Genomic DNA, 57,671 nt, shown 5'->3' on the forward strand with positions numbered 1-57,671 from the left:
AATTTAATATGAAATATTCCATTGCAGAAAATGCCGTTGATTTAGCAAATAAAATTAAACGTCAACCAGAATGGTTGAAGTCCGCTACACCAGATGCGAAAGGAATGTTGATCTATCAAATGACTAGACATAACAGAGTTACACACTGGGTGGATAAACCATCTTCTCCAATTTCGCCATATTTACCGACTCATAAGCAGGCTGTGATTGCAATTTTTGAAACCATTGCAACAGAAGGAGAGTGGTTTAATGTACTCCAAAGAATTTCAATTGATGGTGCAAAGTCAGAAGTAAGTATTAAGTATTTAGAAAAACAACTTTTAGTTTTTTTACATGATGGGGCGTGGCAACAATTAACTGATATTGTAAAAGAATATACTTTTAATTCAGATACTGTTGGTCGTGGAAGTGAATATGTTGATCAATATGAAAAATTACGCTCTAAAATCGTAAAAACTATTCCCTTACATGAAAAAGCACCAATGAATAATCCTCGAGAGTTGAAAAAATTAAGAGAGAAAATGATTGAACAACCAAGTATTATCAACGCAGATGCTTTAGTTGCCTTGAACACAGAAACAGTACCATCTATTGAGGTGGATGGTACTGATGCGGAGTTATTTATTGCGGCAAACTATGAACAAAATTCGGATGGCTCATATACAGCCTAAAGTTATTTAATTGGCTGTTGGATGTTGGCAACACAGCGCACTCCATATAAACGATAAGTCATTTTATTCTCTTCATTTGATTTGGGTTGAGCGTGCGCTCTTGCTATATTGAGTCCATCAGCCATCATTAAATTATCGGCACCCATAGGAGCTGTACTACGCAATACTTTTTCAGTTCCCGACTTAGGCCCTGTTGGGTTTTGAATAGGTGAGTGTTTATAATAATCTTTATCATACCAATCATTCATCCATTCATAATTATTGGTGACAAGGTCATAAAAACCTAACGGATTTGGAGGTGTTCTTCCAAGCACTGGAATTTCAAGTACTGAATCAGGGTTATTACTATGTCTATAATTGTCATATTGATTTAATTTCCATAAGTTCTTCTCAGGCTCCACTTTTCCTGTATCGGTTGCAAAAGCTGTGTATTGACCTTTATTACGAGCAACATATTCCCATTGTGCTTCAGTAGGCAGGTCCATAGACGTGCCTACTTGTTGGCCTAGCCATTGGCAATAATCTTTGGCTTGTTGCCAATCCATTCCTGTCGCAATTTCATGGGCGATCTCTGGAGTAAAGAGTTCATTGTAATAGCTCTTCGGTTGTCCGGTTGCCTCAGTAAAAATATTAAAATCTTCTAATGTTGTTTTATAGGCACTCATATTAAAGCTACTCAGTGTGACTTTATGAAGAGTCTTATTGTTATTTCCCGGTGAGAAAGGCAGATGATCAGGCTTTTCGGTATTGCCTTTTGGATTCTTGATCGCCATGCTATCAGGAACGATTTTCTCAAGTTCAGGAGTGACTAGCCCGAAATCACCCATCAGGTAGCTGCCACCTTCAACAAAGATCATATTCTTTTTGGTTTTTTCCACCAATTTTTGAATTTTTTGTTGCAGTTCAGGTGAGGGCTTTGTTTGTTTTTGATTTGATTCAGTAGATTTGGCACAAGCACTTAAAGCAATGCTTGAAAATAAGATAACAGCTATATTCCGTTTCATCATTTTCTTGAAAATCATTAGGTTGTATATATTAAATGTATACTGTAAAGGAAATCAAATTTGCTATAAAGAAGCATTATGTTAATGCTTTCTTTTAAAAGACGTACATTGGCGTAAATTTCCTTCAAGTAGACAGGCTCTTAAGAATTTATATAGATTAAAAACTTTAGCTGGGTATGAGCTATACACATGTTACTCAAAGTTTTAATAAGAGTATCTAGTGTCTATAGGAACTTCTCTTTTAGCAAATTGCCAAGTAAATTAAAACTTAAACAAAATATACTAAATAGACCGATTAGTCTTGACAATTTTTCTTTTATTTATATTGAGTTTCTACTTTCATAAAATTGAAATGTATTTTTTACAATCATTTAAACCATTTATCTTTTAGGTTGGATTAAATATTTTTAAGAAAATGTTTCATAAAACTTAACTAAGTGATATTGGTGGTAATTTTTTATTTAATTTTATATCTAATTTAGTAATTAAAAATCAGTAACTTATTTTTAATTACAAAAAATAACAATATTATATTTTTATAAGAATAACTTTATTAAGCTATATTTTATAAGCGTCTTAACTATTTACTTTTAGTTTAAGTTGACATGATTTTTATATAAAATATGTTTGTTTATATGATAAACTGTGTCTAAATTTTTTTGAATATAAGGTTTTTAGACTGACTTTTTAATGTTTTTAAAATATTAACTTTTCGGTAAAGCCTTGAATAAATAAGAAAACAGAGGAATGAAAGTTGTGTTGAAACGAAGTATTTTGATACTTTTTTTGACTGGAAACATTATCGGTCTATCATATGCTCAAGCAGCAGAACTAGAGTCTGTAAAACTTAAAAGAAGTTGTATTAAGAAGAATCCTTTAGCTGAAGGCCAAAATGATCCTGAGCTATTGAATATTTTTAAACAAGTTTGTGATAGTGATAATACAACTCAAAAAAATGATTTATTAGCTAAAGCTGCTATGCGGTTTTATCAAACCAATCAACCAGTTAAAGCGTTGAATTTAGCAAGTCAATTGCAAAGTCAAAATATACGCGGTTCATTAATAACAGATGTCTTGTTTTTATCTGGTGTGAGCATTGCAAATAATTCTTTACAGCAAATGCGTACTCAGGAACTGAGATATTTAAGCAATGATCTGACTTATCCTCCTGCAAAGCAGTTAATTGAAAATATCCATACTGCTATGCCTGCGCCTGATCCCTCGAGTTTTAAAGCCAGTTCAGATAGCAGTTCAGCTGATAATGAAAAAAGAAGTTATAAAAAACAGTATGTAACGCGTAATAAGGCGAGTGCTTCTAGAACGTCAAATAAACGAGTATCAAGCCCAGTAAAGACGACTACAGTAAAACCTAAAGCTGCACCTGCAGCCACTGTTAATAAATCAAAAAGTTCGCCTTTTGACCCTTTAATTAAATAATCCGGAATAGAATCTTATGGCTAAGAGAGAGAGCGTACAAAAGAAGCTTCAGCGAATTCGACCTCCACGTGTTCAGCTTACATATGATGTCGAAATTGGTGATGCAAAAGAAGCGAAAGAACTACCATTCGTTGTGGGTGTGATGGGGGATTTTTCGGCTGCATCTGAGCTTGAGCGTACAAAATTAAAAGATAAAAAATTCATTAATGTTGATTTAGATAATATTGATGAAGTTATGGAGTCATTATCTCCAAGAGCTGCTTTCCAAGTAGACAATACCTTGACAGAAGAGGGCAGTAAGATCGCTGTTGATTTAACATTTAAGTCAATGGAAGATTTTCGTCCAGAAAATGTGGTTCAACAGGTTGATCCATTAAAGAAACTTGTTGAAGCTCGTGAGCGTTTAACTGACTTAAGAAACAAAATTTCTAACAGTGAACGTTTAGAAGACTTACTTGATGAAGTTCTTAAAAATACAGATCAGATTCGTAAATTAAGTGCGGAGGCTGATCATGAATAATACTCAATCTGCAGCAATGCCTCTTGTTGAAAATGAACAGGTTAATCTCTTAGACTCGATTGTTGAAGAAAGCCGTATTGCCCGAAATGAAGAAGAGCATTCACGTGCAAAAAGCTTAATCGGTGAGCTTGCTAAAGAAGTAATGGCAGGAACAATTACTGTTTCTGAAAATATGACTTTATCAATTGATAAGCGTATTGCAGAAATTGATGCGCTGATTTCAAGTCAATTAAGTCAGATCATGCACAATGAACAATTCCAAAAAATTGAGTCAACTTGGCGTGGTCTCTATTATTTCTGTCAAGAGACACCATCTAACCCTCTTATTAAAATTCGTATGTTAAATACGACTAAGAAAGAGTTGGTAAAAGATTTCCAAGGCGCTACAGACTTCGATCAAAGCACCTTATTCAAAAAAATCTATGAGGAAGAATACGGATCTTTTGGTGGTGCACCATATTCAGCGCTCATTGGTGATTTTGAATTCGACCGTACGCCTTCTGATATGTATTTGCTTGAGCAAATCTCTCATGTTGCTGCAGCTGCTCATGCGCCATTTATTTCGGCCGCTAGCCCAAGCATTCTTGGTCTAGAGTCATTTACTGATATTGACCGTCCTAGAGATGTTTCAAAAATCTTTGAAACAGCTGAATATGTACAATGGCGTTCATTCCGTGACAGTGAAGATGCTCGTTATGTCGCTTTAACATTGCCACATGTGCTTGGTCGTCTTCCTTATCATCCAAAGGAAGGAACAGCTACTGAAGGCTTCAACTTTGCTGAAGATGTTTCGGGCGCAAATCACAATGAATATTTGTGGATGAATGCTGCTTATGCTTTCGGTACTCGTTTAACAAATGCATTTGATATGCATGGTTGGTGTGCTGCAATTCGTGGTGTTGAGGGTGGTGGCTTAGTCGAGGGCTTGCCTGTACACACTTTTAAAACACAAGATGGTGAAGTTGTATTCAAATGCCCAACCGAAATTGCAATCACTGATCGCCGTGAAAAAGAATTAAGCGATTTAGGCTTTATTCCTTTAGTGCATTGTAAAAACACTGATTACGCTGCTTTCTTTGGTGCCCAATCAACTCAAAAACCTAAAAAATATGACAATGATACAGCAAATGCTAACTCTGCTTTATCGAGTCAAATTCAGTACATCATGGCCGTTTCACGCATTGCTCATTATTTAAAAGCAATGATGAGAGATAAAGTGGGTAGCTTTGCTTCTGCTGGAAATGTTGAAGCATTCTTAAATGAGTGGTTGTCACAGTATGTATTACTTGATGATGGTGCTTCTCAAGAAGCAAAAGCTCAATACCCTCTACGTGAAGCGTCTGTAAAAGTTGTAGAAGATCCTGCTCAACCAGGTCACTACAAATCTGTGGTTTTCTTGCGACCACACTTCCAGCTGGACGAGTTGTCAGTTTCTTTACGACTTGTCACTGAGTTACCTCAGTCCTCAAATTAATAAAGGTCAGCGAAAGAATAACTTTAAATTACAAATAGGAAAGTTCTAAATGAAAGATATATACGTTGAGTTTCGCGGTAAATACAAAGTTGATGGAGAGTCTCGTGACTCTGAGCACAAAGGCTGGTTAGAAGTTAACTCTTGGTCTCATAACATTCGTCAACCTAAATCTGCTACTTCAAGTAGTGTTGGTGGTCATACTGCTGAACGTGTTGAACATTCAGATATGGTTTTTGTTAAAGATCTAGATGCAACTAGCCCGAAATTATGGGAAGCATGTTCAGCTGGTTATACATTTGATGAAGTACAAATTGACTTCTACCGTGCAAATGGTGATAAGCGCATCAAGTACTTACAAATCAAATTGAAGCATGTTCTAGTGTCTAGTGTAACTCCAACAGTTAATGAAGAAGGTGTTCCAACAGAAGCGTTTGGTTTGAAATACGCAGCTGTTGAATGGACTTACAATCAACAAGATATTAACGGTACTGCTAAAGGTGCTGTTACTAAGAAATGGTCACTTTCTAACAATACTGCTTCTTACGCAGCGTAATTGTTTAAGTGAATATTTGGTGGAGGCTGACTTAAAGTTAGCCTCTGCTGTCTTTAAGCATGCTTGTTGTGAACTCGAATGAATTTAGATCGGCTTTATCCATATGGATTTCGTTCAACTTTGTTTGATCGCTTAATTCCTGAAAGTGAAGATTATGCAAAAGGTCTTTCTATTCAGCAATTAAGAGAATCGGTAGCAAAAGATTTAGAAGACTTACTTAACAGTCGAGTCGCTAAATTGGATCATGTAGTTGATGATTACCCGCTAGTTAAAAAATCTATACTTCAGTTCGGTATTATTGATTTTGTGGGGCTTTCTACAGCCAATCCGCTAGATCGTGACAAGATTTGCCAATCTATTGAACAGTCAATTGCAGCTCATGAACCTCGGTTAAGACAAATACGGGTAGAGATGTTGTTGGATGGGCACAATATGGGGGCATTGTGTTTAAGCATTCAGGCGTATCTAAATATTCATCCACTGTATGAACCTGTCGTTTTTGATGCATTGTTAAAACCGACAACGCAGCAATATGTAATTTCAGCGAGAACCTAGGCATAGTGGGTGTGTTGTGATAGAAGAGCTTTTACCTTTTTACGAAAAACAACTACAGGAATTTGGTCAGCAATCTCGTGAATTTGCTCAAAAATATCCGAAAATTGCTCAGCGTTTATCTTTAAATCAAGAGCAGATTGATGACCCGCATATCGAACGTCTTATACAAGCATTTTCATTAATTTCTGCTCGTATTGATAAGAAGCTTGCTGATAGTTATGACGTATTTACCCGTTCTTTATTTGAGGTGATGTTCCCTCAATATTTACGTCATTTTCCGGCTTGTTCAGTAATAAGTTTTGAAGATATAAATAAAATAAAGCAGCTCACAGAGGCACATATTGTTCCTGCTCACACGGTCTTGAAGTCACGCAGTTTTAAAGGGGTCCAGTGTGAGTTTAATACTACGCAAGAAGTCAAATTACTCCCTATAAATTTACAAGCGCTAGAGTTTAAAAGCACACCTAGTGCACACATGCATTTAAGCCAAAATGCGACTTTAACTTTTAAGTTTGAAATTTTTAATCATGCTCATGTATGTTTAATAAATGAAAAACTACCTATTTATTTAGATGCAATTTCTAATTTTCCACTTCAAGTACTAGACAGTATTTTTAAGAAGGGAACAACTTTTGCCATTAAAATAGGACAGAAAATTGTTGAACTGGATAAAAATCCATTTGAGTTAACAGGTTTTTCTGAGCAAGAAAGTCTATTACCACTCGATCAGCATACTCATCATGCTTATCGTTTGCTGATGGAGTATTTTTGTTTTCCTGAAAAATTTAATTATCTAAAACTTGATTTAGGTTTTTTAAAGCGCTTATCCCTAGAAGATAGTAATTTTGAACTGCTTATACATTTTAAATTAAATTTAAATGATCAAGCTGTAGTGCGAAATTATTCTGAATTAAATGTCGCTAATTTTAAATTGTTTACTACACCAGTTATTAATTTATTTGAAAAATACGCTGAACCACAAAAAATTGTACATAAGCAATTAGAATATCCGCTGATTACAGATGCTCATCATCCTGAGTTTTATCAGGTGTATTCAATTACTGAAATGAATATGGTTCGTGAAAAAACGAGTCAAGAAGAAAGCTATGTTCCGGTACTGCCTTTTTTTGCCATGAGTCATTATCATGCTGACACAGCACGTTTTTTCTATGCAGTGAACTATCAAAAGCTACAGCCCAATTTTGTCGAAATGGGTTATTCAATTATTTCTAAAAATTTAAATCCTTCGTCAACACGTTCGGATTTTATTAGCACAAAACTATTATGCTCAAATCGTGACTTACCGCATGAAGCATTAGGACAATCCAATAATATATTAAACCTTAATGATAGTAGTCTGGCTCGCCGCGCTATTGTTTTAAAAAGACCTACAAAACCTTATCAATTTGGTCAAAGTCAGAGTGAGCAGTGGCGTGTTATTTCACACCTTTCATTAAATAGTTTAGCTTTAATGAAAGGTGATGCGGTATCTCATATTAAAGAATTACTTGCTTTATATAACTTACCTTTATCAAAAGAAAATTATCTGATTATTGAATCAATCAAACATCTTGAATTTTCACTTACTCACAAACTTGTAGATGGAAAACCATTCCCAATGTTTGTAAGAGGAGTAAAGGCAGAGTTACAAATTGATTCATCCGTATTTAGAGGTCATAGCCTATACATTTTTAGTCAGTTATTAAGTCGTGTTTTTAATTTAAAGGTTCAAATTAATAGTTTTGTTGATTTGGTTGTTAAGGATTATTCATCTCAGCAGGAGTTATACCAATGCAGTCAGAACGTTGGTGGCAAGACTCTTCTGTAACAGCTGAGCTCTTTACAAAGCCAAAGTCTTTTGAGTTTATCCAAGCAACACGGCTATTAAGGCACGATTCAAGTCGTACAGTTAGTTCATCTTGGAGTGATCATTTTAAGTTTGAGACATCTTTTAATTTAAATTTTCCTGCTACAGAGATTGAAAATTTAGAATTAACGGACGAGCGGATTTATATCACGAATTTAATCGTTGGTCTTACGGGCATACAAGGTGCTTTACCTTATACGTATACGAATAAGATTAAGCAAGCTCCACGTCAGCAACGAGCTGAGACTAAAGAGTTTCTAAGCTTATTTAATCATAAGCTTACTGCTCAATATGTAGATTCTAGTATTACTTATAATCTACCGATTAGATATGAGATAGAACATAAAAATGACTATTTAGATATTCTGCATGCTTTGAATGGTTATGTGCGTTCACAGCATCAACAAGCTGATCTTGATGAATATTTTGCAGAATTTTCAGGATTAATGCAGGGGCAAAATAATACAGTTCATGCATTAAAAACGATGCTGTCGTGTATTTTTAAACATGAAATTACGATTAAAGAATTTGTGCAAGAATCCTTTAAGTTAGCGAGTGATCAGTTAACAACTTTAGGTGGAAGTCAGCCAAGTCTACTTGGTGTTAATACTTTTTGTGGGGAAACCATTCAGCAAATTGATGGAAAAATTGAAATTCAAATTGGGCCATTAAAACGTCAGCAATATCTCAGTTTCTTACCAAATCAAGAGTTAAGCTTAAAGCTCAAAAAACTTGTAGAAACATGGTGTAGTCCAACTTTATCAATAGATTTGCGGCTTATCTTGGATGAATCAGAAATACAACCTATTTGTCTCACTCATAAGAATCAGAGTAGATTAGGGCAGGGTTCTTTTCTTATGTCGCGACAACCAAAAGTACATAGTCATGAAACCTGCTATAGCCTTATTGGAGAGACAATATGATTAAAAAAATATTACTCTCGTTCATTGCTATTTTTTCAATAGTTAGTGGAATTATTATTTTCTACTGGCGTGATGTTCAATATAACCCTGATAAAGTAGATTTTTTCCTTTATTTCTTGATGCTACCCGCAGTTATTACCTTGGTGATCTTATCGCCATGGTTAATTTACAGCGCTTATAAGACTTATAAAGACAAGAAAGAGCAAGCTATAAATCAAGATAAAGATGACGTTAATTCAAAACAAACAGCGGTAACTGATCAACCATTAGAACAGCTAGATTTCAATATTTATTCTGGTTTTGCTTTACATGCTTTTGGTGAGAATGAAAGCATTATTGAGCAGCTACAAAGCTTTAAAAGTCCAGAGCTGGATGATCAACTGTTGAATGCTTACGGATTACCTCTTTTATCTTACCGTATTAAAGATTTGGATGAAGATAATCATGAGGAGAGTGATTACTCATCGCCACGACAAGTTCGTATGATGTCATTAATAAGACAGCAACTCGAACAAAATATAGAAAATTTATATCTTCTAGCTGAGCATTTAAAGCGTTCAACTTTATTTTATGAGTCGCAACAAGCCCGTGAATATCATATGCATCCAGCATGGGTAGATCCCGAGTCTGAATATGACGATGTTGAAATGCCGATTGTAGAAGTCTATCGCTTAAATCGCTTAAATCTACACATCCTTCTTTCGGAGGATTTGTTACATATCTGGAATGATGACCACAGTAATGAATTAATTTTAGAGTTTTTTACTGAGATTGGTATTCCTGCTCAAAAAATCCATATTGAATATCATTTTTTTGGAGAGCAACTGGCTTACCAAGAGTTAATGCATTTATTAAAGGGTATTCATAAAAGAGAGCATGAGATGTTCTTTTTGGTCGTGGCCGATTCGGAAATTGATCAAGATCTAATTGATGAAAAATCTTGGATGATTAAAGATTATATTCCTGCTGAATTTGCAGCAAGCTGTTTACTCGCAGATCCTATAGTAAAAATTCAAGAATTAGAACCGACTAAAGCACTGAAAGTGGTAGTAGGTCAACAAGATACAGCGAAGCTTTTTAATAATTTTGAATTTAATGATTTACCTCAGCATGAAGGTGATGAGCCTTATGTACTGATTTTGTCAGATCAGACCGATATAAAAGTTTCGAAGAAATTGCAGCAACACTTTCTTCAAACGCCTGTAGAACCGCATCACTATATTTATGTGAAATCTTCATTAGGGCATACCCAAAATTTAGCTGATATTTATGGCTTTATGCTGAGCATGCATTTCCCTGAACATATCATTCCTTTTGTCTTTGGAGAAAATACGGTGTCAGCACATACGTTTGTGCAGAGTATCACTGAAAACTCAGAAGATGATGCGATGGTGTTGAATAACTAATTTAAACTTTGGACTTAGAACGAGAATAGAATGCATACAATTTTAGGCTACTTGTGGCAGTACATCACGAATCCTAAAGCAATTATCGCCTTGTCATTGTTCGTGGCATTGATGTCTTCATATACTTCAATTCCTCATCATATATTCTGGGCTTTAGCAACTGCCTATGCTTTGGGTCTTATTGTTTATGGTATCTATTGGCTTATTCAACGAAGAAAGCATGCTGCTCAGGGTGAAGAGTTAGCTGAGGCGATCGAAAAAGATAACCAAGCTGAATATGGCAAAAATAAAGATAAAGAAGAGCTTCAGCTAGTTAGCCAACAAATGAAAGAATCAATTCAACTGATTCGTAAATCTAAGTTGGGTGATAAAAAAGGCAATGCTGCATTATATGAGCTTCCTTGGTATATGGTTATTGGTAACCCAGCTGCAGGTAAAAGTTCAGCTATTTATAACTCTGGTTTAAAGTTTCCTTTTGAAGAAACGCATCAAAAAATGGTATCAGCTGGCTTAAGTGGTACTCGAAATTGTGACTGGTTTTTCTCTACAGAAGGTATTTTGCTCGATACAGCGGGCCGTTATTCTGTTTATAGCGAAGATCATTCTGAGTGGTTGGGTTTCTTAAATATTTTAAAAAAGAACCGTTCTAAAGCACCAGTTAATGGTTTGATTCTAATTGTTAGTATTGCTGAGTTAATTAGTCAAAGTCCTGAAAACTCATTAAAGCTTGCTAAAAATTTACGTGCTCGTATTCAAGATCTAACTGAACGTTTAGAAGTGGTAGTACCTGTTTATTTAGTCTTTTCAAAAATGGATTTGATTGCAGGTTTTACCGAGTTTTTTGAATTTTATGAAGCTCAAGAATATAACCAAGCTTGGGGAGCAACGCTTCCATATGAGCAAAACTCTTCTCATAACGCGGTAGATTTGTTCGAAAAACATTACACCATTCTTTACGATGGTCTAAAAGGGGTGAGTTCGACTCATTTAAGTCGCCGTCATTCACAAAATATCTCACCAAGTGTAATGACCTTCCCATTAGAATTTAAAACATTAAAACCAGCTTTAAAAAGCTTTATTGGTACACTTTTTGAAGATAACCCATATCAATTTCAACCTGTTTTCCGTGGGTTTTACTTCACCAGTGCTTTGCAGGAAGGTGTAATTGAAAGTCCAATGACTGAACAAATTGCACAAGAATTCCAGCTGACACAAATTGCTCAAAATGATTTAAAAGACCATTCAAAAATTACTCCTAACCATGGCTATTTCTTAAATGGTCTATTTTCAGATGTTATTTTAAAAGATAAAGATCTCGTTAAGCAGCATGTAAATACGGGTAGAAAACGTCAACGTTACATTGCATTTATTGGTGCTTTAGCGGGTGTTTCAATTATTTTAGGTGTATGGGTTTGGTCTTATCGTAATAACCAGCAATTAATTGGTGAAGTTCAAGCAGATTTAAATAAAGTAGTTCAATTAGAAAGAGCCTCTGGTCAGCAACTGTCTACCCAATTAGAAGCTTTGCTAATTCTTCAAAGACGTCTACAGCAGTTAGATGAGTTTGATGAAAATAGACCACTTAAGTTTAGTTTTGGTTTATATCAGGGCAATGAGCTCCGTGAAAAGCTAAAAGCTGAATATTTAAAAGGTGTTAAGCAGATTGTGTTAACACCAACACAGCAAAATATTGCTCAATATTTGCAACGTGTAAAAAATAATGAAGCAACATTAAAAGCAAACCATACGAATGTTGAGATCAAGCAAACTGCTCAATCTCAACAATATCTGGAACCTTCTGATACCAATCCTCAAGATGCTTATAATGCATTAAAAGCTTATTTAATGATGAGCAATCCGCAATATATGGATGCTAGTCATCTAAGCGATCAGGTTACGCGTTTCTGGCGTTCTTGGTTAGATGCAAATAAAGGCCAAATGCCGCGTGCAGATATGATTCAAGAAGCTGAACAGATCTTATCGTATGCAATGACCTTAGCAAATGATAAACAATTCCCAGTTTTAGAAGCAGATTCGCAAATTGTTGATCAAACTCGTCAAGTGCTGCTCTCTGTTGTTCGAGGGATGCCAGCGCGTGATCGTGTTTATAACGAAATAAAAATGCGTGCTGCGGTACGTTTCCCAGCACTGACTGTAAGTCAGATTGTGGGTGAGGCAAATAAAAATATTGTATTGGGTAGTTATGCATTACCTGGCGTATTTACCCAAAAGGCTTGGAATGACTATGTAGAAAAAGCAATTGAGGAAGCTGCAGATAAGCCGACAGACAGTAAAGACTGGGTATTAAATAGTCGTCAATCTGATGATTTAACTTTCTCAGGCAGTCCAGAGCAAATTAGAAAGCAGCTCACAGCGCTTTATAAGCAAGAGTACATTGCGGAATGGAGAAAATTCTTAAGTGGTATTCATTATGCTAAAGCTGGCCAATTTGCTCAGCAAGTAAAAAATATTGATGTTTTGGGTGAACCGCAAAACTCTCCAATTAGAACATTAATTGAAAGAGTTGCAGTCGAAACAAACTGGGATAATCCGGTTGTTCAAGCTGAGCTTGCAGCCCCACAAAAAGGATTTATTGCATGGTTTAAACGTAAAGTTCTAAATCATGATGACAAGCAAGTTGCTAATCAAGTGGCAAACAATGCCCAAGGTGCTATTTCTCAAGAATATCAAATGTTCTACCAATTGGTTCGCAAACGTGATGATCAACAAGGTAAGTCATTGCTTGATGAATATATGACAAATTTAGCACTCGTTCGTAGTAAGTTTAATGAGCTTAAGAATGCGGGCGAAATTGGACCTAATGCAATGACATTAGTCAAACAGACCCTAAATGAGCAAACGTCAGTATTTAACCAAACTCAAAAAATTGTAGATGAAAAAATGGCGGTTGGCTTCAATGAAATTGATCAGCGGTTACTGCAAAAATTAGTAGTTAGCCCACTTACGCAGGCTTTTGAGAGTTTAATTACACCGACACAAGACGAAATTAATAAATTATGGGTAATGCAAGCCTATCAACCATTTACCGCAAATCTTGCTAAGAAATATCCATTTAACTCATCAGCTTCTTTACAGGCAACAAGTAGTGAAATTGGTCAAATCTTGGGTGAGAACGGTAGTATTTCTCGCTTTGTAAAAGAAAGTCTTGATCCATTTGTGATTCGTCGTGGCTATACCTTAACTTCTAAAACTTGGAAAGATTTAGGCATTAGTTTAAATCCTCAATTCGTTATGAATTTCCAAAGATATGTGGCACCAGCCAATGGTATGGCAACTGGTGAGTTGAATGCTCAAGCGCAAGCTGCTCCAGCGACTAACCAATCTAACTTCCAGTTCTACCCAATTCCAAATCCACAATTGCTTTCATATACCGTTGATATTGATGGTCAGCGTATGACTTATGAAAACGGTGTTCAGCAGTGGGTTAACTTCATTTGGCCAAACCAAGGCAGTATTCCAGGTGCTCGTATTACCGCTGTAGATTTACAAGGCCAAACACATACAATTTTTGATGAGCCAGGTGAGTACGGTATTAACCGTTTAATTGATAGCGCTCAACGTAAGGAACAAAATGGCGGATTTGAAATGCTTTGGCGTAGTAAAACTGATCCATCATTATTTGTGAAAATGAATTTCCGTCTAATTAGCAGTAATTCAGGCAGTATCGGTTCAAGCCGTGGTTATGCAGGTATGCAACTGGTTGATAAAGTCACTGCCGACAAAGCAGCTCGTGTGGTCTCTGCTCAGCAAGCGCCAGCTCAAGCTGCTCCGGCAAGAACTGAAAATCCTGTTTCAGCACTTGCTCAGCCTTCTGCGGGAGTTAAACCATGACATGGAAAATAACCTCTATGCGAAAGGAGGAGCAATAATGCAAACATTAAAAACAACTCCTTTGTATTACGGCAAAAGTCCTGCACGAGGCGACTTTTTAAAAACAAAAGGACAGAATGCCTTAATACAGTTGCTTGATCAGTGGATTACTGAAGCATTGGAATACGCAATGCAATCAGGCAGCTTTAAAGAAGCTTATAACACGTTACCTTCACTGGATTTCTTTATTGCGAATCCGAAAGAAAATATGTTTTTAGCGGCAAATCTACTCGCAAGTGAAGATAGTTCAGGTCGATCTTTTCCAATGGTACTGAGCCATTTGTTAGAAATTGATTTACCGTATGATAATTTGTTGTATGCACCTTATAGCTATAAACATGTACTCGTTGATTTATTTCAAAACAATCGTGCTTTAAAAGGAATTAAAGATTCCGATCTGTTACTTGGAAAATTAAGTCACTTACAAAATCAAATTCAGGTTTTAACTGAACGTGAATGTGTAGGTTTCTATGAAAATCATACGATGCACTCATTTGCTCAGTTAATGAAGCTAAGTATTTATGAGTTAGCTCAAAGTATGATTGGGCTGGGATTATTGCTACAGCCAATTTTACAAAATGGAACGAGTCGATTAAATAAAGTTTTAATTTTGCCTATTAATAATCCCGCTTACAGTTATGAAATAGCAGCATTTTGGGTCAGTATTATTTGTCGCTTTTTAAAAGAACATAATACTGAAGTGCTGATAGGTTTGTTACATCGAGAGCAGCCTGTATTATTCTTCGGTTTTCAAGGGGCTGATATTTTAGCCTTGAGCGATATTTTTACTCAGAATATGGATAGTAAACACTGGGTTTCTTTAATAGAAGCACAATGGATTGATACTTATTTGGAGCAGAATGCTGGTTTAGCTACGCTAGAACAATCATTATGCCAACGCCAATTAAGTTTAAATCAAGGTTTAAAACTATTTAGACAGACTTTTTTGGGTGAATAACAATGAATCAACGATATCAAAATAAACTTTCGCAGCTCATAAAAGGCTGTTTTATCTATGCAATAGCTAATTATGCTTTAGCTCAGCCGATTGTCGTAGAAGGTGTGGTCCCTAACGAAGCAAGTAAACAAGCTATCTTATTAAAAATGCAGTCAGTTTATGGTGCCGATCAGGTTGTAGATAAAATACAAGTGAGACCCGTAGCTGCTCCAAACGGATGGAGTGATTCCGTGACTCGAGTGATTACCCCTGATCTTAAAAAAGTTTCGCAAGGTAAATTAAGTGTAAACGGTACTCGGTTTGAATTGAGTGGGAAAATGCTCAATCCAGCAGACATCCAACCCACAATTCAATCTTTTCAAGGATTGGTTCAGCCGCCGTATCAACTATATTCACAGTTATCAGTCAATAAAGCTGAGCAGAAAATCATTGATGATGCACTTAAGAATCGAATTATTGAGTTTAAATCTGGTAGTGCAGTTTTAACAGATGCGGGTCAGAAAATTCTAGATGAGATGGCTGTTGCTTTAAACAAAGTAGGTGGAAAAAAAGTCAAAATTATCGGTCATACTGATAGCTCTGGTGATGCAACAAAAAACTTAAAACTTAGTCAAGATCGGGCGCTGGCAGTTAAAAACTATCTGATTAGTAAAAATATTTCTGCCGAAAATTTATTTACAGAAGGTTTAGGTTCCTCTAAGCCAGTTGCGGATAATGCTTCTCCAGAAGGAAGACAGAAAAATCGTCGGATTGAATTTACTGTTCTATAAATATCAGGAGAAGAATATGGCTAGTCCTTACATTACGATTGGATGCCCAACAACTGGTGGTGGGCAAGTTATTTCAGGAAACAGTACATTTTTAATTGATGGAATTGCAATTGCCTGTGTAGGAGATAAGGCTACTTGCCCCGCTCATCTAACGGTATCGACGATTGTATCGGGGGATCCGAATATGCTTGTTATGGGAAAATCAGCAGCACGCGTAAATGATTCATTATCATGTGGCTGTAAATTATTGCCAAAACAGAGTTTAGTTAATCAAGGATAAGGGTCGAGATATTTATATAAATATCTACTAGAACATATTAACGCTTGAAATGATGAGTAGTTTGTCTGATAAAGCTGAATTTTGTTAATATACAGGCATTATGATTTTAAGCATTAAATTATTTAAAAATATTGAGAGTAATGATGAGTAATTTAAAAATTTTAATTACAAAACTTTCTACAGTTGCACGAACTGCTTTAGAAAAATCGGCTAATGCTTGTGTTATTCAACAAAATTACGAAATTGAAATTGAGCATTTATTTTTAGAATTACTTAATCAATCTTTAGAGAATGATTTAAAAATTTTATTAAAGAAATATAAAATTTCATCTGAAGCTTTAGCTGATGATTTAAAAGAAACAATTTCTCAATTACCAAAAGGTAATACCCGAACTCCTATTTTTGCTAAATCTATTGTTCGTTTGTTTGAACAAGCTTGGTTATTAGCTTCGGCTGAACAAAATCCCGTTATTCGTAGTGGTCATTTATTAGTTGCATTATTAACTGCGCCTGATTTATATCAAATTGCGACTCGAGCTTCGAGTTTATTTGACCTTTTACCAATTGACTCAATGAAACATAAGTTTCTTGAAATTTGTGAGAAGAGTGTTGAACAACAAGATGAAACAAAGACATCTTCTGATCAAGCTGAACCTACAGACACAACTGTAGCAAATACCAAAGTAGCTAAAACACCTGCACTTGATCAATATACGATTAATCTCACGGACAAAGCGAAAAAAGGCGGTATAGATCCAGTTATTGGTCGTGAATATGAAATTCGCTTAATGCTCGATATTTTAATGCGTAGACGCCAAAATAATCCGATCTTAACCGGAGAGCCAGGTGTTGGTAAAACAGCTGTAGTGGAAGGTTTGGCTTTAAAAATTGCTCAAGGTTTAGTACCAAACGCCCTAAAAAATGTCCATTTACATGTGCTGGATATAGGGTTGTTGCAGGCAGGTGCAAGTGTTAAAGGCGAGTTTGAAAATCGTTTAAAACAGGTTATCCAAGAAGTTCAAGCTTCTACTCATCCTATTATTTTATTTATTGATGAAGCGCATACTTTAATTGGTGCAGGTGGACAAGCAGGGCAAAATGATGCTGCAAATCTTTTAAAACCAGCACTTGCACGTGGTGAGTTGCGTACGATTGCTGCGACAACTTGGGCAGAATATAAACAATATTTTGAAAAAGATGCTGCATTGAGCCGACGTTTTCAGGTAGTAAAAGTAGAAGAGCCAACCGAAGAAGTTGCAGTAGATATGTTGCGGGCGATGATTCCAGTCATGCAGCAGCATTTTAAATTGCAAATTGATGATGAGGCGATCGTTACTGCGGTTCATTCTTCACATCGATATATTAGTGGTCGCCAACTTCCGGATAAAGCAATTAGTGTGCTTGATACGGCTGCAGCACGTGTTGCTTTGACTCAAAATGCACAACCTGTAAAGCTTGATCAGTTAAAGGCCCAAGAGCATAACTTAAAGCTTGAGCAGCAAATTTTAGAAAATGAGCATCGTCAAATTCCAATTCATCATGAACGATTGGAAACTTTAAAAGCTAATTTAGAATCTTTACAAGAAGAGACCCAAGAAACCGAAGAGCAGTGGCAAAAAGAATTAGAACTTGTTCATAAAATTCAAGAGTTAGAAGCACAGAATCATGCTAATGAGTCTGAAGCTTTCGATCAGATTAATCTACTGCGTAAAGATCTTGCCGATATTCAAGGCCAGCAACCATTAGTATTTGAAAGAGTAAACTCTCAAATCATTAATGAAATTATTTCTGATTGGACAGGTATTCCTGTTGGAAAAATGGTTAATGATGAAATTAAACAGATATTAACGCTTGAAGATAAATTGGGCGAGCGTGTAATGGGGCAAGATTATGCACTCACACAATTAGTTCAAGGCATTAAAACTTCAAAAGCAAAACTTGAAGATCCTAATAAGCCACAAGGTGTATTTCTTTTGGTCGGACCAAGTGGTGTAGGTAAAACTGAAACTGCATTAACTTTGGCAAATGAGTTATATGGTGGTGAGCAGCATTTAATCACAATTAATATGTCTGAATATCAAGAAGCTCATACTGTATCTTCGCTAAAAGGTGCACCTCCAGGATATGTCGGATATGGCCAAGGCGGAGTTTTAACAGAAGCTGTTCGACGTAACCCATATAGTGTTGTGTTACTTGATGAAATTGAAAAAGCTCATAGCGATGTTCAGGAACTGTTCTATCAAGTATTCGATAAAGGTACTTTAGAAGATGGTGAAGGTCGAGTAATTGACTTTAAAAACACGACTATTTTGTTGACTTCAAATGCTGGTTCAAGTGCCATTATGCAGGCTTGCTTAAATAGACCTGTAGAAGAATGGCCTACAGCTGAAGAGTTGATCGACCACTTAAAACCAAGTTTATATAAACAATTCAAGCCTGCATTTTTAGGCCGAATGAGAGTTGTACCTTATTTCCCACTGCATGATGATCTACTTGTGCGAATCATTAAGCATAAGTTAGGCAAAATAACAGCAAGAATTGAGAAACAATACGGAACACAAGTCCAGTATTCTGATGATTTGGTAGAGCTACTCTTAAGCCGATGCACAGAAGTCGATAGTGGTGCGCGTAACGTTGATAATATTTTAAATTCTACGGTGTTACCTGCATTAGCAACAGAAATTTTGGTGGCTTTAGCAGAGCAAAAACTACCTAAAATTATCATGATTGATGCTAAAGATGACGAAATTCAATATGTACTAGACCCAGTTGTAAAAGCTGCTAAAAAAAGGACTAGTAAAAAATTGAAGTCAGAAGTTTAAAATTGAATAGAGCTAAAATTAGATGAATATTGATATTTCTGAACTACTCGAACCCATTAGTGATAGTTTACCTTGTGGTGATGACTTTTCGTTTTCTAATGAATTTCATGAAATAAAAAAAGCCAAGACACAAGATGATCTATTACTAGATCAAGGTGATTGGGTTGCTGAGCGCAAACAAGCCGATTGGGACTTTGTAGCAAAGAACACAAGTGTTTTGCTAAAAGATAAAACAAAAGATATCCGTCTATTAACTTGGCTCTTAGAGGCTTGGACTCATCTTTATGGTTTTGAAGGTATGGCTAAAGGTTTAACTTTAAGCCATGCCATGCTGAATCAATATTGGCAAGAAATTCACCCTGTTATTGAAGATGATGACTTAGATCAACGGATTGGTTTATTACAAGGTTTAATTAATCAACTTCCGATGTTGTTAAAGAAAGTTTCTTTAACCAATACAGCTCCTTATTATAATTTGCTTGATTACGATAATTTTCTATATCACGAAAATATTCGCCGTAAACAAACTGAAGAGTATGACAGCCAGTCGGGACCATCTGAACTAGAACAATTCGACCAAGCCATTTTTAATACTTCTAAAACTTTTCAATATTCTAATTATCAAGATTTTAGTTCAGTGTTAACTGAGTGGGATGTTTTAAAACAGACTCTTGACCATTTAATGGGATTAGATTCACCGAGTTTTGCTGCTATTGATTCGGCATTTGAGACCATTCACAGCACATTACGTAAGATTTATAAAGCAGAAGCTTTTGGTACTGGGCTTGCGCCAATCCAAGAACAAGCTACTGTTATCACGAGTTCATCTATGGAAAATCAGGTGCCTGTACAAGTTGTTTCAGATCAGCCAGCTTTTCAGCCTCAAGCACAAACGCACTTGGCTAACCGTGAGCAAGCAATGAAAGTATTGCAAGAAATCGCAGATTACTTCCAAGCAAATGAACCTCATAGCCCTGTGAGCTATATGCTTCAAAAAACGATTAAATGGAGTCAAATGCCATTACATGAATGGTTAGCGCAAGTCATCAAAGATGAGCATCCATTACAAATGGTTCAGGAAATGTTAGGTGTGCAGCCTAAAAATGAATATGAATAAAGATTGGTAAAGACATATGTTTAAAGCTGAAAAAGTCCTGTGGGGCGAAGGTTTATTTTTAAGACCTCAACATTTCCAGATTCAAGATACGTATCATGAACAACGCCTAAATCATACGGTTCGCGCAGTTGTGCCTTTTTCGTATGGTGTTCAAAAGTTAAGTTTCGATGAAGCTCAATTGAGCACACATATTCTTGCTCTTGAGTCTGTAGAGATGATCTGGCAAGACGGTGAAATTTATCAGGCACCGGCATATGATCTATTGCCTGAACCAATTTTATTAGACGATCTTAATTTACGTGGTGAGATGCTAATCTATTTAGCATTGCCGCTTTTACAAGCAAATAAGCAAAATCTAATTGATCAAAATCAAGCGCAAAAGGGTAGATATCAATCTCACCTTGTTGAAACGCATGATTTATTTACTAATGCTACTGAAGCAGATATTAGTTTACTACGCCGACGTGCTGTTTTTAAATTATTAGATGTACATAGTAATCCAGACCATAATTTAGATGGTTTCTTATATCTGCCGATTGGAAAGATTAAGCGTCAAAGCTCTGGCGCTTTTGAAATTGATCGAAAGTTTATTCCGCCAATTTTGCACGTGGATGCCTCAGAATCACTCATTTCAAACTTAAAAAGAACACTGAATGTGATTAAGGCAAAAATTAAGACGATTCAAACCAATAACCGAGAAAATGAACAGAAGTTAATTGAATTCCGTTCAGGTGATATCGTTTCATTCTGGTTAGTAAATGCCTTAAACACAGCTCATGCTGGCCTGAATCATTTTGTGCAATATCCACAAATCCATCCAGAACGTTTGTTCTTCGAATTGTTACGTTTAGCAGGTTCTTTATTAACCTTCTCGACGGCGTATGATGTCGACCAGTTGCCTGCCTATAAACACCATAATTTACAAGAAAGTTTTTCGCAGTTAGACACGATTCTACGTGATTTACTCGATACGATTATTTCGAGTCGTTACATCAGTATTGCACTTAAAGAAATCCGCCCTTCATATTGGGTGGGAAGTCTTGAGACCGATAAGATTACTCGAGACACTAGACTTTATATTGCAGTATCAAGTAGCGCAATGCAGACACATGAGTTAATCCAGATTGTACCTTTACGATTCAAGATTGGTAGCACTTTAGATGTAGAGCAACGTGTAGTTGCAGCATTACCTGCAATTCCATTGCATCACTTGATTCAGGTTCCAACAGCGATCCCAGTACGTTCTGGTGTGAGCTATTTTGAAGTTGAACCGCATCATGAATTATACCAGCGCATGTTAGATTCAGAGACGATTTGTATTTATGTTCCGGCTGGCTTCCAAGATATCAGTATTGAACTGATTGCGGTTATGAACGCTTAAGGGTAAAGGAGAGAAAAATGTCACAATCCACTGGTGCTCCTTCTTTATTTGACGATGGGCAAATTGGAACGGGTGGGAACAATAATAGCCAGTCTCAGGCAAAGCTACAGGCAATTAATCTTATTGATTTACTACATGATGGCTTTTATTTGGTTTTTTTGATTCGAAATCAGTACGTGCCAGCAGATGCTCAGCAGTTTCGTGAAAAAATCTTAAATTTACTCAATCAATTTGAGCAACAAGCTAAAAAGTTGCAATTTTCAGCTGATGATATTCATGATGCGAAATATGCATTTTGTGCTTTGATTGATGAAACTATCGTAACGCAACAAGACCCAAGCTATTTTAATTTGCAAAATGCTTGGTTAATTAGCCCATTGCAATTGAGCTTGTTTGGTTCTCAGTTAGCTGGGTATCGTTTCTTTGAAATATTGGAGCAATTGCGAAGTCGTGGAAAAGAACGTCTAGCTGCTTTAGAAGTATTTCATTACTGCCTTTTGCTCGGTTTTCAGGGTAAGTACCGAATTGAATCTATTGAAAGTCTCAACCACCTAGTATCAAGAGTGGGTGATGAAATTGACTATTTAAAAGGGAAAAAAGTTGCGTTTTCGCCGTTCTCGGCAATTCCCGATCAAATACGAAATATTATTCATCGCGAAGTACCTTTCTTTTGGATTTTGATCTTTTTATTGATTTTTGCATTACTTACCTTTGCAGGCTTAAGATTTATGCTGAACAATCAAAATGATAAAGCATTATCTAACTATCAAAATGTGATTTCTGCTCCTCAAGAGCAAGCACATATTACAATTTATTTACCTTGATGATGGAACGAAATGGCTCAGGAAAAACCAACTTCTATTCGAGTTCTACAATCGAATAAAAAAAAGCCGAAATCACCAGTACTTTATATTGTGATTGGTGTGATTGCAGGGGTGTTTGTCAGCATCTCGCTATTCCTGTTCTTGTCTCAACCGAGTTCGCCAGAATCAGCAGCAATTGAGAGTAAATCAACGGAAGAGCAAATTTTAAATCAAGATGCTGTAGATTCTTCTGATGAACAAAATCAGGTCGCTGTAAGTCAAGACGACGAAACAGATTCAATGAGTCGTGATGGCTTTGAACAGCCAAAAGATAATGAGTTAAGTAATATTTTTAAACCTGTTCCGCATAAAGCTGTTGCTACCAATGAACAACGAGTTTCACCATTTGATGAGCAGCTCACAGGTGAAAAGAAAGTTCATGTTGCACCTAAACTTCAGACAGGTGCAGCTAAAACGGCTCAGCCCAAAACACAACCAGCTCAGCAAAAACCTATAAGTAAGCCGCAGCAGCAAGTGGTACCGGCTAAACCTATAGTTGAGAGTAAAGCTCCAGCTGAACCAGAACCTGAAGTTGAGCCACCTAAAGCATCGGTAGATATTAAAATTACACGAAGTCCTTTTGCCGTGAATTAATGAACTGATGATGACCTTTCTCATTTTCTTTTGCTTTACATGTTTGGCAATTGGTTTAGCGTTTTTAATGTCTTATGAACTCAGGAGTAGAAGCAAAGATTTTGTTTTGTCATTACTGCCCCAAGGGCGTAAACAGCTTAATCAGGTTAAACAATTTGCTCAAACCATGAATCAGGCAGCTGCTCCTGAAAAATTACAATCTCATTGGCATTTACAACAATGGTGGATTGTAATTGCAGGCTTTTTCTTGTTTGCCAGTATATTAGTTTTTGCTTTTACTCGTCCTATTAGTTCAACCCGAATTGAAGCTGAATATCTGAAAAAAACAGATCCTCAAATTTATGCACTTTTAAATGGTGAAATATTATCACCACCGCCAGAAGTAGATGAAAGCCTAATTGAAGCCGCAATTGTTGAGGCGACGCAGTTAGAACAGCAATATTCATCTCAAAATAGTGGAGCTATTAATTCTTCACCGATTGATAACGCCAGTTTCGATGGTCGAGCTATTCTGGACACAAATTTAGTTGATCGTAAATGGGACAAAATGAACCCACGCTATAAACAGCGTTTACTCATGGTCTTTAAAATCATGAAAGAACAGTATGGTTATGAGTTGGTTCTATTGGAAGGCTATCGTAGCCCAGCACGTCAGAACATGTTGGCGGGCAATCCTAACACGACTAGAGCGAGGGGTTATCAAAGCTATCACCAATTTGGTTTAGCTGCTGATGTAGCATTTAAGCGAAATGGAAAAGTGGTTATTTCTGAGCGAGATCCATGGGCAATGCAAGGCTATCGGTTATATGGGCAAGTCGCCGAATCGGTTGGTTTGACTTGGGGTGGACGTTGGAAATCTATCCAAGATTATGGGCATACCGAATTTCGTATGCCAGGCTTAAGAAAAACTCAAGAAATGGCAGAAAAACTTATTGCTGAAAGTTCGAATGATATAAGTTAAAAAAGAGAAAAATATGTTTACAGAACCTAAAATACTGGACATTAAAATCGATTCAGTGATTAGCCCGAAACAAATCGCAAAATTATATTTTAAACCTAAAGAGTTTTTCTGAATTTTATGAAACTGGATATGAAGTATATCCATTTTGCGACTTATTTAGTGGCAGTTTTCTTTGTAATGGACCGAATTGATATCCGGATTCTTACGGCTCTCGCATCAAATACACCAAATTATTCATCATATTCTTTTATTTTAGATAATTGGTTGAATTACTGGTTTGCAGTAACAGGAATTGGTGCAGTTGCTTCATTTGTCGTTTGGTTTTTTTATGGTTGGTGGTATGAACTACGTTTAAAATGGTGTGGGGTGCAGAAACCTGATTCTACCTTAGTTCGCCAAGTCAATGTCATGCAATGGTTTATCGTTGCTTTACCTGTAGTCTTGGTTACAATTACTCAGACTTTTATCTATGATAATTATTTAAATACTTTCTTTAGCGATGAGCTTGTATCTAGTTTTATTATATTATTTTTCAGTATCTACTCTTGTTGGAGTAGTTACGTAGCTACTAAAGTTTTATTTTCTTCAGACAAGCGTGCAATTTTATGGTTTTTAATTTTACCATTGGTGTCTTATGTTCTAGCAATTATTGCAATAGTAAAAGCATTTACTGGAAGCTGAAGCTTAATGAATTCTTCTTTGAAACAGCTCACTTTATTTAATCAAGGCTTAGGAAAAACCAGTCGATTTGCAAAAGGCATGGATGGAACTTTACAGGCTATTGAGCATTTAGGATATGTGCAGATTGATACCATATCGGTTGTAGAGCGAGCTCATCACCATATATTGTGGAGCCGAGTGCCTGATTATGAGCTAAGTCATCTCAATAGTTTGGTTGGCGCGCGGCAGATTTTTGAATATTGGTATCATGCCGCATCGTATCTTCCTATGAAAGATTATCGCTATGCATTGCCTGCCATGATGTCTGTCAGGAACGGAGAAAGCCGTTATTTCAATAGAGGTGATCAACACCTTATGAATGAAATTTTGGCCCGTGTTCGTGCTGAAGGAAAAATTCGTCTCCGTGATATTGATAAGAATAATAAAAAGAGTTTGGGAAACTGGTGGAATACCGGACCAGGCCGCCGTGCTTTTGAGCAGTTATATATGCAGGGTGACCTGATGATCTGTGAACGTAACGGAATGGAAAAGGTCTTTGATTTGACCGAGCGCTGCTTGCCTGAAAATATTGATTTAAGTATGCCTACGCTTTATGAATATGCGCAGTATTTATTTAATAATACGCTTCGAGCACATGGTGCATTTACATGGAAACAATTAGTTCATCTAAAGAAAAATGATTTAAAAGAAACTATGCGTGTCGTTCTGAAGGAGCAAATTGACGCAGGTGTTGTATCAGCAATTAAACTTGAGAATGGTCAAACTTTATATGTTGATGTTGCTGCAATAGAACAAAAGGTTAGTACTGATTTCGGTTTAAAAATACTGTCGCCTTTTGATAATTCTCTTATTCATCGTGACCGTCTTACTTCCTTATTTGAATTTGATTACCGCATTGAATGCTATGTGCCAGCGGCTAAACGAGTATATGGTTATTTTTGCTTGCCGATTCTATATCAAGATGAGTTAGTAGGCCGAGTAGATTGTAAAGCACATCGCTCTATAAAAGAGTTAGAAGTGATTAGCCTGCATCTAGAAAAAACAATAAAAAATATGGAGCTCTTCTTTTTTGAATTGGAGCAAGAGCTCAAGCGTTTTGCAGCGTTTAATCAATGCTCAACCATTAATGACAAAGTGATAAAGCTTATTCATACTAAAATTTAAACACCAAAAGCACTCCAGCTTTTGGTGTTTTCACTTTTTTAGTTCAAAGGCATACGATATTCAATAATTCCTGGTTTTTGTGCAATCCAGTCATAAAGCTTTTGGGCTGTTAGATTGGTTTCTTGAGTATGCCAATATAAACGGTCACAGTTGTGTTCGATAGCTTGCTTCTGCACATATTCAATGAGTTGCTTACCAATGTGTTGTCCACGAACTTCAGGTGAAACATAGAGGTCTTCTAGATAACAGTAATTATTTTTTGCCCATGTTGAACGATGAATAACATAGTGCACAATTCCTAAAACCTGCTCACCTTGTTTAGCAACGGCACAGTACATAGGTTCATTCTCATCGAAGAAACGTTCCCATGTTACTTTTGTGACATGAAGGGGTAAATTCACCTGATAAAAATTTTGGTAGGCAAGCCAATATTTTTCCCATTGTAAATAATCTTGCTGCTGAACAGGAACGATTTGAAGACCTTGATTTTGCATAATAATTACACTCTGTTTTAAAGTAATAAAAAATCGACAACTAGAGTGTAGTTTTGATAGTGGTATTTTTATAAGGTACACTTTTGATATTTTTCACAGTACCAGTTTTGATATGGCCGCTCCAATTTCTGCATCTTTTCCACATTTAATTTTGCCAAAAGGCCAGATTAAAGATGGATTATATACGGCTTTGCGTGATGCAATTTTAGATGGAAGGCTGACTGCCGGAACAAAATTACCCTCAAGTCGTGCTTTGGCAGAGATGATGTCAATTTCAAGAAATTCTGTATTGGCAGCTCTTGAACGATTACTCGATGAGGGATATTTATTTACTAAACCAAGTTCGGGTACGTATGTTGCTGAGGTTGTGCCAGATCAGTTAATACATGTTCAAAAAAATTCAAAAAAAGCGTCTAAAAATACTCATCGTTCCTTAAATATTAATCCGAATATTGAAGCTTTATTAGATTCATGGCGAAAGCAGTCATGGTTAAGTAAAAAGAAAAAGATGTTTCATGTAGGGGTAGGCTGTATTGATTTATTTCCTCATCAACTGTGGGGCAAGTTATTAACGCAAGCTTGGCGGCAGTCGTATTATCAGCTTGGTCAATTTTACGACCCACGTGGCTATCTACCTTTGCGTCAGGCAATTTCTGAATATGTTCGCTCCACTCGAGGCCTGAACTGCAACGAAGAGCAAATTATTATCGTAAACGGAACGCAGCAGGCTATTCATTTAACAGCCTATGCCTTGCTTCAAGCAAATGATGAAGTGTGTTTGGATGAGCCGGGATATGATGCAGCTTTTAAGATTTTTCGAAGTTTTGGTGCTCAGATAAATTTGATCGAAAGTGATGAGGAGGGAATGCAAATTTCTGAAATTACAGATCATTATTTCAAAAGCAAACTGGTCTATACAGCACCTTCACATCAGTTTCCTTTAGGGGGAACTTTAAGTTTAGCTCGCCGTTTTGCTTTATTAGATTGGGCAAACAAACAAGAAAAATGGATTTTTGAAGATGATTATAATAGCGAGTTTCGCTATGGCATTCACCCAATTCAAGCACTACAAGGTTTAGATCAGCAGCAGAGAGTCATTTATTCTGGCACTTTTACCAAGATGATGTTTCCTGAGTTTCGTTTAGGGTTCATGGTTGTACCTGAAGCATTAATTGAAACCTTTAGTGCAGCTAAATACTATACTGACGTGCGAAGTTCATATTTAGAGCAGGTTGCTTTGGCTCTATTCATTCAACAAGGTCACTATGCTCGACATGTACGTAAAGTTCGAAAGGCATGCTATGAGCGTCAACAAGTATTGATTAATGCTATTAATGAACACCTCTCAGATGTACTCGACGTTCAGCCAACAGATTCAGGCATTCATCTTATATGTTGGTTAAAAGCATCATGGACTGAGCAGGAGTTTATTTCTTATTGCTCGGCATTGAACTTAGAGATTCAACCTCTATCAAGATATTGTCAACTTGAGTCGAAAAAAGCAGCAGTTCTGTTGGGCTATGCTGCACATCAACCTGAGGAAATGGTGGAAAATATTAAGAGACTAGCCATCAGTATCAAAAAGTAAAATAGATAAACTTTTCAAAATTATATCTGGATTTTAGAGTGATTTTATTTTAAATGAGAAGGGCAAAATATTTATTCGATTTTAATATTTTGATGAAATTTTAAAAAATTTAAATTTAAAAGATTTATTAATCTTATTTTAAGCTAACTTCATTATTCTAATAATATCAAAGCTCAGTACAGTACACCTTTTGGCCACATTCTCCAGATGTGGCCTTTTTTTATTAGGAATAAATACAGCTTAGAATGAATTAATTTTTTAAGGAGAATAAGATTTAATCTTCTTCCATGGCATTACTATAAAATTTAACACCTAGTTTAATTCGGTCTCGACCATTACTCATACGCCAACGATTGGTATCACGTAAAGAATATACACAGCCACAATATTCCTGTTGGTAGAATTCCTCTCGCTTACTGATTTCAATCATTCGACTAGAGCCACCATTTTTTCGCCAGTTATAATCCCAATATTGAATATCTGGATAATTGGATGCTGCCCGAATTCCGCAATCATTAATTTGAGCCATATTTTTCCAACGAGAAATCCCTAACGAACTACTGATGAGACTAAAGCCGTGTTCATGTGCATAAAGGGCAGTTCGCTCGAAACGCATATCGAAACACATGGTACAACGAATGCCGCGTTCTGGTTCATTTTCCATACCTTTAGCTCGAGCAAACCAATTATCCGTGTCATAATCTGCATCGATAAAAGGAATATTATGCTTTTCTGCGAAACGAATATTTTCTTCCTTACGGATGAGATATTCTTTTATCGGATGAATATTAGGATTATAAAAAAATATTGAAAATTTAATTCCAGAATCAATTAATGCTTCCATAACTTCTCCTGAACAAGGAGCACAGCAAGAATGAAGTAATAATTGATCATGTCCAAATGGGAGTTCTAATTTTAAACGTTGAGTTGACATAATAAAAAATTAAATTGCAATTCTAATAATTATATATTTTTATTTTGTATAATGTGAACTGAATTATTTTCAATTAAACATGAAATTGATTTAATATCTAAAACTATTTATTACTTTATTTGATTTTAAGTTGAATATAATGAAATAATTTTATTATTAAATATTAAAAATAATTTACAGGGTCGAATTTAAATTTACTAACTAATATAATATTTAAAAATATAAAATATAGATAAATTTAATATTTTTTAAAATAATAAAATTGAAAATCAGTTAGGTAAGTGATTGATGTTTCTAGATATAATTTGAAATTTTTTATGTTTTTATTGTGATGTGTGTCACAAATAAACCTTATTTTTTCAATTAAAATATTTCTTTAGATTTGTAGTTTTAATAAATCTATACTATAAAATTCGGTGAGTTTTTAAATTTAAGTGTGTGATTATTTGAGATATGAAAGATTGGCAATGTAAGTATTGTAATGGTTACATTATGGTTAATCATTCAGAGATCAGCGTAGGAGAAAAAGTTTACTTTTTGGTATATAAATTTGATGCAAAGAATGAACGGAAAAAATTATATAAAAAGGGAATTGTAGTTGCTCGCTTTGACAATATACTTCACATTGAGTCACGTAAAAAAACTTATAAGATCGAACAAGCTAAGGTCTATCCATTAGGAGCACCAATGCCTTTCGTTTACAACATGTTTTGGGTTTGCGGGTGCCCATGTACCCTACAAAGTTAATTCCTTAACTTTAACTGTCGGCAAGGTATTTTATAGACTTAAATGAATTAATAATCACATTAAATTTATCTTTTAAGATTTAAAGAAAAGATTAGATAAGACTTATAAGCATTCGCAAATGCCTTATGAAGGTTTAAGTGTTCTGTTTATTTGTTTGACAAAACAAAGATGCTCTCTTATAAACCTCGAGTAAAGTTGAGGTTAATCATGATAAGTGAAAATAAAAAAGCTGACTCTAGTCGAGTTTTGACTGTGGGTGAAGTTGCAAAAAGGAGTGGAGTTCCTGTCTCGACCCTACATTTTTATGAGACGAAGGGGCTGATAAAAAGTATAAGAACTAATGGTAATCAGCGCCGTTTTCCCTTAATCGTTTTAAGATATATTGCGATTATTAAAGTTGCTCAAAGAGTAGGAATTCCTTTAAATGAGATTAAAGAGGCTCTTAGCGCATATCCTATGGGGAGCAAATTAACAGCTAAACAGTGGAAAGAGTTATCAAGCCATTGGCGAAAAGATCTGGATGATCGTATTCAAAAATTAACGAGGTTACGGGATGAAATGGACTGGTGTATAGGTTGCGGTTGCTTATCGTTAGAGCAATGTCCCTTAAGAAATCCAGAAGATGTTTTAGGGCAAGAGGGATCTGGAGCACGAATTTTGGAAAGGCCATGATCGTAATATTTTGATAATTATTTTTAGAAAGAAAAATCTTAAATTCCAATCAATTAAAGAAATGGCGAATAGAACTCCTAAGTGAGTTTTTTATTGTAATCAAGTGGCATGAAACATGATTTTTTTTGATATCTTTAGTTTTTTTATTAAGAAGCAAAAATTTATGAAAAAAATTATCTTTCTTGGTTTAGCGCTTGTTTCGTTAACGGCTTGTTCATCTGTACAACGTAAAGATTTAACTTCACCAAAAATTGGTTCACCAAACCCAGCTAGTCAATATTGTGTTGAACAAGGTGGGAAATTAGAAATTAGAAATGAAGCAAATGGTCAGGTTGGGTATTGTCACTTACCAAATGGCCAAGTCGTCGAAGAATGGAAATTATTCCGTGATAATCAAGCAAACTGTGTAGCAGAAGAAGCTCAAAAATTAGTGGGTCAGTCTGGCTTAACTGATGACCAAATCAAACAAAAAACCAAGTCAGAAATTGTACGTAGAGTCGCTCCAGGTCAGCCAATGACAATGGATTATCGTACAAACCGTGTCACTGTTACTATTGATCCATCGACTAAAAAAATTACCAACGCGAACTGTGGTTAATTTTTTAATTAAAAATTGATTTAAGACCGAACAAGAAAGCCTGTCAGAAGACGGGCTTTTATTATTTTATTTCACCTACTCAAAAAAAAGCCTCTAGCGGACTAGAGGCAGAAAAACATCAGATGCAAGAACAGGTGAATTATGCATCTGAGTTAAGTAGGTTGTATCAAACCATGTAGAGCACTTTACCAGCAAAAATGAATAAAAATAGGGAGGTGCGACTAATGGCTAATATTTGTAGTTTTTTATTTGTACAACTTCCTGTACTTGTTTTTAAGGAAGGGGGCGCTAATACATTTATATTTACTAATAAAAACTACAAAAGTTATGGCGGTGAACAAAGTTATTTATAGTAATTGCTCAACCGTTGTCTTTTTGTGCTACTGCTGAAGAGTTATTCGTGATTTGTACTTAGCTTAATGTTAATTTTAGAACTATCCGCAAGGACACAATAATGACGAACATATGAATAATAATGAATCTAAGGTAGGACCCAGTGTTTATCAGTGTATTTGATCTTTTTAAAATTGGCATCGGCCCATCTAGCTCCCATACAGTTGGACCCATGCGAGCGGCATACAGTTTTGTGGATGATTTATTGAAGCAAAGCGATTTACAAGCAACAGCTAGAGTTCAGGTGAAGTTATACGGTTCGCTGTCGGCAACCGGTGTCGGTCATGCGACAGACAAGGCTGTTCTGTTAGGTTTAATGGGCTTTGATCCTGAACATATTGATACCCAATTAAGTATCAGCTTGATTGAAGATGTTCTAGAAAATAAAGCCATCCAGCTTAATCAGCAAAAGACTATTTCTTTTGACTATAAGTATGATGTGCTTTTTTTAGATGAATCTTTGCCTTATCACCCCAATGCAATGGAGTTGATTGCGTACAACGAGGCTCAAGAAATTTTATATGCAGAAACTTACTATTCGGTTGGTGGCGGTTTTATTGTCAGTCAAAGGCAATTAGCAACAACTCAAACTGAAACAAACGACATTAAGGTTCCATATCCATTTCACAGTGCGGCTGAACTTTTAAGCTTATGTAAGAATCATCATTTATCAGTGAGCGAGTTAATGCTTGAAAATGAAAAAAGCTGGCGTAGTGAAGCTGAGATTCGCAGCAAGATTATGGAAATCTGGAAAGTGATGCAGCAATGTATTCACAACGGATTAATTAATGAAGGCATATTACCGGGCGGATTAAACGTAAAACGTCGGGCTAAAAAAATTCATGATAAGTTATTAAATAAGAAAAACTCAAACCTGATTGTGACGACTTTTCATGCGATGGAATGGGTCAATTTATTTGCCTTAGCGGTAAATGAAGAAAATGCCGCTGGCGGGCGAGTAGTGACGGCACCTACAAATGGGGCCGCAGGGATTATTCCGGCAGTTTTATATTACTACGTAACTTTTTCTAAAGACTTTTCCGAAGACAAAGTAGTTCGCTTTTTTCTAAGTGCGGCAGCCGTCGGCATTTTATGTAAACTCAATGCTTCTATTTCTGGTGCAGAAGTAGGGTGTCAGGGTGAAGTCGGCTCAGCATGTGCGATGGCTTCGGCAGGTTTAGCCGAGATTTTAGGAGCATCGCCTGAACAGGTGGAACATGCGGCTGAAATTGGGCTTGAACATAATTTGGGTTTAACGTGTGACCCGATTGGTGGTTTGGTTCAGGTGCCTTGTATTGAACGAAATGCAATTGCGGCTGTAAAAGCCATTAACGCAGCCCAAATGGCACTTCATGATGACGATGAACACTTTGTCACACTAGATAAAGTGATTCAGACTATGAAGGAGACGGGCAAAGATATGTCTGAGAAATATAAAGAGACCTCAAAAGGTGGCCTCGCTGTTAACGCCATTGAGTGTTAAAAAAATGAGATGGGGACGAGGTGACCCCATCTCATTTTAACCATTAAGTCTCGCGAGCAACTAAGGTTAAAATGTCGTAGGTTGCGACAAGTTCACCACGTTGGTTTTTGACTTTAATATCCCATACCACAACGCCATGCGCAGGTTGAGATGGGTCTTTTTGTGGTTTAGGTGTTTTTTGTTTACAGGTGAGTTCAACTTGGATTGAGTCACCAATTTTAACCGGTTCAACAAAACGTAAGTTGTCCATACCATAATTGGCAATCACAGGGCCTTGTGCTGCATCTACAAATAGACCTGCTGCAGCAGACACAATGAAGTAACCGTGTGCAACGCGTTCACCAAAGAAAGACTCGGCCGCGGCGATTTTGTCGGTATGCGCATAGAAGTAGTCACCACTTAAACACGCGAAATTGACAATATCTGCTTCTGTTACTGTACGGCGCGCTGTTAATAAACGTTCACCAATCACTAACTCATCAAAAGACTTTTTAAATGGATGTACACGGTCTTCGTTAACTTTTGAGCCAGCAGTCCACGAGTGGGTAATTTGCGTCAGGCTGTTTGGAGAGCCTTGAATTGCAGTGCGTTGCATGTAGTGTTTAACTGCACGAATACCCCCTAACTCTTCACCGCCACCGGCACGGCCAGGGCCGCCGTGTACTAAATGTGGAAGTGGTGAACCATGACCTGTACTTTCTTTTGCTGACTCTGCATCAAGTACATGCACACGGCCATGCCAAGGCGCAATTTTTTGAATAATTTGTTCAATATTCTCATCATTATTTTTAACGACAGAAGCCACTAGGCTACCTTCACCACGTGAAACAAGGTCAGCTAGTTCTTCAATGTTTTGATATGGCATGAGTGTACATACCGGACCGAAAGCTTCCGTGGTATGCACATGTGTCGCTTGTAAAGGCTGTTCGCACACCAATAAAGTTGGAGCGAAAAAAGCACCTTTTTCAGGATGATCTGCATTAAATGTAAAGCTATCGTTGCCACCAAAAACAATTTTTGCGTCTTTGCTGAGTTCGGCAACTTTTTCTGCAACGTCATGTTTTTGCTTAATGCTCGCTAAAGCACCCATGGTGGTTTCTTCTTTTTGAGGATCACCCACCACAACTTTAACAAGTTTGGCAGTTAGCTTCTCTTGCACAGTCGCTAACAAATTTTCAGGAACAAATGCACGACGAATCGCAGTACATTTTTGACCTGCTTTTGTGGTCATCTCGCGGAAGACTTCACGCACAAATAAATCGACAGTTTCTTCATTTGCCTCAGGGCTCAAAATTGCACTGTTTACCGAGTCGGCTTCCATATTAAATGGAATCGAATATTTATTGAGGTGAGGGTGATTACGCAGTTTTTGGCCTGTGTAAGCAGAACCTGTAAAGGTAACGCAGTCTTGTGGGCCTAGGTGCTCTAACAGGTCATACGTCTGACCGCAAATGAGTTGTAGTGCGCCTTTTGGTAATACATGCGCTTCTTCAATGGCTTTTACAACCGCTTGAGTTAATTGGGAGCCATCGGTTGCAGGCTTAACAATACATGGCACACCTGCAAGTAGAGTCGGTGCAATCTTTTCAAGCATTCCCCAAATTGGGAAGTTAAAAGCATTAATGTGAACGGCAACACCTGCTTTAGGGCTTAAAATATGTTTAGCGCCGAAAGTTCCATTTTTAGATAATTGAATCCAGCTGTCTTCGGTAATAATTTTTTCGTCATTGAGTTCACGGCGAACCAGACTTGAATAAGCAAATAATGTCTGGATACCGCCTTCAATATCAATCCATGCATCTTTACGAGTTGCACCTGTTGCATAAGCAAGTTTGTAAAACTCTTCCTTACGTTCAAGTAAATATTGGGCAATTTGTTTTAACGCATTTGCACGTTGGTGAAACGTCCAGTTAGCCAGTTCTGAACCATTTTGTTTGGCATATTGAACAACACGTTTCATATCAATGCCGTGACTACTTACGGCATAAATCGATTCACCTGTAATGGCGTGATAAACAGGACGTAGTTCTTCACTCGTCGAATGCCATGTTCCATAGACAGAAGAAGCAAGATGAGGCAGTTGATGCTCAGACTGCTGAAAATCTGTGTCAGTTGAGGTTCCTTCTAGGTGTGCTTGTTCAAGCATGACCAAACTCCTTTTTTATTTGATACATCAATTATAAAAATTGCAAAAATATGATTCATAATTTCAGATTAATTTGTCTAAAAGTCAACTTTATTTTGATTTGTAAACGTAAAAAGATTTTTTGTTTTTAATTAATATTTATTAATTTCAATTATTTAATCCTCATTTGTTATTGGGATTTAATTTGATACTAAAAAAGTGATTGACTTTGTTTTTAGTGTATCGAAAAATAGATTTAAGGGTGATGCCTACAGGGAATGAAAGAATGGAAAACAATTACCAGAAATTTGAACAAAATATTGCCAATGAAATTACGATTGAGGCTAAGGATCAAATGCCCGATGCCTATCGCAAAACATTGATTCGTCAAATCGGGCAACATGGCCATTCTGAAATTGTCGGTATGTTGCCTGAAGGAAACTGGATTACTCGTGCGCCAACTTTAAAACGTAAAGCAGTTTTGCTTGCGAAAGTACAAGATGAAGCGGGTCATGGTTTGTATTTGTATAGCGCAGCAGAAACCTTAGGTGCTGACCGTGATGACATGATGGAAAAATTAATTGATGGGAAAATGAAATACTCATCAATTTTTAACTATCCAACTTTGACTTGGGCAGATGTTGCTGCAATTGGCTGGCTTGTCGATGGGGCAGCTATTGTGAACCAAGTTGCGCTTTGCCGTACTTCATATGGGCCATATGCACGTGCAATGGTACGTATTTGTAAAGAAGAAAGTTTCCACCAACGCCAAGGTTTTGAAGCCATGATGGCTTTGGCAAACGGTACGCCAGAACAAAAACAGATGGCACAAGATGCGGTAAATCGCTATTGGTGGCCAGCACTGATGATGTTTGGTCCAAGTGACGAGCATTCTCCAAACAGCGCACAAAGCATGGCGTGGAAAATCAAACGCTTTAGTAACGATGAATTACGTCAAAAGTTTGTCGATAACACCGTACCACAAGTTTTGCAACTTGGCTTGGAAGTACCGGACCCAGATTTAAAGTTCAATGAAGAAACAGGCCACTATGAGTTTGGCGAGATTGACTGGCACGAATTTAATGAAGTGATTGCCGGACGTGGACCATGTAATCACGAGCGTATCGAAGCACGCCGTAAAGCATGGGAAAACGGCAAATGGGTTCGTGATGCAGCAGTGGTCTACGCGAAAAAACAGCAGTTTGAAGCGAACAAAGTGGCTTAACAAGATTTATGGAAAAATTTGAGGAAATCAAAATGGAAGATAAAAACAACTGGTCGCTCTACGAAGTATTTGTACGTAGTAAACAAGGTTTAAGCCACCGTCACGTAGGCAGCTTAAGAGCACCCGATGATGAAATTGCACTGCAACATGCTCGTGATGTTTATACGCGCCGTAACGAAGGAATTAGCATTTGGGTGGTTCGTTCTGAACTGATTAAATCTTCACAACCAGATGAAAAAGCTGAATTTTTCGATCCTTCTTTAGACAAGGTTTATCGTCATCCGACTTTTTACCATATCCCAGACGGCATTGAGCACATGTAAGGGGAATGGCAAATGAATCATTCAGTTTTATCTAAATTCTTATTACATATTGGCGACAGCCAATTGGTTTTATCGCAGCGTTTGGCTGAATGGTGTGGGCATGCACCTGAGCTAGAAATTGATATTACCTTAGCAAATATCGGTTTGGACTTGTTGGGTCAGGCAAGAAACTTTCTGACTTTGGCTGGTCAATATGATGAAGCTCAACGTGATGAAGACCAGCTTGCGTATTTCCGTACAGAACGTGAGTTTTTAAACCTCTTGTTGTGCGAACAACCCAATGGTGACTTTGCACAAACGATCGTACGCCAGTGGTTGATGGATCATTATCATCTTCATTTATTTACTGCTTTAACGCAGAGTTCACTTCCTGAATTAAGCGCGCTTGCCGTTAAATCTTTAAAAGAAGTGAAGTATCACATCCGCTTTTCGACAAGCTGGATGGAGCGTTTAAGTTTAAGCACAGATGAAGCGCATCAACGTGTGCAAGACGGTTTAAATAATTTATGGCGCTTTACCGCTGAATTATTTGAACTGAGTGCAGACGAAAAAGCACTAGTTGCACAAGGCGTGATTCCAGATTTTTCAAATGAAAAAGAACAATGGAACCAAACCATTGCAGATGAGCTTAAGCGTTTTGAATTAAATGTTGCTGTGAACGGTGCTTATCGCCGTGGTGCGAAACAAGGATTGCATACCGAGCATTTGGGTTATTTGTTGGCTGAAATGCAAAGTATTCAAAGAACTTATCCGGGAATGACCTGGTAAGACAAGGAGGTGAGCCATGCAAATGATTCGTCATTGCATCGACCAATGTTGGGATGTTCTACAAACGGTCAGTGATCCTGAAATTCCGGTTTTATCGGTTGTCGATTTAGGCATGATTCGCGGTGTAGAGATTAACGATCAACAAGAAATTATTGTTCGTCTAACTCCGACATATAGCGGTTGCCCAGCAACAGATATGTTGAAAGCACAAATTGTTGAGGCATTTACCGCAGAAGCTTTGACACCGGTCAAAGTGATGGTCGATTTGTCAGAAGCATGGACCACGGACTGGATGTCTGAAGCGGGTAAAAAGAAACTGCAAGTTTATGGCATTGCACCACCTGAAGGGTTGGCGCATCAATGTGGGACTCACGTTCATTTAAAAGATGGTGTCGAGTGCCCACGTTGTAAAAGCCGACATACCCGACTGTTAACCGAGTTTAGTTCTACCGCCTGTAAAGCACTTTATAAATGTCAGGACTGTCTTGAGCCTTTTGATTACTTCAAATGTATTTAAGTCTTTAGATAAGGAAATCAGCTATGAGCCAATTTGTACCATTAAAAGTAAAAAGTATTACGCCGCAAACCGATCAGGCAATTTGTATTGCATTTGACGTTGTACCTGAACAACAAGAACAATTTCAATTTCAACCGGGGCAACACTTAACTATTCGCCATTTAACAGAAGCTGGTGAAATCCGCCGTTGTTATTCAATTTGTAGCTATGCGGGTAAAGAAGATATCAGCATTGCGGTTAAAAAAATTGATCAGGGTCAATTTTCAAACTGGGCCAATGACCATTTAAAAGTGGGTGATGTGCTTGAAGTCATGCCACCACAAGGTGTGTTTTTTCAAAAAGCAGCCAAGGTCGGCGGACAAAACTATTTAGGCGTTGCTGCGGGCAGTGGTATTACTCCAATTTTATCAATTGTTAAGCAAGTGTTGTTTGAACAACCAGAAGCTAAATTTACCTTGCTCTATGGCAATCGTTCATGGAAACAAACCATGTTTGCCGAGCAAATTATGGATTTGAAAGATCAGTTTAAAGAACGTTTTCAACTCATCAATATTTTTTCTCGTGAGTTCAATGACAGCGAACTGATGAATGGCCGTATTGATGAAGAAAAGCTTAAACAGCTTTTTGATTTTGATGTACTTGAAACGAGTTTTGACCATGTGTTTGCCTGTGGTCCAGACGAAATGATGAATGCTGTAGAAAGCGCTTTGCCAAACTATGGTATTGCAAAAGAAAAAATCCACACCGAACGTTTCCATACGGGGCAGGCTCGTAAACGTAGTGCTGAAGCTGATGCAAATCGTAAAGAAGAAAAAGTAAACATCATTTTAGATGGCCGTGAGCTGATTGTTTCTGTGGCTCAGGACGATGAAAGTATTCTTGATGCGGCTTTACGTGCGGGTGCTGACTTACCGTATGCCTGTAAAGGTGGGGTATGTGCGACTTGTCGTTGTAAAGTTGTTTCTGGTGAAGTCGATATGTTCCTTAACTATAGTCTTGAAAAAGACGAAGTTGAAAAGGGCTATGTGCTGAGCTGTCAAACCTTACCAAAAGGCCCAAATGTTCGTTTGAGTTTTGATGAATAGAGGCTGTCATGCAAGAGTTGATCAAAGCCAGTACAGCTGCTGACGGTGTTTTGTTATTAACCCTAAACCGTCCGGAAAAAAGAAATGCTTTAAACAATGCAACCTTGCAGTGTTTATGCGAGTTGCTCGAAGAAGCTGAACATAATGCTCAAGTCAAAGCAGTGGTTTTAACGGGTAACGCTCAATGTTTTGCGGCTGGAGCAGATCTTAGTGAGTTGGCTGCAATGGATGCCGTGTCTTTGCAACTCGATATTCGCCCGAAGCTTTGGCAGAAAATTGATGCGTTTAGTAAGCCACTGATTAGTGCAGTCAATGGCTATGCCTTAGGCGCTGGGTTTGAGTTGGTTTTGCATTCAGATATGGTGATTTGCGGTGAAAATGCCCGTTTTGCACTACCTGAAATTGGCCTTGGGATGTTACCGGGTGCAGGCGGAACACAGCGTTTAGCACGCTTGGTTGGGCAACAACTCACTATGCGCTGGGCCATGACAGGTGAGATGATTTCGGCAAAACAGGCAGAGCAACATGGCATTTGCAGCCAAGAGGTGCCGACCGAATTAACCGTCGAATATGCGGTTCAACTTGCAGCCAAAATCGCCAAACAAGCGCCTTTAGCGATTCGCGTAATTAAACAATCAATTAAAAGTATTCATGAAACAACGTTAAGTCAGGGGCTCAAGTTTGAACGTCAAAACTTTGTCTGGCTGGCGGCTACAAAAGATCGAAACGAAGGGATTAATGCTTTCTTTGAGAAAAGAAAGCCAGTGTTTAGAGGTGAGTGATGGACTATCAAAATATTATTGCTGAAGAAAAAAATGGTGTTGGCTACCTGACATTTAACCGCCCAAAAGCACTGAATAGCTTTAACGTTGATATGCACCGTGAAGTGGCTGAGGTTTTAAACCTGTGGACTAAAAATCCAGATGTTCGCTGTGTGGTGATTAGTGGCGAAGGCCGCGGCTTCTGTGCAGGGCAAGATTTAGGTGACCGTGTAGTTGACCCAAATGCTGAAGCTCCAGATTTAGGATATTCCATTGAAACTTACTATAACCCGCTGATTAAAACGATTGTAAATATGCCAAAGCCTGTGATTTGCGCCGTAAATGGCGTGGCAGCAGGTGCAGGGGCAAATATTGCACTGGCGTGTGACTTGGTGATTGCAGCTAAATCCGCAAACTTCGTACAAGCATTTTGTCGCTTAGGTTTAGTTCCAGACTCGGCGGGTACATGGTTTTTACCACGTGCTGTAGGCCATGCGCGTGCGATGGGATTGGCTTTGTTAGGTGACAAGCTCCCAGCAGAAACCGCAAAAGAATGGGGCATGATTTGGGATGTGGTTGAAGATGCTGAGCTTAAAACAAAGGTCACTGAACTTGCAGAGCGTTTAGCGAAACAGCCTACTTTTGGTCTATCACTTATTAAAAAAGCCATTCATCAATCAAGCAATAACACCTTTGATGAGCAAGTGCTGTTAGAGCGTGACTTACAACGTATTGCGGGTCGTTCGGAAGATTATCGTGAAGGGGTACAAGCCTTTATGAATAAACGCGAACCAAATTTTAAAGGGCGCTAAGCATGACAGATTTAGACTTATCTCGTGCCCGAATTGCCGTCATTGGTTCTGGCACCATGGGCATCGGCATTGCCCAGTTAGCCATTGTTAATGGGCACTCGACTATTTTATATGATCTGGACGCTCAAAAAGCGCAACAAGCCGTTCAAGGTTTAGGGCAGACATTTAAAAAGTTGGTTGAAAAGAGCAAGCTTACCCAACAGCAAGCTGATGAAGCCTTAGCGCGCTTAACTGTAGTCAATCAAATTGAAGCACTACGTGATGCCGACTTGGTGATTGAAGCAGTCGTTGAGAAAAAAGAAGTTAAACAGTCTTTATTTAAACAACTCGCTGAAATTTGTAGTGTGCAAACCATTTTTGCAAGTAATACATCTTCAATTTCAGTGACTGCAATTTCGGCGGGCATTGCTCACCCTGAGCGCGTGGTAGGATTACACTTCTTCAACCCTGCACCAGTCATGAAACTGGTTGAAATTGTACAAGGCTTAAAAACCCCAAACAGCTTATGTTTGGCTTTAAAAAACTTGATGTTGAATTGGAAAAAAATTCCAGTACTCACTAAGTCGACTCCTGGTTTTATTGTTAACCGAATTGCTCGTCCGTTTTATGCAGAAGGCTTTAGAGCACTGCAAGAGCAAGTTACCAGCTATGACCAGCTAGACTATGCATTAAAGCAATGTGGCGGTTTTGCGATGGGGCCATGTGAACTTACCGACCTCATTGGACAAGATGTTAACTTTTCAGTGACTCAAAGCGTTTACCAAGAGTTTTTTTACGAGCCGCGCTACCGCCCAAGCTTAATTCAAAAAGAATTGGTCGATGCAGGTGCTTGGGGCCGTAAGTCAAAACTAGGCTTTTATAGTTATAACGAAAAAAATCAGTACGAGACATTCCAGCCTCAAGCTGTGACTGCCAAACCAGTCGATGCTCATATTCAGCTAAAAGGTGCTTGGTCTCAGCTACCTGCATTTTTAACGCGTTTGAGTTTAAAAAGCGGATCTGTGAGTGACGACAATATTCTTCAAATTGATGATATCGACTTACGTTTAAGCCAAGGTGAGTCGGCCAATATTCATTACTTAAGCCGTAAAGTGGTTTTAATGGATTGGCACCATGATTTTGAGCAAGCAGAGGCTTTAGTACTCAGTCATAACGAGCTTTGTGAAGCAAGTGATCTGGCTAAAGTTGAGGCTTATTTTGCGCAGTTTGGTATGAGCGTGATGTGGATTAAAGACCATCCTGCACTGTTAACCTTGCGCACCATCGCTTTACTCATTAATGAAGCCTGCGAAGTAAGTTTACATGGTGTTGCGAGTCTGGAAGATATTGATAATGCCATGAAATATGGAGTGAATTATCCTAAGGGTCCTTACCAGTGGTTGACACAATTGGGCGGCGCTTATGTGCTCCAAACTTTAAATAACTTATATGCACTGTATGGAGAGGAAAAATATCGCGCGAGTATCTACCTCAAACAATATGTAGCGAAAACTCAAAACATTGCTACTCAATATTCACGTGATATGACCGAATTTGCATAATCAGGAGTCAACATGGAAGACGTTTTAATTTGCGATTTTATTCGTACCCCAATTGGACGATATGCAGGTGCCTTAAGTGCAGTACGTGCAGATGATTTAGCTGCATTGCCCATCAAATATTTAAAAGATAAACACCCGAACTTGCCGTGGAGTACGGTAGACGAAGTGTTTTTAGGATGTGCTAACCAAGCAGGTGAAGACAACCGTAACGTTGCACGTATGGCAACACTCTTGGCAGGCTTACCTGATACTGTACCAGCGATGACGGTCAATCGCTTGTGTGCGTCAGGTTTAGATGCGGTGGGACTTGCTGCACGCTCAATTAAAGCAGGCGAAGCACAATTCGTTTTGGCAGGTGGTGTTGAGTCAATGAGCCGTGCGCCATTTGTACAAGCTAAACCGACTGAAGCGTTTAGCCGTACCCCTGAAATTTATGACACCACCATTGGCTGGCGCTTTGTCAATAAGCAACTTAAAGCACAATACGGCACCGACAGCATGCCTGAAACTGCCGAAAATGTAGCTGAAAAATATCAGATTAGTCGTGAAGACCAAGATGCGTTTGCATTGCGTAGCCAACAAAAAACGGCTGCTGCACAGCAAAACGGTTTCTTTAACGACGAGATTTTGCCAGTCGAGATTGTAGACCGTAAGAAAAATGTGAACGTTGTTAATCGCGATGAACATCCGCGTGAAACGACACTTGAAGCACTCGCAAAACTAAAAGCGCCATTTAAAAAAGAAGGCGGCTCGGTGACTGCCGGAAATGCCTCTGGTGTAAATGACGGTGCCGCGTGTGTGTTAATTACCAACCGTGAATTTGCAAATACACATGGTTTAAAACCTTTAGCACGCGTAATTGGCATTGCAAGTGCAGGTGTTGAACCCAAATATATGGGTATAGGTCCTGTTCCGGCTGTGCAGAAGATTTTAAAGCAAACAGGTTTAACGCTAGATCATATGGATGTGATTGAACTAAATGAAGCATTCGCAGCCCAATCATTGGCTTGTATGCGTGAACTTGGTTTAAAAGATGACGATGAGCGCGTTAACCCAAATGGCGGTGCGATTGCGCTCGGACATCCGCTCGGTATGAGTGGTACTCGCTTAGTAATTACAGTAACACGTGAGCTAAAAAAACGCGGTGGACGCTATGCACTTTGCACGATGTGTGTAGGTGTTGGACAAGGCGTTGCACTGATTTTGGAAAACTTAAATTAATTTAGACGGTTTTAAAAATTACATAATGAGGAGATAGGCGATGGACAGCCTTACAACGGATAATGTTGAGCAATTAACACTTGCAGAGCTTAGAGAGCTGCAAACTAAACGGTTAAAACAAACCCTGACTTTTGTATATGAAAATAGTCCGGTCTATAAGAAAAAGTTCGATGAAGCAGGTGTACATCCTGATGACTTCGTGACTTTAGACGATTTGGCAAAGTTTCCATTTACCACCAAACAGGATTTAAGAGATAACTATCCGTTTGGGATGTTTGCCGTACCGCAAGAGCAAATTGTGCGTTTACATGCATCATCAGGCACAACGGGGAAACCAACAGTCGTGGGTTATACCCAAAAAGATATTAATACTTGGTCGGATATAGTTGCGCGTTGCTTACGCATGGCAGGTTTAACCGCGAAAGATATGGTTCAGGTTGCTTATGGCTATGGACTATTTACAGGTGGTTTAGGTGCACATTATGGTGCCGAGCGTTTAGGTGCGACGGTTATTCCAATGTCTGGCGGGCAAACTGAAAAGCAAGTTCAGCTTATTCAAGACTTTAAGCCTACTGCAATTATGGTTACGCCATCGTATTGCGTGAGCATTATTGAAAAGCTCGAGCAACAATTTGGTACTGCACGTAATACGTCTTTAAAAGTCGGTATTTTTGGTGCCGAGCCGTGGACCAATGAACTGCGCCGTGAAATCGAAGAACGCCTTAATATTAAAGCACTCGATATTTATGGTTTGTCTGAGGTGATGGGGCCGGGCGTTGCCATGCAGTGCTTAGGTGAGGGCGAAGGATTAACCATTTGGGAAGATCATTTCTACCCAGAAATTATTAACCCTGAAACAGGTGAAGTCTGTAAAGATGGCGAACTTGGCGAGCTAGTCTTTACCACCATTACCAAAGAAGGCTTACCGATTATTCGTTACCGTACCCGTGATTTGACCCGCTTACTACCGGGTGAAAATCTGGCGATGCGTAAAATGCATAAAATTGTGGGCCGTAGCGACGACATGCTGATTATTCGCGGCGTGAACGTTTTCCCGACTCAGATTGAAGAGCAAATTTTGCAAGTTCCGCATTTAGTTCCAAATTATGAAATTTTGGTGACTAAAAAAGGCCATATGGATACTTTGCATATTCGTACAGAGATGTGTCATAACTGTACTATACAGGCCAATCAACTTGCTCAGGAGTTGATGAAACGCATTAAAACCATGATTGGGATTAGCGTTACTGTAGAAGTTGTTACAGAGGCGACCTTACCTCGTTCGGAAGGTAAGGCAAAGCGGGTAATCGATATGCGTCAGATTGCTTAACATCAAGATCATTCAGGGTATAGAATCTATACCCTGAAACTAAACGCCAAGACATGAGTATGAGTGCAAAAATACAGCAAATAATTGATTCTGTTGTAAAGAATGAAACCTTAAGTGGAACTTCGCTTATTTCGACAATTTTTGGAGATTCAGTACTTCATCGGGGTGGAAACATTAGTCTTGCAAGCCTGATTCAGTTATTAGAGCTGTTTGGTTTTAATGACCGCGCTGTAAGAACCTCTGTTTTTCGTTTAGTTAAAAATGATTGGTTATGTTCAGACAAAATCGGCAGAACCAGTTTTTATCGAATTACCGATTCGAGCCGTTCGACCTATTTGCAAGCCGAGCAACGCATTTATAACGATCAGATGAAAGAGTGGGACCATTATTGGGATCTTATTCTAATGTCTAGCCTCGACACTGAAAATAAAGCGTTGCTAAAGAAAGAACTCGAATGGTTAGGGTTTGCCAATATTTCGACAAACTTAATGGCTTATCCGGGTTGTAACCGTATTGAACTGCAACGCTTGTTGGTTGATTTAAATATGAGTGAGCAAGTGGTGGTGTTTAAAGCCGAAACTTTGCAGCTCTTTAATAATTCGGTCGATACCATTGGTCGTATGCTCAGAACCAACTGGCCAATCGATGAATTACGGCAAAGATACCTACAGTTTCTCGATATTTTTAGAGAAATTGGCGTGTTGCTGATGCAGGAAAACGAACAACTCGAACCTGTTCAGGCCTTTCAAATTCGAACTTTGCTGATTCATTATTATCGACGGATTTTATTGAAAGACCCAGCATTACCGCTTGAGTTGTTGCCAACTGACTGGCCTGCGATTAGTGCACGAACGTTATCAATGAACATTTATAAAAAAGTATTTGAACCTGCCGATGAATACTTCTTGTCTGTTGCCGCAACAGCAGAAGGACCAATGCCAAATGCCACAGCACATTATTGGCGTCGTTTCGGAGGTTTGGTGGCGACAAATGAGAGGTTAAATCATGCCTTGTTATAGTATTGACGGTGTTATTCCCGTCGTTAGCCCAGAAGCTTTTGTACATCCAACCGCTGTTTTAATTGGTGATGTGATTATTGAAGCGGGTGTATATGTTGGGCCATTTGCTTCATTGCGTGCCGATTTTGGTCGTATTCATATTAAGCAAAATGCCAATATACAAGATAGCTGCACCGTACATGGTTTTCCGCAAAGCGTGACTTTAGTTGAAGAAATGGGGCACATTGGGCATGGGGCAATTTTGCATGGTTGCCGCATTGGAAAAAATGTTTTGGTTGGCATGAACAGCGTAATTTTGGACTATGCCGAAATTGGTGAAAACACCATTATTGGCGCAAATAGTCTGGTCAAAACTAAAGATATTATTCCGGCAAATGTACTGGCAATGGGAAGTCCTGCCAAGGTTGCACGTGATTTGTCAGAACAAGAAAAAAAATGGAAAACCAGAGGCACGCAAGAATACATTGAACTTGCACAGCGCTGCTTAAACTCAATGCAGGAGGTTCAGCCTTTAAGCTCAGAGTCAGATGAACGCCTGACCTATAAGGACTTTAATTCTTCAAACTATCAGATTAAACAAGATAGCGTTTAAAGGCTATTCATAAGCCGATTTCAATACATATAGGTTTAATACTTAAGGAATACTCGCACGAGTAGGGAGACGTTTGTGCAAAAAATGGAAACTACTGCGGTTGATCAATTCGCAGAGCTGTTGGGTGTTCAAGTGCTGCATCGCAGTTTTGATGAAGCGCGTTGCAAGCTTAATGTAAAAGACGAACACATGAATGCGTTGGGCGGCGTGCATGGCGGTGTCATATTTTCTTTAGCCGATATTGCTTTTGCGATGGCTTGTAATGCAGGTGATGCGCCATATACTGGCTTACAGGCGGATATTCGCTATATGAGCGGCACGAAAGACAAGGTGTTATTTGCAACGGCAACCAAGGTTGGCAGTAGTAAAAAATTTGCGCATTATGAAGTCTTGATAACAGACGGCTTGAATAATAGAGTCGCTTTGTTTACATCTACGTGTTATAGGCTTGCGCCGTAAGATACCGCTAGTTAGAGTGGATGGGACTTTTACTCTGGATTAGCATTGCTTACCAAGCTAATCCATGCGTGCCCATTAAAAATAAATACTCGCTTATTTTCTATATAAAAGTCTTCGGACGTAAGTTTTTAAATAGTAGAACTTTTTCTGTATTAAAAAACTCTGCAAAAAGCAGAGTATATGTTTTATATAATTATTTTTTAGATTAAAAATAGATGAAGTAAAAATATAGAGTATATGAAAATTCCTTTAAAGTAAGATTTTATCTACTTTTCGTAAACTAAAGTATAAAATTACTAATGAAATTAAGTTAATTAAGCAATTAAATAAAAATACATATCTTGATCCAAAAAAATCTACTATTAATCCTCCTGATAATGCACCTAATGGCATTACTCCATAAATTAATGTTCTAGCAGCTCCTACTAACTTACCCATGACTTCGGGTGGTACTATTTTTTGGCGATAAGTCGCTGAATATATATTAAATAAACCAAGACAAAGTCCCCATAGAAAATATCCAATTGAAATTAATGTAGATGTTATCCAAATAGGGCCTCTTGCAAATAACATAATTGTAGACCCAATTATCATAAGTATAATTGAGAAAAGCATTAGAAACTTTACACTAAAAAAGTTATGAAGCCACCTAGCTGAAATATTTCCAACTAATGATCCAATGCCACTAAAAATTAATAAAGAGGAAGCAATTAAGGTATTAAATCCAAATAATTTTAGAGTTATTATGAAATAGACAGATTGTACAGCCATAAATGCAAAATTTGATATCGCACCAACGAGTATTATACCCATTAAAACAGGTCTTGATAAAAGTTCATGAAAGCCATCAAAAAAAGATTCTTTTTGGTTGGAAATATTACTTTTCCTATCTTTAGCTTCTATAGGTAACTTGGCTATAAATATAGCTGATAAGAAAAAAGTTGCTGCATTAATTAATAATGAGGATGTTGCACCTATAATATTAATAATAAAGCCTGCTACTCCTGGACCACTAATTTCACCTAAAGATGAAATGACCTGTAGATTTGCGTTGGCGGAAAGGCGTTTATCGGGAGGAATGACTATTGGAAATAATGAAGAAAGAGATAATTCAAAAAATATCCTAGCGATTCCAATTAAAAAAGCTATTAATATAAGAAATGGAATGTTTATGAAATAAAAGGTATATAAAATGGGTATTGATAAAACTAAAATGAATCTAGTTAATTCAGCATATATTGCTATAAATTTTCTATCTGAGCGGTCAACAAAAGATCCTATACTGATACTAAATAGCAAATTAGGTAAGTAGCGTGCAGTGGATATTAAACTGACCTCTATTGCAGACGCATGTAATAAGTGAATTGCTATGATAGGAAGTGCTATATTGTGAATAGCAATGCCTATCATAGCAATAGATTGAGAGGACCAAATAATTCTAAATGCCTTGAGGGTCCATGCAGAATTAGAACTGAATTTTTTAAACAAATTAAAAGTCCTTTTTTATTTTTGTTATATCTAGTTTGTTAAGCGTTAATTTTGTACTTTTTAATACAGGAAAAAACCATGCAATTTCTTCACCTTTTTCTATGGTAATTTTTGTATTAAGAGGTGGGAGCCTAACTATAATATTAAGATGTGCATAATTGTATAAATCATTGTCTATGTAAGTTTGTCGGGTTTGATTGCCGTGTTCAATACCTGCCATTACTTCAAACTGATTATTTGTAAGACATGCATTTGGAATTGGTCCTTGATAAAGATAATAGTCTAAAGGAAAAAAAACTATAATACCTGTTTGGATTTTTACGTATTCAGAACCGGATATCCAACTAGCTATAAGACCTGAATTACTATTTGGCCACTCATCTCCTTGAATACAAGCTTTTCCAAAAGAAGATTTTCTTTCATAAAATATTCTTTCTTTTAAAGGCGTTTCATTTCTCTCTAAAATAACATTTCCAGGGCAGCGGACACTAAAACCATAATTAGCTATGATTGCTATAGGAATACAATCATAAGGATGAACTTCTCTACCAAGGTCAACTGCACGTGGTAAATCATCTTCTTTTTTTTGTAATCTATTTGCATATGCAAGTTTAATTTTACTGGGTGGGTAGGCCCCCATTTCTTTTGATTCTAGGCAATCAAATGCCCATAAGATTTCAGGCATTTCATTTCCCCTTCATATTTTCTCTAAAGCTAGATGAGCGATAGTTAAATGCAAAGGCTTCCCGAGCTGGGAGAGTAGTCTTTTGTCCACTACGGTGAATAGCATAAGCATGATGTACTATGCAGTCTCCTTTTCTTAAAATTACTGGTTCAAAAGTATATTCTGAAGAATCTTTAAGCTCCATTCCAAAATCACGTGCATTAGATTCTATATGAGGTAATAACTCCATTAAGTTATCTGTTTTTGCATATTCTAGTGCGCCATCGCCTAAATTAATATCAGTTAATGGACACCAATATGTTATAGCCATTTCATCATCAAAATGGCTTTGATAAAAAATTTGATCTTGATGTGGAGGGGTAGGATATGCACCTAATTTAGGTTTACAGAAATATTCACAATGTATAGGAATTACAGATTTACTTAATAATCTCTCAGAGATATTCATTATTTCTTTATCTCTAGATAAATCAAAAAGAAACTCACTATTCGAAAATAGTGAATTAATCACTAAAAAATTACCTTCTTCATCTGTTATAGAGTTTGATTGAATACCCAATTCTAAGCCTTTTTTAATTAATCTAGCTTCTTCAATTAAATTGGCAACTAGATTGCTAGATAAGAAATTAGGCAAAATGACCCAACCTCTGGAAAAAAGTGTTTTGGAGTAAATTTTTAAATCATTATCACTATAAAAATTATTAAAAAGCATTTTATAACCCTTTATCTATTGGTGGAATATAGAGAGTAGGTCTATTGTTTAGTAAAATTTCTTTGCTAGTAATATCTTGAATCTTGATTTTCCTTATGTCTGATATTTCTAAAATTTGTGTTGCAGAATGTATGATATAAGCTTCATGTTCTTCAGGGTAAAATTTAATTAAATGTTCTTTCAAAGGAGTTAATGCAGAACCATTAATTTCTCCTAGCATGATTTCTTTATTGTTGGTGGTGCTTAATTGAAATATTAGAAGTGGTACTTCAGTATTCAAACTCCAATTGTGATTTATTAATGTCGTACTATCAAAAAACTGTAAAGCATAGCCATAATCAATTTTAAGATCACACATTAATGTGTCGAAGGAGCTTATACCTGGTAAAATTTTTACAGATAGATTGTTTTCTTCAGCTAAATCAATGGTATACTCAGATGCGCTAACTAAAAACAGAGGATGCCCATGTACTATAAATGATACAGGCCCATTATCTTTAGCAGTTGCTATAATAAGTTCAGAAATTTTTTTGTACACATCTTGGCGATATAATTCATCTTTATAAAGATAAGCCATATCATGTACTTGAGCAGAGGAGTATGTTTCTTTAAAGTCCTCAATTAAGGAAGTGTCAGGATTCAAAACAAATATATGTTTTGATATTTGAAGAGCCTGCTTTGTTTCTTCTGTAAGGTGGAGAGAACCTAAAATTCCTGATCCTAATAGATATATATTTGTAGCCAAATTATAACCCCTTATTTTAATTGTACTTTGAAAGAGTTTAGTGTTCTCTTTCAAAGTATAGTTTTAGGTTAATTATGATGTTATGCAATTTCTTCTAATTTCATAATTTCCGTTATTTTGAATCCGTTATCTCTTAGGAAACCGCGGAATGGACGTACATCAATACCCCATTCTTCTAGTGCTACACGTCGCATAGTTGAAATAACACTAATTTCCTCCTCGGTTAATCCTGAGTTTTTTAATGCCTCCTTCGGATTCTCAGTTAATAGTTCACGAAATTTAATATCTTTTGCTGCTTGCTGAAGAATATTTTCTACTCGAATTTTTCCTTCGCTTGTAAGTGGCTTAACATGTAGTGACATGGTTAGTCTCCTTTATATATTAATTTTATGTTGTACCGCCTTAATGAAAAAGCAAAAGTCATACCAGATAATATTAAAAATTATTAATTTCTTGAATTTTAAATTTAAAAATATTTTTTTATATAATAATAATTAAATGAGAATGTATAGATTATAATTAAACATGAACTATAGAGATGCATTCTAATGATTTAATCAAATCTGTGCCTCTAGTTAGTGCATATTGATGAAAGAGGAATAATCTGTCTATTGTTATAGATTGTAATTTTCTAACATTTTAATTGTTTATAAATCTTAGGATGCTGAAAGCTTATCGAAATAATTAGCTAAATTATTATTTTAAAAATAATATTTCTGTAAATAAACTTTATTAATTCTAGTCTGGATATTTTTTAATACTATTCTCATCCTCAATATATTTGTTAGAAAATATTTTCAATCCAATATTTCTTAAGTATATTGCTGTTTATAAAGAAGATCTTCTTTAATGAAATGTTCAAAAAATAAGACTTGGTTTTCCAGTGTATTCATTCTCTTTTTACCCATTCTTTAGCATTTTTTCGAATGATTTAATTGACCATTGAATACTTGTTGTACATCTAATAAAGATATTTTCATTTCATCGCTTTCCATTTTTTTTTATTCTATATTTATCCACCTAAACTAACATATCTATATAAAATCCGTTCTCTATACCCCCACTTAACAATAACTCCTTCATTATTTAGCCTTACTTTTCTAATGATTTAATTTAAAACAAATGGCATTTTGTGTGCTTGACTGCAATAGGACAGGGCACTATCCTTTGCCTGCTGGCCACATTGCCAGTCGGTCGTCGCGGACCGTCCCTTAGGAGCATTAAAGGTTTTATACTTTTAGTGTGTACACCCTCGTGCCCCCTCTATGGTGGAACGGAGGGGGACACCCTTGGGTGTGCTGGAGTCTTAAGGCCAGTCCGCGAACCCCCTTCGTTCTGCCACCATAATTTTAATGTCGGCAGAACTCCCAATAAAAAGGAGTTGGCTTTGCACATCCATTATTTCTTGGCTCTCAATGCCAAAAGCTATAACGACACAACTTAAAAATTAAAGCAGCTTGATTGCCCCAAGGTTTTCAGGCTTAAAGTCATTTTTACTTAAAACTTAGCAACAACAAACTTGAGATGTGCCAAGCACAGTCTTTACGGCTCTGCTGTGCCTTTTTTCTCCCAAAAAGGGCACAGGCTTTTTATCTCATTTAGAAACAACAAGAATTTATAACGGTAAAACTATGCCAAAGTTAGTGCTTTCTTCCCGTGCCATACAAGTCATCAACAAGTCGATTGATTTATTTCACCATCGTGGCTTTCATACCGTTGGGGTAGATAGAATTGTGAAAGAATGTGCAATTACTAAAGCGACTTTTTATAACTTCTTTCATTCAAAAGAACGGTTTATTGAAATCTGCTTGATCGTCCAGAAAGAACGATTAAAAGAAAAAGTGGTCTCAATTGTAGGGTACGATCAAGATACAAGCGCGGCCAATAAACTCAAACAGCTTTATTTCTTACACACCGATGTAGAGGGGATGTACTACCTATTATTTAAAGCCATGTTTGAGACAAAACTGACCTATTCAAAAGCCTATATCACCGCAGTGAGATATCGCACATGGCTGCTGCATGAAATCTATAGCCAGCTTATAAAACTAAAAACCGAAACGTCTTTTCAAGACGCCAAACTATTTTTATATATGATTGAAGGCGCAATTATTCAGCTTTTAAGCTCAGATGAGGCAATCGAGCGGGAAAGGATGTTGGATTATTTTTTATGCAGTTTAGGTAGGTGATGTAAAATGCTGGGCTGATAATAAAAAAATATTAGACCGGTCGTCTATCAAGCTATATAGTTAGGCCTTACTTTGTTGACCTTCTAGTTTAAAAGAGAAAATTAATGTCTATTATTCTTCATCATTTAAATGCTTCACGCTCATTTCGCATTCTGTGGTTACTTGAAGAAATTAATCAACCATATGAATTAAAAAGTTATTTCCGAGATAAAACTACAAATCTTGCACCTCAAGAATTAAAAAACATACATCCTTTAGGAAAATCACCTGTGATTGAGCTTAATGGAAAAGTAATTGCTGAATCAGGTGCCATTGTAGAAATTTTGATTGAAAAGTTTGCTCCTCAACTGATGCCCGCGAAAGATTCAGACAGTTATCTTGATTATTTACAATGGGTTCATTTTTCAGAAAGTTCTGCTATGGTTCCATATTTATTAAATATTTTTAATTCGATTGAGTTAAAAAATGGCACTCAATTAAAGTTCTTAGATCAATATGCGCAGACTGAGTTGGATAAAGTATTTTCATATTTAGATCAACAATTAGTAGGCAAAAAATTCTTAGTAGGCGATTGCTTAACGGGTGCAGATTTTATGATTGGTTTCGTAGTCTATGGTCTAATTAATTCTTTAAATATTCGTTCAAAATATCTCAATATTGAACAATATGTAAAAGGTTTAGAAAACCTAGAAAGCTGGAAAAAAGCCATGTCTATTGAACAAAATCTTCATCAACAGACCAATGCCTAAAAATTGCTGTAAGTCATTTTTCCAATATTGTTTAGCTGCTCAATTGGCTCGTATTCATTATTTCATGAGTTCTGCTAAACCAGCGAGTTAAAGACCCCGTTGTTTTAAAATTATGATTTGAAACTCTTGTACCTCTAATTGATAACAAGAGTTTCTAAGTCTATTTAAACTACATTTCTGAGTTCATTTGCCGTGTTACGCAGCAATGGCAAAATTTGCTGAACTAAATAATCTTCTTGTACACGGTTGGTTTGAGACATACAGTTAAGCGCTGCTATGGCTTGACCTTGTGCGTTAAAAACGGGCACTGCAATCGCAATCACGCCAAGTTCATGTTCTTCTTTAGAAAGACAATAATCCGATAACGAAATACCCTTAAGCACTTCAAAAAACTTTGACTCATCTACTATGGTAAAAGGCGTTAAGCGTTTTAAACCATAATTTTTTACCCAAGTATGCTGAGCTTCTTCAGGTAGTGCTGCCAGCAATACTTTACCTGTAGACGTGGCATGGGCAGGGAGACGGTTTCCTAAATGCATACCATAAGGGCTAACACGTAAATTATCTTGCTGCGGTAAATAACTACGGGCAATTGGCACCACTTCGTTATCGTCCAGAACCACAATCGAAAAAGTTAGAGATGTCTGCGCACACAAAAGATTTAGAAATGATTGAGCAACTTTAGGCAGGTGCGCAGAGCTTAAATAAGAACTCGAAAAGCGCAGCACGCGATGAGTGAGCCAAAAGTAATGTTCATCGGTTTCTAAATAACCTAAGTATTTTAAAGTTTTTAGATAACGCCTTGCCGCTGTACGACTAATGCCTGTTCGCTCGGCTACTTGAGTGACATTAAGCCGCTGGCGATCCGTTCCAAAAGCTTCGAGTAAAGCCAAGCCTTTTGCTAACCCTGCAATGTAGTCTTCTTGACGAATTTTCTCATGCGAGTTTGGGTGCTCTAAAAAAGCATCGAGAGAAGGCATCCTTTCATTCCTGTTATTTTGGTTGTTTCTGTCCGCTATTCGGACAAACTAAATGATAAACGGTTATTTTCGTCTTGGATACATAGTGCACAAAACTTAAAGCCAGTAATTTAAAAGTCAGGATGAAACAAGGATGAAGTTATGGATATTTTAAAGACACAGGTTGCAATTATTGGTTCTGGACCAGCAGGGTTATTGCTTGGGCAACTTCTATATAAAGCTGGCATCGACCATATTATTGTTGAGCAACGTAGTGCTGAATATGTGGCTTCACGGATTCGTGCAGGAATTTTAGAGCAGGTTTCGGTCGACTTACTGAAACAAGCGGGTGTTGACCAAAATTTAAAAGACAAAGGATTGCCGCATTCGGGCATTGAAATCTTAACCAACGGTGAATTGCATCGCGTTGATTTGGCTGCACTCACGGGTGGCAAACAAGTGACCGTATATGGTCAGACCGAAGTCACCAAAGATTTAATGACTGCGCGTGAAGCAGAGCAGCTCACTTCATTTTATGAAGCTCAAAATGTACAAGTGAAAGATTTTTACACTGCGCCAAAAGTTGAGTTTGAGTACCAAGGTAAAGCCTTTCAAATTCAGTGTGACTTTATTGCTGGTTGTGATGGCTACCATGGTGTCTGCCGTGCCAGCGTGCCAGAAGATAAAATTAAGACCTTTGAAAAAGTTTATCCGTTTGGCTGGTTAGGGGTGTTGGCAGACGTTCCACCTGTAGCGGATGAACTCATTTACGTACAGTCTGAACGTGGATTTGCTTTATGTAGTATGCGTTCAGAAACACGTAGCCGTTACTATTTACAAGTTCCTTTAACAGATCACGTCGAAGATTGGTCGGACGAAAAGTTCTGGGATGAGTTAAAAAATCGCTTAGATCCTGAAAGCCGTGAAAAGTTAGTAACCGGACCTTCTATTGAAAAAAGTATTGCGCCGTTACGTAGCTTTGTGACCGAGCCAATGCGTTTCGGAAAACTATTTTTAGCAGGTGATGCTGCGCATATTGTTCCACCGACAGGAGCAAAAGGCTTAAACCTCGCTGCTTCTGATATTGCTTATTTATCAAGTGCGCTAGTTGAATATTATGTTGAAGGTTCCGAGCAAGGTATAAATGAATACTCTGAAAAATGCCTACAACGTGTATGGAAAGCGGAGCGTTTTTCTTGGTGGATGACCCATTTATTGCATCGTTTTGAAACTGAAAGTGAGTTTGATCACAAGATTAAACAAGCTGAGTTAAGTTATGTGCTTGGCTCGATTGCAGGTAAAACCACATTGGCTGAAAACTATGTCGGTTTGCCTTATGAGATTAAGCAAATTGATAGTTTTAAGCACGCAAGCTAAAGGCTAGATAAGAAATAAAAAGGGCATGCAAATGTCCTTTTTTTATATAAAAAACTGGCTGGAATAAGATCGCTTAAAAGATGTGATTTGGCTAAAAGTAGCCCGATACTTTTCAAAATATAGGGCTACCTATCAATTCATCTAAAGTTTATTCAGCGGTTGCCGTAACTTTTTTATTGGTTAATATTACTTGTTGCTGAGATAGAAGGGGCTTAACCACTTGTTGATTAGAGTTACTCCACGGGATATAGGCTTCTGTCAAAATATGACCTGTAAGACTGGTTAAATCACTCGTTTTAACTTCTGCATTGCCTTGACGACCAAATAATACAACTTCATCACCTGCTTTGGCCTCTGGAATATCTGTTACATCAACCATAACAGTATTCATTGATACTCGACCCACCACTGGCGCTTTTTGTCCATTGATTAATACAAAAGCTTTATTACTAAAACTACGACGGTAGCCATCCGAATAACCTACAGGCAAATTTGCGAGTCTAGAGTCACGTTTTAAAGTATAAGTTTGGTCATAACCTACAGTTGAATCTTTCAGGTAATTATTCACTGCAGCAATTTGTGTTTTAAATGCCATCATACCTTTAAATTCAGGGTGATTAGGAAAATCTCCATATATAATTGCGCCTGCACGAACCATATCTAAATGTGATTCAGGAACGTTTACGGTAGCAAATGAATTAGCTGTATGTAATGTTAATTCTTTACGATTAAGTTTGGCTTTTTTAATCAACCATGCGGTTTGTTCATTAAATTGCGCCAGACGCTCACGAACAAATTTTTCATCTTCTACGGCATAGTGAGTCATAATGCCGTCAATTTTAAGATGGGGAAGTTTGGTGATCGCAACAGCTTGTTCTTTACCTAGAGCCGTAGACATTTCAAGACCATTACGATCCATACCGCCTGAATTTAAAGCCAAGCTGTAATGAACAGTTGTATTGTTCGCTTCTGCCCACTTAGACATACGGGCAGCTTGGTCATAATTACCTAAAAGCTCTTCAATATTTAAAGCCTGTGCATTGATAATTTCACTATCTGTGGCGGTACGTAAACGTGTAATTTTGCCTTTATAGCCATGCTTACGCACCATAGCCGCTTCAGCATTACTGGTAATCCCAATACAAGATACGTTTAACTTCATAACACTTGGCATCAGTAGATCAATACTATGGCCGTATGCGTTAGCTTTCATGACTATACAAAGTTGTGTTTTGCCATTAAGTAACTGATTTGTCTTTTTAATATTATCTTCAAAAGCTTGAGTATCAATTTCTATCCATGCATTGGCTGTAGGAGCAGGGCTTACTTCATTTGTAACATGGGGAGTAAGTAAGGGAGCTGCATGAGCAAATTGCACCGAACCGAATAATATTAATGCACAGCTATAAGCGAGATGAGTAAATTTTGTTTTAAGTTTCATGAGTTTTTAATCGTTCCTGATTGAATATATTTTACCTTTCGGTATATTTCTATGATTAATTACAGCAATACAATTAATTTGCTTTGCGAAATTACATATTTTTTCGTAATAATATTTCCTCCTTAAAATATTATGAGAAGTATTAAGCGAGCCTAAAGCCACCTTAATTTTATTAAAAAATATTGTCATGATTTAAATCATATTAATTAAATCTAAATATACATTCGTAAAAAAACAATAGAAAAATTTACTATATTTTCTAAGTGTTATTTTTTTAATCTAATTGTACCTATTGTTTTTTATTTAATTCTATAAAAATTATGATTTTTTAAAAAATATAGAGTTTTATTATGGTTGGAATTTAGTCTATTATACTTTGTAGATGATATTTATTATCATTTGATATTTGGTGGATTGTTGACTAAATATCTGTAAATTAATATTTTTTTTGATAAAATTTTTCTTGGTCTTTTGAATATGTAGATTTATAAAAATAAAATAATTTTAGAGTGCTATAACACAATTGCTCAATTTTTAAGTAAAATATTTATTTTTAAAAATTACTAATAAATTAATTTAATTTTTTTAAATAAAATATTTGTTAGCCAAAATAAATAATTACCTGACATTAGATATTAAAATTGAGATTTAATTTTTCATGAGACAATGCAACTAAAGGCTTTAGTTTCCTTGTTTGAGCTAATTTTTTATCCACTGTTATGGCTAAATTAAGATCAAAATATTAAG

At 37.1% G+C, this 57,671-nt stretch carries 53 protein-coding genes and 1 pseudogene (1 of these 54 cut by a window edge); 42 read left to right on the forward strand and 12 right to left on the reverse strand.

Features of this window, described 5'->3' with window-relative positions:
- Positions 1-671: the final stretch of an ATPase gene (locus MKX14_RS12550; protein ID WP_240282587.1), read on the forward strand. Its footprint begins 2,296 nt before the window's first position; the window shows 671 of its 2,967 coding nt (coding positions 2,297-2,967); its start codon lies off the left edge, out of view; its stop codon occupies positions 669-671.
- Between the two features lie 2 nt (positions 672-673).
- Here MKX14_RS12550 and MKX14_RS12555 read toward each other — a convergent pair whose 3' ends face one another.
- Positions 674-1,678, reverse strand: a complete 1,005-nt coding sequence (locus MKX14_RS12555; protein ID WP_133480524.1) for a formylglycine-generating enzyme family protein — start codon at positions 1,676-1,678, stop codon at positions 674-676.
- A gap of 744 nt (positions 1,679-2,422) precedes the next feature.
- Here MKX14_RS12555 and MKX14_RS12560 point away from each other — a divergent pair.
- From MKX14_RS12560 to MKX14_RS12660, 20 genes are all read left to right on the forward strand, one after another.
- The gene (locus tag MKX14_RS12560; RefSeq protein ID WP_240282588.1) at positions 2,423-3,112 is read left to right on the forward strand and encodes a hypothetical protein; all 690 of its coding nucleotides are present in this window, start codon (positions 2,423-2,425) and stop codon (positions 3,110-3,112) included.
- Positions 3,113-3,128: 16 nt separating this feature from the next.
- Positions 3,129-3,632 (forward strand): type VI secretion system contractile sheath small subunit, encoded by a 504-nt coding sequence (tssB, locus tag MKX14_RS12565; RefSeq protein WP_240282589.1) that lies wholly within the window; start codon positions 3,129-3,131, stop codon positions 3,630-3,632.
- Complete coding sequence (gene tssC, locus MKX14_RS12570; protein WP_032003316.1) at positions 3,625-5,106, forward strand: type VI secretion system contractile sheath large subunit; 1,482 nt, start codon at positions 3,625-3,627, stop codon at positions 5,104-5,106. The genes tssB and tssC overlap by 8 nt, the downstream gene beginning before the upstream one ends.
- A gap of 49 nt (positions 5,107-5,155) precedes the next feature.
- Entirely contained in the window at positions 5,156-5,659 is a 504-nt protein-coding gene (locus MKX14_RS12575) for an Hcp family type VI secretion system effector (protein WP_000653195.1), read from the forward strand.
- Between the two features lie 78 nt (positions 5,660-5,737).
- Positions 5,738-6,214, forward strand: a complete 477-nt coding sequence (gene tssE / locus MKX14_RS12580) for a type VI secretion system baseplate subunit TssE (protein WP_002048404.1) — start codon at positions 5,738-5,740, stop codon at positions 6,212-6,214.
- A gap of 16 nt (positions 6,215-6,230) precedes the next feature.
- Positions 6,231-8,042: a type VI secretion system baseplate subunit TssF gene (gene tssF, locus MKX14_RS12585; protein ID WP_017402888.1), complete on the forward strand. Its 1,812-nt coding sequence runs from the start codon at positions 6,231-6,233 to the stop codon at positions 8,040-8,042.
- Positions 8,006-9,004: a type VI secretion system baseplate subunit TssG gene (tssG, locus tag MKX14_RS12590; RefSeq protein WP_108011995.1), complete on the forward strand. Its 999-nt coding sequence runs from the start codon at positions 8,006-8,008 to the stop codon at positions 9,002-9,004. Before tssF ends, tssG begins: the two co-directional genes overlap by 37 nt.
- Positions 9,001-10,410 carry a hypothetical protein gene (locus MKX14_RS12595; RefSeq protein ID WP_240282590.1) on the forward strand — a complete coding sequence of 470 codons (1,410 nt, stop codon included), beginning with the start codon at positions 9,001-9,003 and terminating at the stop codon, positions 10,408-10,410. Before tssG ends, MKX14_RS12595 begins: the two co-directional genes overlap by 4 nt.
- 30 nt (positions 10,411-10,440) lie before the next feature.
- Positions 10,441-14,262, forward strand: a complete 3,822-nt coding sequence (gene tssM / locus MKX14_RS12600; protein ID WP_240282591.1) for a type VI secretion system membrane subunit TssM — start codon at positions 10,441-10,443, stop codon at positions 14,260-14,262.
- Between the two features lie 37 nt (positions 14,263-14,299).
- A complete protein-coding gene (gene tagF, locus MKX14_RS12605) occupies positions 14,300-15,259 on the forward strand; it encodes a type VI secretion system-associated protein TagF (RefSeq protein ID WP_133480520.1) in 960 nt (319 codons plus the stop codon).
- A 2-nt stretch (positions 15,260-15,261) separates the two neighbouring features.
- A complete protein-coding gene (gene motB, locus MKX14_RS12610; protein ID WP_108011987.1) occupies positions 15,262-16,029 on the forward strand; it encodes an OmpA family protein in 768 nt (255 codons plus the stop codon).
- A gap of 16 nt (positions 16,030-16,045) precedes the next feature.
- A complete protein-coding gene (locus MKX14_RS12620; RefSeq protein WP_108011985.1) occupies positions 16,046-16,309 on the forward strand; it encodes a PAAR domain-containing protein in 264 nt (87 codons plus the stop codon).
- Between the two features lie 140 nt (positions 16,310-16,449).
- Positions 16,450-19,131 (forward strand): type VI secretion system ATPase TssH, encoded by a 2,682-nt coding sequence (gene tssH / locus MKX14_RS12625; RefSeq protein WP_240282592.1) that lies wholly within the window; start codon positions 16,450-16,452, stop codon positions 19,129-19,131.
- A gap of 22 nt (positions 19,132-19,153) precedes the next feature.
- Positions 19,154-20,248, forward strand: coding sequence for a type VI secretion system protein TssA (tssA, locus tag MKX14_RS12630; RefSeq protein WP_240282593.1), 1,095 nt, complete (start codon positions 19,154-19,156; stop codon positions 20,246-20,248).
- Positions 20,249-20,264: 16 nt separating this feature from the next.
- A complete protein-coding gene (gene tssK, locus MKX14_RS12635) occupies positions 20,265-21,629 on the forward strand; it encodes a type VI secretion system baseplate subunit TssK (RefSeq protein WP_108011979.1) in 1,365 nt (454 codons plus the stop codon).
- Between the two features lie 17 nt (positions 21,630-21,646).
- Complete coding sequence (gene icmH, locus MKX14_RS12640; protein WP_002114531.1) at positions 21,647-22,453, forward strand: type IVB secretion system protein IcmH/DotU; 807 nt, start codon at positions 21,647-21,649, stop codon at positions 22,451-22,453.
- A gap of 12 nt (positions 22,454-22,465) precedes the next feature.
- The gene (locus MKX14_RS12645; RefSeq protein ID WP_133480516.1) at positions 22,466-23,086 is read left to right on the forward strand and encodes a hypothetical protein; all 621 of its coding nucleotides are present in this window, start codon (positions 22,466-22,468) and stop codon (positions 23,084-23,086) included.
- Positions 23,087-23,093: 7 nt separating this feature from the next.
- Positions 23,094-24,047 carry a M15 family metallopeptidase gene (locus MKX14_RS12650; RefSeq protein ID WP_213067371.1) on the forward strand — a complete coding sequence of 318 codons (954 nt, stop codon included), beginning with the start codon at positions 23,094-23,096 and terminating at the stop codon, positions 24,045-24,047.
- 129 nt (positions 24,048-24,176) lie between these two features.
- A complete protein-coding gene (locus MKX14_RS12655) occupies positions 24,177-24,728 on the forward strand; it encodes a hypothetical protein (protein WP_240282594.1) in 552 nt (183 codons plus the stop codon).
- Positions 24,729-24,734: 6 nt separating this feature from the next.
- Positions 24,735-25,892 carry a winged helix-turn-helix domain-containing protein gene (locus tag MKX14_RS12660; RefSeq protein ID WP_240282595.1) on the forward strand — a complete coding sequence of 386 codons (1,158 nt, stop codon included), beginning with the start codon at positions 24,735-24,737 and terminating at the stop codon, positions 25,890-25,892.
- A 38-nt stretch (positions 25,893-25,930) separates the two neighbouring features.
- Here the strand turns inward: MKX14_RS12660 and MKX14_RS12665 are convergent, their stop codons facing one another.
- Positions 25,931-26,386, reverse strand: a complete 456-nt coding sequence (locus tag MKX14_RS12665) for a GNAT family N-acetyltransferase (protein WP_086394625.1) — start codon at positions 26,384-26,386, stop codon at positions 25,931-25,933.
- A 112-nt stretch (positions 26,387-26,498) separates the two neighbouring features.
- On the opposite strand from MKX14_RS12665, the gene MKX14_RS12670 reads away from it, so the two are divergent.
- Positions 26,499-27,974: a PLP-dependent aminotransferase family protein gene (locus MKX14_RS12670; protein WP_240282596.1), complete on the forward strand. Its 1,476-nt coding sequence runs from the start codon at positions 26,499-26,501 to the stop codon at positions 27,972-27,974.
- 274 nt (positions 27,975-28,248) lie between these two features.
- On the opposite strand, the gene MKX14_RS12675 is transcribed toward MKX14_RS12670, so the two are convergent.
- Positions 28,249-28,908, reverse strand: a complete 660-nt coding sequence (locus tag MKX14_RS12675; protein ID WP_240282597.1) for an epoxyqueuosine reductase QueH — start codon at positions 28,906-28,908, stop codon at positions 28,249-28,251.
- Between the two features lie 453 nt (positions 28,909-29,361).
- On the opposite strand from MKX14_RS12675, the gene MKX14_RS12680 reads away from it, so the two are divergent.
- The 4 genes from MKX14_RS12680 (at position 29,362) to sdaA (ending at position 32,801) form a co-directional block, all read left to right on the forward strand.
- The gene (locus MKX14_RS12680) at positions 29,362-29,655 is read left to right on the forward strand and encodes a hypothetical protein (RefSeq protein WP_086376736.1); all 294 of its coding nucleotides are present in this window, start codon (positions 29,362-29,364) and stop codon (positions 29,653-29,655) included.
- A 207-nt stretch (positions 29,656-29,862) separates the two neighbouring features.
- Positions 29,863-30,327 (forward strand): redox-sensitive transcriptional activator SoxR, encoded by a 465-nt coding sequence (gene soxR, locus MKX14_RS12685; protein WP_032003334.1) that lies wholly within the window; start codon positions 29,863-29,865, stop codon positions 30,325-30,327.
- Positions 30,328-30,490: 163 nt separating this feature from the next.
- Positions 30,491-30,925: an I78 family peptidase inhibitor gene (locus MKX14_RS12690; RefSeq protein WP_240282598.1), complete on the forward strand. Its 435-nt coding sequence runs from the start codon at positions 30,491-30,493 to the stop codon at positions 30,923-30,925.
- Positions 30,926-31,421: 496 nt separating this feature from the next.
- Positions 31,422-32,801 (forward strand): L-serine ammonia-lyase, encoded by a 1,380-nt coding sequence (sdaA, locus tag MKX14_RS12695; RefSeq protein WP_240282599.1) that lies wholly within the window; start codon positions 31,422-31,424, stop codon positions 32,799-32,801.
- 43 nt (positions 32,802-32,844) lie between these two features.
- Here sdaA and paaZ read toward each other — a convergent pair whose 3' ends face one another.
- A complete protein-coding gene (paaZ, locus tag MKX14_RS12700; RefSeq protein ID WP_240282600.1) occupies positions 32,845-34,947 on the reverse strand; it encodes a phenylacetic acid degradation bifunctional protein PaaZ in 2,103 nt (700 codons plus the stop codon).
- Between the two features lie 265 nt (positions 34,948-35,212).
- Between paaZ and paaA the strand changes: the two genes are divergently transcribed.
- From paaA to paaI, 13 genes are all read left to right on the forward strand, one after another.
- Entirely contained in the window at positions 35,213-36,151 is a 939-nt protein-coding gene (gene paaA, locus MKX14_RS12705) for a 1,2-phenylacetyl-CoA epoxidase subunit PaaA (protein ID WP_039765472.1), read from the forward strand.
- A 32-nt stretch (positions 36,152-36,183) separates the two neighbouring features.
- Positions 36,184-36,474 carry a 1,2-phenylacetyl-CoA epoxidase subunit PaaB gene (paaB, locus tag MKX14_RS12710; RefSeq protein WP_000389648.1) on the forward strand — a complete coding sequence of 97 codons (291 nt, stop codon included), beginning with the start codon at positions 36,184-36,186 and terminating at the stop codon, positions 36,472-36,474.
- A 12-nt stretch (positions 36,475-36,486) separates the two neighbouring features.
- Positions 36,487-37,242, forward strand: coding sequence for a 1,2-phenylacetyl-CoA epoxidase subunit PaaC (gene paaC, locus MKX14_RS12715; RefSeq protein ID WP_240282601.1), 756 nt, complete (start codon positions 36,487-36,489; stop codon positions 37,240-37,242).
- A 16-nt stretch (positions 37,243-37,258) separates the two neighbouring features.
- Entirely contained in the window at positions 37,259-37,759 is a 501-nt protein-coding gene (gene paaD / locus MKX14_RS12720) for a 1,2-phenylacetyl-CoA epoxidase subunit PaaD (RefSeq protein ID WP_009391055.1), read from the forward strand.
- 23 nt (positions 37,760-37,782) lie between these two features.
- Complete coding sequence (gene paaE / locus MKX14_RS12725; protein WP_240282602.1) at positions 37,783-38,844, forward strand: 1,2-phenylacetyl-CoA epoxidase subunit PaaE; 1,062 nt, start codon at positions 37,783-37,785, stop codon at positions 38,842-38,844.
- Between the two features lie 8 nt (positions 38,845-38,852).
- Entirely contained in the window at positions 38,853-39,626 is a 774-nt protein-coding gene (gene paaF / locus MKX14_RS12730; protein ID WP_240282603.1) for an enoyl-CoA hydratase-related protein, read from the forward strand.
- Complete coding sequence (paaG, locus tag MKX14_RS12735; RefSeq protein WP_033850325.1) at positions 39,626-40,417, forward strand: 2-(1,2-epoxy-1,2-dihydrophenyl)acetyl-CoA isomerase PaaG; 792 nt, start codon at positions 39,626-39,628, stop codon at positions 40,415-40,417. The genes paaF and paaG overlap by 1 nt, the downstream gene beginning before the upstream one ends.
- A 2-nt stretch (positions 40,418-40,419) precedes the next feature.
- The gene (paaH, locus tag MKX14_RS12740) at positions 40,420-41,958 is read left to right on the forward strand and encodes a 3-hydroxyacyl-CoA dehydrogenase (RefSeq protein ID WP_240282604.1); all 1,539 of its coding nucleotides are present in this window, start codon (positions 40,420-40,422) and stop codon (positions 41,956-41,958) included.
- A gap of 12 nt (positions 41,959-41,970) precedes the next feature.
- Positions 41,971-43,179: a 3-oxoadipyl-CoA thiolase gene (gene pcaF, locus MKX14_RS12745; protein ID WP_240282605.1), complete on the forward strand. Its 1,209-nt coding sequence runs from the start codon at positions 41,971-41,973 to the stop codon at positions 43,177-43,179.
- A gap of 40 nt (positions 43,180-43,219) precedes the next feature.
- Entirely contained in the window at positions 43,220-44,509 is a 1,290-nt protein-coding gene (gene paaK / locus MKX14_RS12750) for a phenylacetate--CoA ligase PaaK (protein WP_240282606.1), read from the forward strand.
- A 53-nt stretch (positions 44,510-44,562) separates the two neighbouring features.
- Complete coding sequence (gene paaX, locus MKX14_RS12755; RefSeq protein WP_000062822.1) at positions 44,563-45,528, forward strand: phenylacetic acid degradation operon negative regulatory protein PaaX; 966 nt, start codon at positions 44,563-44,565, stop codon at positions 45,526-45,528.
- Positions 45,515-46,120, forward strand: coding sequence for a DapH/DapD/GlmU-related protein (paaY, locus tag MKX14_RS12760; protein WP_240282607.1), 606 nt, complete (start codon positions 45,515-45,517; stop codon positions 46,118-46,120). Before paaX ends, paaY begins: the two co-directional genes overlap by 14 nt.
- A 75-nt stretch (positions 46,121-46,195) precedes the next feature.
- Positions 46,196-46,579, forward strand: a complete 384-nt coding sequence (gene paaI, locus MKX14_RS12765; RefSeq protein ID WP_240282608.1) for a PaaI family thioesterase — start codon at positions 46,196-46,198, stop codon at positions 46,577-46,579.
- 249 nt (positions 46,580-46,828) lie between these two features.
- On the opposite strand, the gene MKX14_RS12770 is transcribed toward paaI, so the two are convergent.
- The 6 genes and pseudogenes from MKX14_RS12770 to MKX14_RS12795 form a co-directional block, all read right to left on the reverse strand.
- Positions 46,829-48,067, reverse strand: coding sequence for an MFS transporter (locus MKX14_RS12770; protein ID WP_240282609.1), 1,239 nt, complete (start codon positions 48,065-48,067; stop codon positions 46,829-46,831).
- A 1-nt stretch (position 48,068) separates the two neighbouring features.
- Positions 48,069-48,752: a hypothetical protein gene (locus MKX14_RS12775; protein ID WP_240282610.1), complete on the reverse strand. Its 684-nt coding sequence runs from the start codon at positions 48,750-48,752 to the stop codon at positions 48,069-48,071.
- 1 nt (position 48,753) lies between these two features.
- Positions 48,754-49,464 (reverse strand): phytanoyl-CoA dioxygenase family protein, encoded by a 711-nt coding sequence (locus tag MKX14_RS12780; protein ID WP_046812391.1) that lies wholly within the window; start codon positions 49,462-49,464, stop codon positions 48,754-48,756.
- A 1-nt stretch (position 49,465) separates the two neighbouring features.
- Complete coding sequence (locus tag MKX14_RS12785) at positions 49,466-50,209, reverse strand: SAM-dependent methyltransferase (protein WP_240282611.1); 744 nt, start codon at positions 50,207-50,209, stop codon at positions 49,466-49,468.
- Between the two features lie 80 nt (positions 50,210-50,289).
- Positions 50,290-50,571, reverse strand: a complete 282-nt coding sequence (locus MKX14_RS12790) for a hypothetical protein (protein WP_013198395.1) — start codon at positions 50,569-50,571, stop codon at positions 50,290-50,292.
- A gap of 376 nt (positions 50,572-50,947) precedes the next feature.
- A pseudogene (locus MKX14_RS12795) lies at positions 50,948-51,189 on the reverse strand (hypothetical protein).
- Between the two features lie 651 nt (positions 51,190-51,840).
- Between MKX14_RS12795 and MKX14_RS12800 the strand changes: the two are divergent.
- On the forward strand, positions 51,841-52,398 hold the full coding sequence (locus MKX14_RS12800; RefSeq protein WP_240282612.1) for a TetR/AcrR family transcriptional regulator: 558 nt from the start codon (positions 51,841-51,843) through the stop codon (positions 52,396-52,398).
- Between the two features lie 104 nt (positions 52,399-52,502).
- Entirely contained in the window at positions 52,503-53,147 is a 645-nt protein-coding gene (locus MKX14_RS12805; RefSeq protein ID WP_033850306.1) for a glutathione S-transferase family protein, read from the forward strand.
- Between the two features lie 164 nt (positions 53,148-53,311).
- Here MKX14_RS12805 and pobR read toward each other — a convergent pair whose 3' ends face one another.
- Positions 53,312-54,127, reverse strand: a complete 816-nt coding sequence (gene pobR / locus MKX14_RS12810) for an IclR family transcriptional regulator PobR (protein ID WP_240282613.1) — start codon at positions 54,125-54,127, stop codon at positions 53,312-53,314.
- Positions 54,128-54,268: 141 nt separating this feature from the next.
- On the opposite strand from pobR, the gene pobA reads away from it, so the two are divergent.
- Positions 54,269-55,483 carry a 4-hydroxybenzoate 3-monooxygenase gene (gene pobA / locus MKX14_RS12815; RefSeq protein ID WP_002114537.1) on the forward strand — a complete coding sequence of 405 codons (1,215 nt, stop codon included), beginning with the start codon at positions 54,269-54,271 and terminating at the stop codon, positions 55,481-55,483.
- A gap of 148 nt (positions 55,484-55,631) precedes the next feature.
- On the opposite strand, the gene alr is transcribed toward pobA, so the two are convergent.
- The gene (gene alr / locus MKX14_RS12820; RefSeq protein WP_240282614.1) at positions 55,632-56,924 is read right to left on the reverse strand and encodes an alanine racemase; all 1,293 of its coding nucleotides are present in this window, start codon (positions 56,922-56,924) and stop codon (positions 55,632-55,634) included.
- Between the last annotated feature and the right edge of the window lie 747 nt (positions 56,925-57,671).

Source organism: Acinetobacter pittii (assembly GCF_022449185.1).
In the GTDB taxonomy this organism is placed as follows: domain Bacteria; phylum Pseudomonadota; class Gammaproteobacteria; order Pseudomonadales; family Moraxellaceae; genus Acinetobacter; species Acinetobacter pittii_I.

Excerpts from the sequence above, each read along its gene's own strand:
- MKX14_RS12680 (WP_086376736.1), top strand. The coding sequence starts at position 29,362 with ATGAAAGATTGGCAATGTAAGTATTGTAATGGTTACATTATGGTTAAT.
- paaF (WP_240282603.1), top strand. The coding sequence starts at position 38,853 with ATGCAAGAGTTGATCAAAGCCAGTACAGCTGCTGACGGTGTTTTGTTA.
- MKX14_RS12670 (WP_240282596.1), top strand. The coding sequence starts at position 26,499 with ATGGCCGCTCCAATTTCTGCATCTTTTCCACATTTAATTTTGCCAAAA.
- tssK (WP_108011979.1), top strand. The coding sequence starts at position 20,265 with ATGTTTAAAGCTGAAAAAGTCCTGTGGGGCGAAGGTTTATTTTTAAGA.
- MKX14_RS12595 (WP_240282590.1), top strand. The coding sequence starts at position 9,001 with ATGATTAAAAAAATATTACTCTCGTTCATTGCTATTTTTTCAATAGTT.
- MKX14_RS12675 (WP_240282597.1), bottom strand. The coding sequence starts at position 28,908 with ATGTCAACTCAACGTTTAAAATTAGAACTCCCATTTGGACATGATCAA.
- MKX14_RS12780 (WP_046812391.1), bottom strand. The coding sequence starts at position 49,464 with ATGCTTTTTAATAATTTTTATAGTGATAATGATTTAAAAATTTACTCC.
- paaX (WP_000062822.1), top strand. The coding sequence starts at position 44,563 with ATGAGTATGAGTGCAAAAATACAGCAAATAATTGATTCTGTTGTAAAG.
- paaK (WP_240282606.1), top strand. The coding sequence starts at position 43,220 with ATGGACAGCCTTACAACGGATAATGTTGAGCAATTAACACTTGCAGAG.
- pobR (WP_240282613.1), bottom strand. The coding sequence starts at position 54,127 with ATGCCTTCTCTCGATGCTTTTTTAGAGCACCCAAACTCGCATGAGAAA.
- paaB (WP_000389648.1), top strand. The coding sequence starts at position 36,184 with ATGGAAGATAAAAACAACTGGTCGCTCTACGAAGTATTTGTACGTAGT.
- motB (WP_108011987.1), top strand. The coding sequence starts at position 15,262 with ATGAATCAACGATATCAAAATAAACTTTCGCAGCTCATAAAAGGCTGT.
- tssH (WP_240282592.1), top strand. The coding sequence starts at position 16,450 with ATGATGAGTAATTTAAAAATTTTAATTACAAAACTTTCTACAGTTGCA.
- MKX14_RS12650 (WP_213067371.1), top strand. The coding sequence starts at position 23,094 with ATGATGACCTTTCTCATTTTCTTTTGCTTTACATGTTTGGCAATTGGT.
- soxR (WP_032003334.1), top strand. The coding sequence starts at position 29,863 with ATGATAAGTGAAAATAAAAAAGCTGACTCTAGTCGAGTTTTGACTGTG.
- tssG (WP_108011995.1), top strand. The coding sequence starts at position 8,006 with ATGCAGTCAGAACGTTGGTGGCAAGACTCTTCTGTAACAGCTGAGCTC.
- MKX14_RS12790 (WP_013198395.1), bottom strand. The coding sequence starts at position 50,571 with ATGTCACTACATGTTAAGCCACTTACAAGCGAAGGAAAAATTCGAGTA.
- paaH (WP_240282604.1), top strand. The coding sequence starts at position 40,420 with ATGACAGATTTAGACTTATCTCGTGCCCGAATTGCCGTCATTGGTTCT.
- pobA (WP_002114537.1), top strand. The coding sequence starts at position 54,269 with ATGGATATTTTAAAGACACAGGTTGCAATTATTGGTTCTGGACCAGCA.
- MKX14_RS12560 (WP_240282588.1), top strand. The coding sequence starts at position 2,423 with ATGAAAGTTGTGTTGAAACGAAGTATTTTGATACTTTTTTTGACTGGA.
- tssE (WP_002048404.1), top strand. The coding sequence starts at position 5,738 with ATGAATTTAGATCGGCTTTATCCATATGGATTTCGTTCAACTTTGTTT.
- MKX14_RS12575 (WP_000653195.1), top strand. The coding sequence starts at position 5,156 with ATGAAAGATATATACGTTGAGTTTCGCGGTAAATACAAAGTTGATGGA.
- paaD (WP_009391055.1), top strand. The coding sequence starts at position 37,259 with ATGCAAATGATTCGTCATTGCATCGACCAATGTTGGGATGTTCTACAA.
- alr (WP_240282614.1), bottom strand. The coding sequence starts at position 56,924 with ATGAAACTTAAAACAAAATTTACTCATCTCGCTTATAGCTGTGCATTA.
- MKX14_RS12660 (WP_240282595.1), top strand. The coding sequence starts at position 24,735 with ATGAATTCTTCTTTGAAACAGCTCACTTTATTTAATCAAGGCTTAGGA.
- MKX14_RS12645 (WP_133480516.1), top strand. The coding sequence starts at position 22,466 with ATGGCTCAGGAAAAACCAACTTCTATTCGAGTTCTACAATCGAATAAA.
- paaE (WP_240282602.1), top strand. The coding sequence starts at position 37,783 with ATGAGCCAATTTGTACCATTAAAAGTAAAAAGTATTACGCCGCAAACC.
- MKX14_RS12775 (WP_240282610.1), bottom strand. The coding sequence starts at position 48,752 with ATGCCTGAAATCTTATGGGCATTTGATTGCCTAGAATCAAAAGAAATG.
- paaA (WP_039765472.1), top strand. The coding sequence starts at position 35,213 with ATGGAAAACAATTACCAGAAATTTGAACAAAATATTGCCAATGAAATT.
- tssB (WP_240282589.1), top strand. The coding sequence starts at position 3,129 with ATGGCTAAGAGAGAGAGCGTACAAAAGAAGCTTCAGCGAATTCGACCT.
- tssC (WP_032003316.1), top strand. The coding sequence starts at position 3,625 with ATGAATAATACTCAATCTGCAGCAATGCCTCTTGTTGAAAATGAACAG.
- paaY (WP_240282607.1), top strand. The coding sequence starts at position 45,515 with ATGCCTTGTTATAGTATTGACGGTGTTATTCCCGTCGTTAGCCCAGAA.
- tssM (WP_240282591.1), top strand. The coding sequence starts at position 10,441 with ATGCATACAATTTTAGGCTACTTGTGGCAGTACATCACGAATCCTAAA.
- paaC (WP_240282601.1), top strand. The coding sequence starts at position 36,487 with ATGAATCATTCAGTTTTATCTAAATTCTTATTACATATTGGCGACAGC.
- paaZ (WP_240282600.1), bottom strand. The coding sequence starts at position 34,947 with ATGCTTGAACAAGCACACCTAGAAGGAACCTCAACTGACACAGATTTT.
- MKX14_RS12805 (WP_033850306.1), top strand. The coding sequence starts at position 52,503 with ATGTCTATTATTCTTCATCATTTAAATGCTTCACGCTCATTTCGCATT.
- MKX14_RS12555 (WP_133480524.1), bottom strand. The coding sequence starts at position 1,678 with ATGATGAAACGGAATATAGCTGTTATCTTATTTTCAAGCATTGCTTTA.
- tssA (WP_240282593.1), top strand. The coding sequence starts at position 19,154 with ATGAATATTGATATTTCTGAACTACTCGAACCCATTAGTGATAGTTTA.
- MKX14_RS12655 (WP_240282594.1), top strand. The coding sequence starts at position 24,177 with ATGAAGTATATCCATTTTGCGACTTATTTAGTGGCAGTTTTCTTTGTA.
- MKX14_RS12690 (WP_240282598.1), top strand. The coding sequence starts at position 30,491 with ATGAAAAAAATTATCTTTCTTGGTTTAGCGCTTGTTTCGTTAACGGCT.
- icmH (WP_002114531.1), top strand. The coding sequence starts at position 21,647 with ATGTCACAATCCACTGGTGCTCCTTCTTTATTTGACGATGGGCAAATT.
- pcaF (WP_240282605.1), top strand. The coding sequence starts at position 41,971 with ATGGAAGACGTTTTAATTTGCGATTTTATTCGTACCCCAATTGGACGA.
- MKX14_RS12620 (WP_108011985.1), top strand. The coding sequence starts at position 16,046 with ATGGCTAGTCCTTACATTACGATTGGATGCCCAACAACTGGTGGTGGG.
- MKX14_RS12800 (WP_240282612.1), top strand. The coding sequence starts at position 51,841 with ATGCCAAAGTTAGTGCTTTCTTCCCGTGCCATACAAGTCATCAACAAG.
- MKX14_RS12665 (WP_086394625.1), bottom strand. The coding sequence starts at position 26,386 with ATGCAAAATCAAGGTCTTCAAATCGTTCCTGTTCAGCAGCAAGATTAT.
- paaG (WP_033850325.1), top strand. The coding sequence starts at position 39,626 with ATGGACTATCAAAATATTATTGCTGAAGAAAAAAATGGTGTTGGCTAC.
- tagF (WP_133480520.1), top strand. The coding sequence starts at position 14,300 with ATGCAAACATTAAAAACAACTCCTTTGTATTACGGCAAAAGTCCTGCA.